General features: G+C 63.4%; 54 protein-coding genes, 1 other RNA gene and 1 riboswitch (2 of these 56 cut by a window edge). Of the genes, 26 read left to right on the top strand and 29 right to left on the bottom strand.

Annotated features, from left to right (window positions below):
* From CHB87_RS07010 to CHB87_RS07075, 14 genes are all read left to right on the top strand, one after another.
* Positions 1 to 251: the final stretch of a flagellar basal body L-ring protein FlgH gene (locus tag CHB87_RS07010; RefSeq protein WP_245817865.1), read on the top strand. It extends 574 nt beyond the left edge of the window; only the last 251 of its 825 coding nucleotides appear in the window; its start codon lies beyond the left edge, outside the window; the stop codon is at positions 249 to 251.
* Complete coding sequence (locus tag CHB87_RS07015) at positions 251 to 1,468, top strand: flagellar basal body P-ring protein FlgI (protein WP_245817866.1); 1,218 nt, start codon at positions 251 to 253, stop codon at positions 1,466 to 1,468. Before CHB87_RS07010 ends, CHB87_RS07015 begins: the two co-directional genes overlap by 1 nt.
* 18 nt (positions 1,469 to 1,486) lie before the next feature.
* On the top strand, positions 1,487 to 1,798 hold the full coding sequence (locus CHB87_RS07020) for a rod-binding protein (RefSeq protein WP_176441639.1): 312 nt from the start codon (positions 1,487 to 1,489) through the stop codon (positions 1,796 to 1,798).
* Positions 1,799 to 1,837: 39 nt separating this feature from the next.
* On the top strand, positions 1,838 to 2,131 hold the full coding sequence (gene flgM / locus CHB87_RS07025; RefSeq protein ID WP_089407703.1) for a flagellar biosynthesis anti-sigma factor FlgM: 294 nt from the start codon (positions 1,838 to 1,840) through the stop codon (positions 2,129 to 2,131).
* A gap of 3 nt (positions 2,132 to 2,134) precedes the next feature.
* Complete coding sequence (locus tag CHB87_RS07030) at positions 2,135 to 2,404, top strand: hypothetical protein (RefSeq protein WP_089407704.1); 270 nt, start codon at positions 2,135 to 2,137, stop codon at positions 2,402 to 2,404.
* Positions 2,392 to 3,816 carry a flagellar hook-associated protein FlgK gene (gene flgK / locus CHB87_RS07035; protein WP_089407705.1) on the top strand — a complete coding sequence of 475 codons (1,425 nt, stop codon included), beginning with the start codon at positions 2,392 to 2,394 and terminating at the stop codon, positions 3,814 to 3,816. The genes CHB87_RS07030 and flgK overlap by 13 nt, the downstream gene beginning before the upstream one ends.
* Positions 3,817 to 3,850: 34 nt before the next feature.
* Positions 3,851 to 4,747, top strand: a complete 897-nt coding sequence (flgL, locus tag CHB87_RS07040) for a flagellar hook-associated protein FlgL (protein ID WP_089407706.1) — start codon at positions 3,851 to 3,853, stop codon at positions 4,745 to 4,747.
* A gap of 147 nt (positions 4,748 to 4,894) precedes the next feature.
* Positions 4,895 to 5,149 carry a hypothetical protein gene (locus CHB87_RS07045; protein WP_089407707.1) on the top strand — a complete coding sequence of 85 codons (255 nt, stop codon included), beginning with the start codon at positions 4,895 to 4,897 and terminating at the stop codon, positions 5,147 to 5,149.
* The gene (locus CHB87_RS07050; protein WP_089407708.1) at positions 5,146 to 6,294 is read left to right on the top strand and encodes an endo-1,4-beta-xylanase; all 1,149 of its coding nucleotides are present in this window, start codon (positions 5,146 to 5,148) and stop codon (positions 6,292 to 6,294) included. The genes CHB87_RS07045 and CHB87_RS07050 overlap by 4 nt, the downstream gene beginning before the upstream one ends.
* Before the next feature lie 110 nt (positions 6,295 to 6,404).
* Positions 6,405 to 7,103: a dienelactone hydrolase family protein gene (locus CHB87_RS07055; protein WP_089407709.1), complete on the top strand. Its 699-nt coding sequence runs from the start codon at positions 6,405 to 6,407 to the stop codon at positions 7,101 to 7,103.
* A gap of 146 nt (positions 7,104 to 7,249) precedes the next feature.
* On the top strand, positions 7,250 to 7,516 hold the full coding sequence (gene rpsO / locus CHB87_RS07060; protein ID WP_089407710.1) for a 30S ribosomal protein S15: 267 nt from the start codon (positions 7,250 to 7,252) through the stop codon (positions 7,514 to 7,516).
* A 323-nt stretch (positions 7,517 to 7,839) separates the two neighbouring features.
* A complete protein-coding gene (gene pnp, locus CHB87_RS07065) occupies positions 7,840 to 10,227 on the top strand; it encodes a polyribonucleotide nucleotidyltransferase (RefSeq protein ID WP_089407711.1) in 2,388 nt (795 codons plus the stop codon).
* Between the two features lie 123 nt (positions 10,228 to 10,350).
* Positions 10,351 to 11,259 (top strand): hypothetical protein, encoded by a 909-nt coding sequence (locus CHB87_RS07070; protein WP_142988256.1) that lies wholly within the window; start codon positions 10,351 to 10,353, stop codon positions 11,257 to 11,259.
* A gap of 40 nt (positions 11,260 to 11,299) precedes the next feature.
* A complete protein-coding gene (locus CHB87_RS07075) occupies positions 11,300 to 11,710 on the top strand; it encodes a hypothetical protein (protein ID WP_089407713.1) in 411 nt (136 codons plus the stop codon).
* 165 nt (positions 11,711 to 11,875) lie between these two features.
* Here the strand turns inward: CHB87_RS07075 and CHB87_RS07080 are convergent, their stop codons facing one another.
* Positions 11,876 to 12,634 carry a dienelactone hydrolase family protein gene (locus tag CHB87_RS07080; RefSeq protein ID WP_089407714.1) on the bottom strand — a complete coding sequence of 253 codons (759 nt, stop codon included), beginning with the start codon at positions 12,632 to 12,634 and terminating at the stop codon, positions 11,876 to 11,878.
* Positions 12,635 to 12,669: 35 nt separating this feature from the next.
* Entirely contained in the window at positions 12,670 to 13,587 is a 918-nt protein-coding gene (locus CHB87_RS07085) for a hypothetical protein (protein ID WP_089407715.1), read from the bottom strand.
* Positions 13,588 to 13,793: 206 nt separating this feature from the next.
* On the opposite strand from CHB87_RS07085, the gene CHB87_RS07090 reads away from it, so the two are divergent.
* Complete coding sequence (locus tag CHB87_RS07090; RefSeq protein ID WP_245817867.1) at positions 13,794 to 15,242, top strand: M20/M25/M40 family metallo-hydrolase; 1,449 nt, start codon at positions 13,794 to 13,796, stop codon at positions 15,240 to 15,242.
* 25 nt (positions 15,243 to 15,267) lie between these two features.
* Here CHB87_RS07090 and CHB87_RS07095 read toward each other — a convergent pair whose 3' ends face one another.
* A complete protein-coding gene (locus CHB87_RS07095) occupies positions 15,268 to 16,047 on the bottom strand; it encodes a hypothetical protein (RefSeq protein ID WP_089407717.1) in 780 nt (259 codons plus the stop codon).
* A 144-nt stretch (positions 16,048 to 16,191) separates the two neighbouring features.
* A complete protein-coding gene (gene uvrB, locus CHB87_RS07100) occupies positions 16,192 to 18,180 on the bottom strand; it encodes an excinuclease ABC subunit UvrB (protein WP_089407718.1) in 1,989 nt (662 codons plus the stop codon).
* Between the two features lie 35 nt (positions 18,181 to 18,215).
* On the opposite strand from uvrB, the gene CHB87_RS07105 reads away from it, so the two are divergent.
* Positions 18,216 to 18,806, top strand: a complete 591-nt coding sequence (locus tag CHB87_RS07105; protein WP_089407719.1) for a histidine phosphatase family protein — start codon at positions 18,216 to 18,218, stop codon at positions 18,804 to 18,806.
* A 93-nt stretch (positions 18,807 to 18,899) separates the two neighbouring features.
* On the opposite strand, the gene CHB87_RS07110 is transcribed toward CHB87_RS07105, so the two are convergent.
* Positions 18,900 to 20,156: a voltage-gated chloride channel family protein gene (locus CHB87_RS07110; protein WP_089407720.1), complete on the bottom strand. Its 1,257-nt coding sequence runs from the start codon at positions 20,154 to 20,156 to the stop codon at positions 18,900 to 18,902.
* Between the two features lie 28 nt (positions 20,157 to 20,184).
* Positions 20,185 to 20,271, bottom strand: a riboswitch (Fluoride riboswitch).
* A gap of 96 nt (positions 20,272 to 20,367) precedes the next feature.
* Between CHB87_RS07110 and CHB87_RS07115 the strand changes: the two genes are divergently transcribed.
* Positions 20,368 to 21,498, top strand: a complete 1,131-nt coding sequence (locus CHB87_RS07115) for a glycoside hydrolase family 5 protein (RefSeq protein WP_176441640.1) — start codon at positions 20,368 to 20,370, stop codon at positions 21,496 to 21,498.
* A gap of 148 nt (positions 21,499 to 21,646) precedes the next feature.
* Here the strand turns inward: CHB87_RS07115 and CHB87_RS07120 are convergent, their stop codons facing one another.
* From CHB87_RS07120 to CHB87_RS07150, 7 genes are all read right to left on the bottom strand, one after another.
* Complete coding sequence (locus CHB87_RS07120) at positions 21,647 to 22,339, bottom strand: HAD-IA family hydrolase (protein WP_089407722.1); 693 nt, start codon at positions 22,337 to 22,339, stop codon at positions 21,647 to 21,649.
* 106 nt (positions 22,340 to 22,445) lie between these two features.
* Complete coding sequence (locus CHB87_RS07125; RefSeq protein WP_089407723.1) at positions 22,446 to 23,309, bottom strand: DUF4097 family beta strand repeat-containing protein; 864 nt, start codon at positions 23,307 to 23,309, stop codon at positions 22,446 to 22,448.
* Positions 23,310 to 23,348: 39 nt separating this feature from the next.
* The gene (locus tag CHB87_RS07130) at positions 23,349 to 24,548 is read right to left on the bottom strand and encodes an efflux RND transporter periplasmic adaptor subunit (protein ID WP_089407724.1); all 1,200 of its coding nucleotides are present in this window, start codon (positions 24,546 to 24,548) and stop codon (positions 23,349 to 23,351) included.
* Positions 24,549 to 24,655: 107 nt separating this feature from the next.
* Complete coding sequence (locus CHB87_RS07135; protein ID WP_089407725.1) at positions 24,656 to 25,009, bottom strand: hypothetical protein; 354 nt, start codon at positions 25,007 to 25,009, stop codon at positions 24,656 to 24,658.
* Positions 25,010 to 25,059: 50 nt separating this feature from the next.
* Positions 25,060 to 25,416 (bottom strand): hypothetical protein, encoded by a 357-nt coding sequence (locus tag CHB87_RS07140; protein ID WP_142988257.1) that lies wholly within the window; start codon positions 25,414 to 25,416, stop codon positions 25,060 to 25,062.
* A complete protein-coding gene (gene lpxD / locus CHB87_RS07145) occupies positions 25,413 to 26,420 on the bottom strand; it encodes a UDP-3-O-(3-hydroxymyristoyl)glucosamine N-acyltransferase (RefSeq protein WP_089407727.1) in 1,008 nt (335 codons plus the stop codon). Before lpxD ends, CHB87_RS07140 begins: the two co-directional genes overlap by 4 nt.
* A gap of 81 nt (positions 26,421 to 26,501) precedes the next feature.
* A complete protein-coding gene (locus tag CHB87_RS07150) occupies positions 26,502 to 26,999 on the bottom strand; it encodes a DUF6982 domain-containing protein (protein WP_089407728.1) in 498 nt (165 codons plus the stop codon).
* A 214-nt stretch (positions 27,000 to 27,213) separates the two neighbouring features.
* Here CHB87_RS07150 and CHB87_RS07155 point away from each other — a divergent pair, with 214 nt between their 5' ends.
* Both CHB87_RS07155 and CHB87_RS07160 read left to right on the top strand, forming a co-directional pair.
* The gene (locus tag CHB87_RS07155) at positions 27,214 to 28,914 is read left to right on the top strand and encodes a tRNA nucleotidyltransferase/poly(A) polymerase family protein (RefSeq protein WP_089407729.1); all 1,701 of its coding nucleotides are present in this window, start codon (positions 27,214 to 27,216) and stop codon (positions 28,912 to 28,914) included.
* A 105-nt stretch (positions 28,915 to 29,019) separates the two neighbouring features.
* Positions 29,020 to 29,610, top strand: coding sequence for an NADPH-dependent FMN reductase (locus CHB87_RS07160; RefSeq protein ID WP_089407730.1), 591 nt, complete (start codon positions 29,020 to 29,022; stop codon positions 29,608 to 29,610).
* Here CHB87_RS07160 and CHB87_RS07165 read toward each other — a convergent pair.
* The 4 genes from CHB87_RS07165 to CHB87_RS07180 form a co-directional block, all read right to left on the bottom strand.
* Positions 29,607 to 29,804, bottom strand: a complete 198-nt coding sequence (locus CHB87_RS07165) for a hypothetical protein (RefSeq protein ID WP_089407731.1) — start codon at positions 29,802 to 29,804, stop codon at positions 29,607 to 29,609. The genes CHB87_RS07160 and CHB87_RS07165 overlap by 4 nt on opposite strands.
* Positions 29,805 to 30,578: a cytochrome c oxidase subunit 3 gene (locus CHB87_RS07170; RefSeq protein ID WP_089407732.1), complete on the bottom strand. Its 774-nt coding sequence runs from the start codon at positions 30,576 to 30,578 to the stop codon at positions 29,805 to 29,807.
* Positions 30,579 to 30,647: 69 nt separating this feature from the next.
* Positions 30,648 to 32,402, bottom strand: a complete 1,755-nt coding sequence (locus tag CHB87_RS07175) for a cytochrome c oxidase subunit I (RefSeq protein ID WP_089407733.1) — start codon at positions 32,400 to 32,402, stop codon at positions 30,648 to 30,650.
* Positions 32,399 to 33,136, bottom strand: a complete 738-nt coding sequence (locus tag CHB87_RS07180; protein ID WP_089407734.1) for a cupredoxin domain-containing protein — start codon at positions 33,134 to 33,136, stop codon at positions 32,399 to 32,401. The genes CHB87_RS07175 and CHB87_RS07180 overlap by 4 nt, the downstream gene beginning before the upstream one ends.
* Positions 33,137 to 33,223: 87 nt before the next feature.
* Here CHB87_RS07180 and CHB87_RS07185 point away from each other — a divergent pair, with 87 nt between their 5' ends.
* Positions 33,224 to 33,586, top strand: a complete 363-nt coding sequence (locus tag CHB87_RS07185; protein ID WP_089407735.1) for a phage holin family protein — start codon at positions 33,224 to 33,226, stop codon at positions 33,584 to 33,586.
* Positions 33,587 to 33,649: 63 nt separating this feature from the next.
* Here the strand turns inward: CHB87_RS07185 and CHB87_RS07190 are convergent, their stop codons facing one another.
* The 6 genes from CHB87_RS07190 to CHB87_RS07215 all read right to left on the bottom strand — a co-directional run bounded on the left by CHB87_RS07190 (position 33,650) and on the right by CHB87_RS07215 (position 44,246).
* The gene (locus CHB87_RS07190) at positions 33,650 to 34,579 is read right to left on the bottom strand and encodes a hypothetical protein (protein ID WP_089407736.1); all 930 of its coding nucleotides are present in this window, start codon (positions 34,577 to 34,579) and stop codon (positions 33,650 to 33,652) included.
* 6 nt (positions 34,580 to 34,585) lie between these two features.
* Positions 34,586 to 35,173, bottom strand: coding sequence for a pyridoxal 5'-phosphate synthase glutaminase subunit PdxT (pdxT, locus tag CHB87_RS07195; protein ID WP_089407737.1), 588 nt, complete (start codon positions 35,171 to 35,173; stop codon positions 34,586 to 34,588).
* 16 nt (positions 35,174 to 35,189) lie between these two features.
* Positions 35,190 to 36,545: a metal-dependent hydrolase family protein gene (locus CHB87_RS07200; RefSeq protein ID WP_089407738.1), complete on the bottom strand. Its 1,356-nt coding sequence runs from the start codon at positions 36,543 to 36,545 to the stop codon at positions 35,190 to 35,192.
* A 169-nt stretch (positions 36,546 to 36,714) separates the two neighbouring features.
* Positions 36,715 to 37,713, bottom strand: a complete 999-nt coding sequence (pdxS, locus tag CHB87_RS07205; RefSeq protein ID WP_089407739.1) for a pyridoxal 5'-phosphate synthase lyase subunit PdxS — start codon at positions 37,711 to 37,713, stop codon at positions 36,715 to 36,717.
* A 144-nt stretch (positions 37,714 to 37,857) separates the two neighbouring features.
* A complete protein-coding gene (locus CHB87_RS07210; RefSeq protein WP_089407740.1) occupies positions 37,858 to 40,659 on the bottom strand; it encodes a RecQ family ATP-dependent DNA helicase in 2,802 nt (933 codons plus the stop codon).
* Between the two features lie 104 nt (positions 40,660 to 40,763).
* Positions 40,764 to 44,246 carry a TonB-dependent receptor gene (locus CHB87_RS07215; protein WP_245817868.1) on the bottom strand — a complete coding sequence of 1,161 codons (3,483 nt, stop codon included), beginning with the start codon at positions 44,244 to 44,246 and terminating at the stop codon, positions 40,764 to 40,766.
* A gap of 258 nt (positions 44,247 to 44,504) precedes the next feature.
* On the opposite strand from CHB87_RS07215, the gene CHB87_RS07220 reads away from it, so the two are divergent.
* The 5 genes from CHB87_RS07220 (at position 44,505) to CHB87_RS07240 (ending at position 50,768) form a co-directional block, all read left to right on the top strand.
* Positions 44,505 to 44,732 (top strand): hypothetical protein, encoded by a 228-nt coding sequence (locus CHB87_RS07220; protein WP_089407742.1) that lies wholly within the window; start codon positions 44,505 to 44,507, stop codon positions 44,730 to 44,732.
* A gap of 92 nt (positions 44,733 to 44,824) precedes the next feature.
* The gene (gene ribB, locus CHB87_RS07225; protein WP_089407743.1) at positions 44,825 to 45,988 is read left to right on the top strand and encodes a 3,4-dihydroxy-2-butanone-4-phosphate synthase; all 1,164 of its coding nucleotides are present in this window, start codon (positions 44,825 to 44,827) and stop codon (positions 45,986 to 45,988) included.
* Positions 45,989 to 46,086: 98 nt separating this feature from the next.
* A complete protein-coding gene (locus CHB87_RS07230; RefSeq protein ID WP_089407744.1) occupies positions 46,087 to 47,148 on the top strand; it encodes an NAD(P)-dependent alcohol dehydrogenase in 1,062 nt (353 codons plus the stop codon).
* 5 nt (positions 47,149 to 47,153) lie between these two features.
* Positions 47,154 to 48,161, top strand: coding sequence for an AraC family transcriptional regulator (locus CHB87_RS07235; RefSeq protein ID WP_089407745.1), 1,008 nt, complete (start codon positions 47,154 to 47,156; stop codon positions 48,159 to 48,161).
* Between the two features lie 480 nt (positions 48,162 to 48,641).
* Positions 48,642 to 50,768 carry a GDSL-type esterase/lipase family protein gene (locus CHB87_RS07240; RefSeq protein WP_176441641.1) on the top strand — a complete coding sequence of 709 codons (2,127 nt, stop codon included), beginning with the start codon at positions 48,642 to 48,644 and terminating at the stop codon, positions 50,766 to 50,768.
* Between the two features lie 68 nt (positions 50,769 to 50,836).
* On the opposite strand, the gene ssrA is transcribed toward CHB87_RS07240, so the two are convergent.
* The 6 genes from ssrA to glmU form a co-directional block, all read right to left on the bottom strand.
* Positions 50,837 to 51,188: a transfer-messenger RNA gene (ssrA, locus tag CHB87_RS07245) on the bottom strand.
* A 60-nt stretch (positions 51,189 to 51,248) separates the two neighbouring features.
* Positions 51,249 to 51,668: an EamA family transporter gene (locus CHB87_RS07250; RefSeq protein WP_089407747.1), complete on the bottom strand. Its 420-nt coding sequence runs from the start codon at positions 51,666 to 51,668 to the stop codon at positions 51,249 to 51,251.
* Entirely contained in the window at positions 51,669 to 52,106 is a 438-nt protein-coding gene (locus CHB87_RS07255) for a CYCXC family (seleno)protein (protein ID WP_281252319.1), read from the bottom strand.
* A gap of 305 nt (positions 52,107 to 52,411) precedes the next feature.
* Entirely contained in the window at positions 52,412 to 52,693 is a 282-nt protein-coding gene (locus CHB87_RS07260; RefSeq protein ID WP_089408119.1) for a 4a-hydroxytetrahydrobiopterin dehydratase, read from the bottom strand.
* Between the two features lie 23 nt (positions 52,694 to 52,716).
* A complete protein-coding gene (locus CHB87_RS07265) occupies positions 52,717 to 53,820 on the bottom strand; it encodes an HD-GYP domain-containing protein (protein WP_089407749.1) in 1,104 nt (367 codons plus the stop codon).
* 116 nt (positions 53,821 to 53,936) lie between these two features.
* Complete coding sequence (glmU, locus tag CHB87_RS07270) at positions 53,937 to 55,373, bottom strand: bifunctional UDP-N-acetylglucosamine diphosphorylase/glucosamine-1-phosphate N-acetyltransferase GlmU (RefSeq protein WP_089407750.1); 1,437 nt, start codon at positions 55,371 to 55,373, stop codon at positions 53,937 to 53,939.
* Positions 55,374 to 55,475: 102 nt separating this feature from the next.
* Between glmU and CHB87_RS07275 the strand changes: the two genes are divergently transcribed.
* Positions 55,476 to 55,994, top strand: coding sequence for a Uma2 family endonuclease (locus CHB87_RS07275; RefSeq protein ID WP_089407751.1), 519 nt, complete (start codon positions 55,476 to 55,478; stop codon positions 55,992 to 55,994).
* On the opposite strand, the gene CHB87_RS07280 is transcribed toward CHB87_RS07275, so the two are convergent.
* Positions 55,995 to 56,243 carry the final stretch of a M16 family metallopeptidase gene (locus CHB87_RS07280; RefSeq protein WP_089408120.1) on the bottom strand. The gene runs 1,230 nt beyond the window's last position, so 249 of the gene's 1,479 nt are visible here — the last part of the coding sequence; its start codon lies beyond the right edge, outside the window; its stop codon occupies positions 55,995 to 55,997. It abuts the gene before it with no gap.

Genomic DNA, 56,243 nt, shown 5'->3' on the forward strand with positions numbered 1-56,243 from the left:
AGGTGGTGGATGTGCTGCCGAACGGCACGCTGGTCATCGAGGCGGCCCGTCAGGTGGAGTTCAGTCAGCAGACTCAGACCATCATCCTGCGCGGACTGGTGCGGCCGGAGGATGTATCGCAGCAGAACCAGGTGCTTTCGACCTCGATCTCCAGTCTTGAGCTTGAGGTCAAGGGCAAGGGCATCATCAACGACTACACCCACCGGCAGAACGCTCTTGTACGCTTCATCCAGAAAGTGCTGGTGTTCTAGTGAGAGTGCATCCGGGCTTCTTTTCTCCGCTTACCGGCGTCTTCGCTCCTTTGTCTACAGACGAGCGTTGCACCGGCTCGAACCGCCGCAGCCATGTCGTCGCCTTTCTGGTCATGAGCCTGCTTGCGCTGGCCCTGCTCATCAGTCCGCTGTGCGCCACGGGCGAGACCGCCGGTCAGCCTGATCGTCAGGCGCGGATCAAGGACATCTCGTCGATCGAGGGTATCCGCGACAACCAGCTCATCGGCTACGGCCTCGTCGTCGGCCTGCTGGGTACGGGCGACAGCCAGCAGACGACCTTTCCGATCCAGACACTCTCGTCGATGCTGCTGCGCATGGGCGTGAACGTCTCGCCCACGTCGATCCGCGTGCAGAACCTCGCCGCGGTCTTCGTCTCGGCGACGCTGCCGCCGTTCTCGCGGCCCGGCGGGAAGCTCGATGTGACGGTCGCGGCGGCGGGCGACGCGCGCAGCCTTGAGGGCGGTCTGTTGCTGATGACCGCGCTTTACGGCTCCGACGGCAAGATCTATGCGCAGGCGCAGGGGCCGCTCGTCGTCGGCGGGTACTCGGTCAGCGTCAACGGCAACACCAAGCAGTTCAACCATCCCAATACGGCGCGCATCCCGCTGGGGGCGATGGTCGAGCACGGCGTGCCGTTGGAGCTCGCGGGCCGCAGCCAGTTCTCGCTGCTGCTGAACGACGCGGACTTTCACAGCGCGCAGGCCATGGCGATGGCCATCAACAAGGAGCTGGGACGTCCAGCCGCGAAGGCCTACGACAGCCGGCGTGTGGAGCTGACCGTCAACCCGACGGACGAGGTGCCGGCGCTGCTGGCGGCGGTCGAGGCCATCGAGGTGCCTGTCTTTCCCAGGGCCAAGGTCGTGGTGAACGAGCGAACCGGCACGGTCGTCATCGGCGGGGCGGTAGTGCTGCAACCGGTATCGATCCTGCACGGCGGTCTGGCGGTAAACGTCGTCACGGATATGAAGGTCTCGCAACCCGGGCCGTTCTCCAGCGGTACGACGCAGGTCGTGCCGCAGACGAGGATCGAGGCCAACGACAAGCCGGTCAGCCGGATCGAGCTGAGGCAGGGCGCGACCGTCGACGACCTGGTGCGCAGTCTCCAGACCATCGGCGCCTCGGCGCGCGACGTGATCTCCATCCTCCAGGCGATGAAGTCCGCCGGAGCGCTTGAAGCCGACATTGAGGTGCAGTAGACCATGCAGATTACGAGTATGCCGACGTTTCCGGGTCAACTGGACGCCGACCAAGTGAAGAACGCGAAAGATGCCAAGCTCGCCAGCAGCGCCCAGAAGTTCGAGGGCATGTTCATCCAGCAGATGTTCAAGGATCTCAACTTCGGCAGCGCGCCGGGGGACGACGAGTCCACCGGCGGCGCCAACGATACGATTCGCTCCATGGGCAACGAGGCTTTTGCCGACGCCATCGCGAAGGCGGGCGGCTTTGGTGTCGCAAAACAGGTCGTTCGGCAGGTTCAGGCGCAGCACGACCTGTCCGAAACAAAACAACACAGTACTAAAGTCTGAAGAATGTGCGCCGATAACTGAAGCAGTGAGGGAACGACTATGAGTAACGGAATCACCAATCTGCAGAATTTGCCCGGCATCACCGTAACCCCCGCAGCAGGCAAGCCCACCGCCAACAGCGTGCTCGCGACCCCTGCAGCCGCTCCCAAGCAGGATCAGACCAGCCTGAGCGGCGCGAGCAACCTGCTTTCGAAGGCGGTCGCCAGCAGCTCGTCGGTCTCAGATGTTCGCTTCGAGAAGGTCGCCGCTCTCCAGGCAGCCATCGCCGACGGAACCTACAGCGTCTCCTCCCACGACGTCGCGGCCAAGATCGTCGACCAGCTTCTGAGCTAGCCCATGCTGACCATGAACCGGACGCTCGAAGAGTTCCTGGACGACGCAACGCTCCTGCTGCACGCGCCCGAGTTTCTCGACTATGAGGATGCGGATCTGGAGCAGGATCTGCGCGACGAGGTCGTCCTCTGCGAATCGTCCGCGGCGATTATGGCCCGCATGCGTCTTGCAGCGTTGCTCGAAACCCGGTCGCCGCAACGGACGACCGGCAACTATCCCCCAAACCAGCGGTACGCCGCGCGACAGGATGAGGTACAACCGTGGGAAGCCTGACTGCCCTGATCAACGTAGCGCGCTCGGCTCTGATCGCCGACCAGGCCGCTCTCAACGTCACCTCGAACAACGTGGCGAACCAGAACACCACGGGGTACACCCGGGAGGTCGCGACCTTCACCTCCGGGGACTACGTGACGCTGAACGGCACGCAGGAGGCCTCAAGCGGCCCGACCGTCGCGGTCAGCTCGGAGCGCAACCTGGCGCTCGAACGCCAGATCCAGACGCTGCAGCAGTCCGTCTCCTCCTCGACCGCCGAAGGAGGGGTTCTGACCCAGATTGAAGATATCTTCGGCGTCGCTTCGAGCGGCTCCTCGGCCGGCTCGACGCAGATCGGTGTCGCGCTCGATGCGCTCTTTTCGAGCTTCACCGCGCTCGCGGCCAATCCTTCGGACAGCGCAACCCGGCAGGGCGTCATCGGCGCGGCGCAGACGCTCGCCACATCGCTCAACAGCGCCGCGAACCAGTTCTCGGAGCTGACTACCTCGCTGAACCAGCAGGCGCAGAGCACCGTCGAGCAGGTCAACGCACTGACCCAGACCGTCGCGACGCTGAACAGCCAGATCGCGAAGCTGAGTCCGAACTCGGACGCCGGCACGCTCGAAGATCAGCGTCAGACCGCCATCGAGCAGCTCTCCCAGTACATCGGCCTCACCCAGACCACGAACGTCAACGACAACACCATTACCTTGACCACCAGGGGCGGCACGGCCCTCGTGGTGGGCCAGCAGTCGTACAACCTGCAGGAGAGCAACACCGGCACGGGCACGGCGCAGATTCTCGACAATACCGGCAAGAACATCACCGCGGGCGTCACTGGCGGCAGCCTGGGCGGTCTGCTGGCCGGCGTGAACACGGATGTACCGTCGGCGGTCAGCCAGCTCAACTCGATCGCGACCGCGATCGTCAACCAGGTCAATACGATCAACGAAGGCGGCTCCACGTTGACCGGTGCGGCCGGCGGCGCGCTCTTCACCATCACGGGCAGTGTGGCGGACTCGGCCAGCGGCATCACCGCGGCCTCCGACCCGGCCATCATCGCCGCCGCGGCATCCGGCGCCGGCACCTCGGATAACACCAACGCCAACGCGCTCGCCGCGCTTGCGACCACCACCAACGCGAGCCAGACCGGCCCCATTCAGGGCCAGACCTTCGACGGCTTCTATGCGTCGCTGCTCTCGCAGGTGGGCAACTCCGCCGCGTCGCTCAACTCCGAGACGACCGCGAATCAGACCGCGCTGACGCAGTTGACCACGCAGCGCGACAGCTACTCCAGCGTGAACCTGGACGAAGAGGCCGCCAACCTGACCCAGTATCAGCGCTCATACGAGGCTGCCTCGAAGGTCTTCACCATCGCCGATTCGATCTACGCATCCGCGCTCAACCTTGGCGTCGAATCCTCCGTCTCCTAACCGACCTTCAGCAGGGAAAGGAAGTACATCGCACATGCGCGTCGATCCGAATTACATCACCAACCTGTCGGGCTCGCTCAGCCAGTCGTCGTACGCCGAGCAGCAGTTGACGAACGAGCTCTCGAGCGGTCTGCGCATCGCACAGCTCTCGGACGACCCCGTCGCCGCGGCGCAGAACGCGCTCTTCTCGAACGCCATCAACCGGCTGGACTCGTTCACCCAGAGCTCCACCACCGAGCAGGGCAAGCTGCAGGTGGCCGACTCCACGCTCGGCCAGGTCGTCACGCAGATCACCTCGGCGATCAGCCTTGCGACCAGTGCGGGCAACGGCACGCTGAACGCGTCCAACCTCAGCTCCATCGCGACCGAGCTGGGCGGCATCCGCGACCAGGTCCTGTCGCTCGCCAACACCAGCTACCAGGGGCAGTATCTCTTCAGCGGCAGCCAGGGAAGCACGGAGCCCTTTACGCTGAACGGCTCGACGACCCCAACGACCGTCACCTATAACGGCGACTCGCTGACTCAGTCCGTGCAGACGCCTGCGGGGCAGAGCATCCAGGTCAATGTGCCCGGCTCTGCCATCTTCACCAACCCCAGCGCCAACCTGCTCGGCACGCTCAACCAACTCATCACGGACGTCGCCGCTGGCAACAACACCGCGGTGGCGGCGGACTCGACGAACCTGTCCGCGGCGCTGACCAACGTCTCGACTCAGCGTGCCGTGCTCGACAGCTCGCTGAGCCAGCTTACCTCCACCAGCACCTATGCCACGACCCAGGCCACCCAGTTGACCGCGCAGCAGAGCGCGCTCATCTCCGCCGACCCGGCCACTGTAGCCACGCAACTGCAGACCGCCGAGGTGCAGCACCAGGCGCTGCTGAGCGTCATCTCAGCCGTAGGCAAGTCGGACCTGTTCTCTTATATCCAGTAGGCGTATCGCTTCGCCGACGGCCATGCCCTCCATCACGGGCATGGCCGTTGCTTTTCTGGCCGCTCTTGTTTTTAGTTGTAACCCTCGCAGAGGATCTGCTTCTCGAACCGCGCCGCAAATTGCCGAGCCCGCCTATACTCGTACGTGATGATTCTCGCCTCCTTCCGTGCGCTCACATTTTTCTGGACCGCGACTCGCGGCAGCCGGCTGCGTCCTTGGCGCAGCCCCTACCTGCGCTGGCGGCTGGAGACCTACTCCGGTCAGCCCGCCGGCTCCATCCGGCTCCGCGACTTCTGGCATATGGCGGTCACCGAACGGCGGCAGATCGCACGGTTTCTGCGCTGGACGAGCGACCTGCAGACCATCGCCTCTCAGACCGTCTCCGAAGAGAGGTCCAAATGAGCGGGCCGGTCACGCGCGATCGCCGCCAGTTCCTGCAGCTTGCCGCCGGCGCGGCCTCCGCGACGCTGCTTGGAGGTTGCGCGAAGCCGGCCGGACTACCCAAGCCTGCAACTCCACCGCCGCCTTCGCTGGGCGTGGAGGGCGTAGACTCGCTCCGCTTCCATGCCGCGCAGCATCACCTGCTTTATGGCTGCGCGGTGACTCCGCAGGCCCTGAAGAGCGACCCGAGGTATGCGGCGCTGGTCGCCGGACAGTCGAGCATCCTCGTCGCCGAGAATGCGATGAAGTGGGCGCCGATGCGGCCTACCCCTACGACCTTTTACTTCGATGAGGCAGACGCCATCGTGGCCTTCGCGGAGAAGCATCGCCTCAAGGTGCGCGGGCACAATCTCGCCTGGCACCGGCAGCTTCCCAGGTGGTTCGAGGTCGAGGCTAATACGGGCAATGCGCAGCAACTGCTGACCAATCACATCGAGGTGGTCGCCGGTCGCTACGCCGGGCGGATGCACTCCTGGGACGTGGTCAATGAAGCGATCAAGGTCGAGGACAAGCGGCCCGACGGCCTGCGCATCTGTCCCTGGTTGAACCTGCTTGGCCCCGAGTACATCGAGATCGCCTTCCGCGCCGCGCGTAACGCCGATCCGCAGGCGCTGCTGGCTTATAACGACTACGGCATCGAGAACGAACGGCCCGAGGACTACCGCAAGCGCGCGGCCGTGCTGCTGATGCTGCGCCGGATGAAGGCGCGCAACGTCCCCATCGACGCGCTGGGCATTCAGTGCCACGTCTGGGCTGGCGGCGAGTACGGTCCGGGTTTGAAGAGCTTTATGGCGGAGGTGCGTGGGCTTGGCCTGCAGATCTTCCTGACCGAGCTGGATGTGAACGACCGCCGAATCGCGCCGGACCCAGCCGTCCGCGACAAGGCTGTCGCCGACTGCTACGCCAGCTTTCTGGATCTCGCGCTCTCGGAGCCGGCGGTGACGGTGCTGCTGAGCTGGGGCATCACCGACCGTTACACCTGGCTTAACGCTGAGGACGCCCGAGAAGATCATCTGCCCGAGCGCTGCCTGCCGTTCGACCGGGACTACAAACCGAAGGGCGCGTTTTTCGCCATACGGGATAGCTTCGACCGCAGGACGGTCTGAAAGGCAGTCCGTGCATCATCCCATGTCTCAACATGTTTTATGATCGTTGCGGATGAGGCTGCCTGGCGTGTGACCGCAGGCATCCCACAGACAGAGGAGAACCACACGACATGGGCGAATTCAAGCAGCTTACGGCCGCCGACGGGCACACCTTCAACGCATACCAGGCGTCTCCGGAGGGCGAGCCCATCGGGGCTATTCTTCTGCTGCAGGAGATCTTCGGCGTCAATGCACACATCCGCAGCGTCGCCGACGGCTACGCGAAGGAGGGCTATTTGGTGCTGGCGCCCGCCATGTTCGACCGCATCGAACGCAATGTGGACCTGAGCTACGAGCCCGAGGATATGCAGAAGGCGTTCGCGCTCTATGCGCCGCTGATGCAACTGACGCCCGACGCCACGCTGCTGGACGTCGCCGCGACCTACGCCGAGTTGAAGAAGGCAGGCAAGGGAATCGCCGTCATCGGCTTCTGCTGGGGCGGCCTGATGACATGGCTGACCGCGACCCGCGGCGAGACCGTGCAGGTGCAGCCGTCGTGCTGCGTCGGCTACTATGCGGGCGGAATCGGCAACTATGCGACGGAAGAGCCATCCTGCCCGGTGATGCTGCACTTCGGTGCGGAGGACACGCACATCGGCTCGGATCAGATCGAGGCCGTGCGCGCCGCGCATCCCGAGGTAGAGATTTATGTCTATGAGGGCGCGGGGCATGCCTTCAATCGCGACGTGCATCCGGCCAGCTACAGCCCTGCCGCAGCAGCACTGGCGAAGGAACGCACGCTTGCATTCCTGAAAGCGAACATTTCGTAAAGTCTGCCGTGTTCCCGAAAGGGTTCCCGTATTGTGAATATTCGTCGACGGAAAAACCCGCGTGGGTTCGCGGGTTTTCCGAAACGATGCTATTCTTTACCAGACACTGAGATAGTGGAAAAGAAGAATTAGGAGCTGAAATAGCTGTGTTGGCAACCGTAAAAAAATCAGACATTATCGCGAAGTTTCGCACGCATGACTCCGACACCGGGAGCCCGGAAGTACAGATCGCTATCTTGAGCGAGCGTATCGGAGAGCTCACCGAGCACTTCAAGACGCACAAGAAGGATCACGGCTCGCGTCGCGGCCTTCTCATGCTCGTGAGCAAGCGCCGTCGCCTGCTGGACTATCTGAAGAAGATCGACGCCGATCGCTATCGGGAAGTCATTGCCAAGCTCGGAATCCGCAAGTAGTTCCTTTGGAAGTAGCTCCAATCGAAGCACTTCGACTTCAGGACCGTCTTCATGGAAACATGCACGACCCGTCATCCGTCTCCCGCATCTGTCGCTCAGGATCGCATTGCATCCTGCATGCCGGGGTACCGATGATGACGGGTTCGTGCCAGCCCATGCCGACGTTTACCCATCTCTGCACATCCCCAGCGCAGCTCGCCGGTCGCGGATAGCCCGCACCCGCTGAGTTGCGCCTTTGTGCGTCGCATGGCCCGCGCAGCACGCGCCGGCCAGCGTAACAAGTTCCTATATCGAACGCACCTGAGAAAAGAAGAGGGCGCAACATGAAGCATGACGTCACAGTAGAGCTTGCCGGCGGCAAGCAGATTAAATTTGAGACCGGACGGATGGCCAAGCAGGCCTCCGGCGCCGCGTTCACGACCAGCGGCGACAATGCCATCCTCGCCACAGCCGTAGCTTCGCCGGACCCCAAGGAGGGAATCGACTTCTTCCCGCTCACGGTGGAATACCGCGAGTTCACCTACGCCGGCGGACGCATCCCCGGTGGTTTCATCAAGCGTGAGGGCCGTCCGAGCGAGAAGGAAATTCTCACCAGCCGCCAGATCGACCGCCCCATCCGCCCGCTCTTCCCCGAAGCCTTCCGCAACGAGACCCAGGTCGTCGCGTTTGTGTACTCGGCCGATAAGGAAAACGATCCCGACGTGCTCGGTATCAACGGCGCAAGCTGCGCGCTGGCCCTGTCGGACATTCCCTTCCACGGTCCTGTCGGCGCGGTGCGTATCGGCTTCATCGACGGCCAGTACATCGTGAACCCGACCTACGCCGAGCGCGCGGTCAGCCTGCTGAACATCATGGTCGTCGGCACCAAGGACGGCATCGTGATGGTCGAGTCCGGCTCGAAGGAAGTCTCGGAAGAGGATGTCGTCGGCGCGATCGAATTCGCGCACGTCGAGATCAAGAAGATCGTCGCGGCCATTGAAGAGCTGGTGAAGCTCGCGGGCAAGCCGAAGCGCGTCGTCGGCGAGGTCGAGGTCGACCACGAGTACCTGAACGGCCTGATGGCGAAGGTCGGCGACCGCCTGAAGGACGCGCTCGACACCCAGAAGCACCCCAAGTTCGATAGCTACGCGCTCGTGAAGGCCATCAAGGACGAGCTGAAGCGCGATCTGCCCGAGGGTGACGCAGCAGCCGCCAAGAAGCTCAGCAAGTACTACGAGAAGCTGCGTGAGAACATCTTCCGCGATCAGGTTCTGAACGAGCGCATCCGTCCCGACCACCGCGCCTTCGATCAGATCCGTCAGGTAACGGTCGAGACCGGCGTTCTGCCGCGCGTTCACGGTTCGGCTCTGTTTACCCGCGGTGAGACGCAGGCTCTGGTTTCGGCGACGCTCGGCACCACCGACGACGCGCAGCGGATGGAGAGCTACGAGGGCGAGCAGAAGCGCAAGTTCATGCTGCACTACAACTTCCCGCCGTTCTCGGTCGGCGAAGTCGGCCGCATGACCGGCGTAGGCCGCCGCGAGATCGGCCACGGCGCACTTGCCTGGCGCGCGATCGAAGCCGTCCTGCCGGGCGAGGATGAGTCGCCTTACACGCTCCGCGTCGTCTCGGACATCCTCGAGTCGAACGGTTCCTCCTCCATGGCAACGGTCTGCGGCGCGTCGCTCGCGCTGATGGCTGCCGGCATCCCGCTCAAAGGCGCGGTTGCAGGCGTGGCGATGGGTCTGGTGCTCGAAGGCGACAAGTACGCTGTCCTTTCGGACATCGCCGGCGCCGAAGACCATTACGGCGACATGGACTTCAAGGTAGCCGGTACCCGCAAGGGCATCACCGCGCTCCAGATGGACATCAAGGTCATGGGCATCACCGCGCAGATCATGCGCGAGGCGCTCGAGCAGGCCCGCCGCGGCCGTCTCGGACTGCTGGACACCATGGACGCGACCATCTCCGGTCCAAGCGAGCAGAAGTCGCAGTTCGCACCGCGCATCCACACCATGATGATCCCGACCGACAAGATCCGCGACCTCATCGGACCTGGCGGCAAGGTCATCCGCGGCATCATCGACGCGACCGGCGTCAAGATCGATGTGGACGACACGGGACGCGTCAACGTCGCTTCGAGCGATGCGGACGGCCTCGCCCGCGCCATCCAGATGATCAGCGACCTGACCGCAACCCCCGAGATCGGCAAGACCTACCTCGGTAAGGTCGTCCGCCTGGCCGAGTTCGGCGCCTTCGTCGAGATCTTCCCCGGAACCGACGGTCTGCTGCACGTCTCCGAGATCGCAGAGCATCGCGTGAAGGAAGTGAAGGACGAGCTTCGCGAGGGCGACATGATCCTCGTGAAGGTGCTTTCGATCGACGGCAGCCGCATCAAGCTCTCGCGCAAGGCGGTTCTCCGCGAGCAGCGCGAGAAGCTCGGCCTGCCAACGCCGGATGCTTCGGCTCCGGCTGCGCCGCGTCCGGCAGCCGCTCCCGCTGAGGAAGGCGAGGAGTTCGACGATGACGAGGAGGGCGACGACGAGGGTGAGGAAGAGGGCGATGAGCCGAACTTCAACCGCGCCGATGGATCCGCCGCTCCCGCAGGCTCGCCTGCTGGGGCGCCCCGTCCCCAGGGCGACGGGCAGCGCCGTCCGGGTGGCCGCCGCCGCCGTGGCGGACGCCGTCCCGGTCAGGGTGGCGGTGGTGGAAGCCGTCCGCCGCAGGCATAAGTCTGTAGGCAGCTCGGGAGAGGGTCACGCTCAGGCGTGGCCCTCTCCCGTTTGTTATGGGCCTTTCTTGTTGTCACTTTCGTCGAGGATCTGCTTTCGTTTTTCAACCACGAGGAAGGCGCGATGCGAAGAAGAAGATGGCTTGGGTTCGCGGCTTTCTGCCTGCTCACCGGCTCGCGCTGGCTGCTGAATCCGGATGGTATGGCGCTGCCGGTTCCCGTGTTTCTGCGCACCGCGACGCATGACGTGTTGCTGTGTGCGCTGCTCTGCGGCTGGATCGCTATGCGCCGCCCGGTCGTGTCATGGAGGACTCTGCCGTGGGGCCCCATCGCTCTCTGCGTTGCGGCGATCTTCGTCTTGCCCTACGCCATCATCGAGGCCGCGGGGAGCAGCGTTACCGGTTTCACCGAGACGCTGGTCTTCACTCTGGTTCCGGTCTTCGTGGTCTTTTTCGTTGCGCAGCAGGACTGGGAGTTCGGCCAACGCGCCGACCCGCGACGGCTGCTCGGCCCCGCACTGGCAGGCGTCTTCGGCGCGGCGTTGTTGATCGAGTTCCGCTGGCCGTCCTCCGTCGCCGGAGAGCTGTGGTTCGGTGCATTGGTCGCGAGCGCCATCCTGGCGAGCTACGCAGCGTTGCGCCTGCATCGCGCGTTGCAGGGCGCCCCCGTGGTTCCCGTCGCGGCGCTGACGGGCGGGATCATCGCCGCCGCCGGCATCGCCGTGAGCTGGAGCGATCTGCCGTCGATCCGGATGCTGGATGGCCGCGCGACGCTGGTCGAGGCTGCCGTTGCATTGCTGCTCGATGGGCCGGTCCTGCTGCTGAGCGTGTGGCTGCTGCGCGAGCTGCCGCCGGTGGCATTTTCCACGCGGTACCTGCTCTTTGTCGTAGTCACGGTCGTCGAGACCTACGTGGTCCTGCATCTGCCGGTCGTCTGGCGAACTGGCGCCGGCGTGCTGCTGATGGCGGGCGGCGCGGCGTGGTTGCTGCGCGAGAGTCCCACGGCTGACTCCTCGAATACATCGTCACCGTAGGGACTTCCAGCCCGGGCGGTCTGGACGTTACACTCAACCCATGGCCGCATCCATGTATATCGTTGTCGACGGGGAAGACCCCGGCTACGACATCTTCGTTAACGGACGCCTGCTGGCGCGCTATCAGGACGCGCTGGAGCGGATGGCGATCAGCCTCGGCGTGCGCCCGCTGATCGATTTCTTCTCGGCGGACGAGAATGCCATGTCGCTGCTGATCGAGGAGGGCGCCGGAAATCCGGCCCTGCTGGACAAGCTGCTGCCGCCGCAGTGGTACACCGGTCGCGACGGGCTGCAGACCGTCTACGCGCTGCTGGATGCTCTGCGCGACGAACCCTACAAGCTGGGAACGGAAGGCCCGCAGGTGCTTGAAGAGCTGGAGCAGTATGCGAAGGTGCTGGAGAAGACGGAGAGCCGCGGGGATCGCTGGCATCTGGCCGTGAGCTGGCGGTAGCGAGTCTTATTGCCGATTGAAGCGCTAAAAGCAGATCCTCTTCGAGGACGAAAAACAAGAAAGACAAAACCAAAAGCCAATGCGGGGGTCTCTCCACTCCGCTGCGCTTCGGTCGAGATGACAAGTGTCGTGGGAGGACGCTCGCCACTTGAACGTAAATCCGAGCTAGACCGGCAGGTCGCCCTGCGCCAGTTTGCGGTGGAAGAAGTCGTACACCAACGACATCAGCGAGTGGGCGAGTTCGGGGTCGTAGCGGACGCCCTCGTCGCGCAGAAAGGCGTGCGCTCCGTTGACCTCGTGCCAGTTCAGCCGGATGTTCAGCTCGTTCAGGCGCGCGAGGATCTTCATGCGGCCTTCGGTCGGTACGTGCGGATCCTGACGTCCCCAGGCCATGAAAAGTTCGCCCGTAATCTCAGCCGCGCGAGCCATCGAGTCATCATGTTTGCCCTCGCCCAGCGTGCCGGAGTGGATGTCCGTGCCATAGAAGCAGACCGTTCCGGCAACGTCCGGCTCCATGGCTGCGCGGAAGGCGAGGTGTCCGCCCATGCAGATGCCCATGGCGCCGAGCTTGCCGGTGCAGTCCGGGCGCATCTTCAGATAGTCGAGGATCGCGCGCGTATCGGCGTCGTAAGCTGCGACGGATTTGGCGGTCTTCAGGTAGTTGCCACGGTCGGAGCCGGCCTGATCGTAGGCCAGGATCGTACCGGCAGGCTCGAACTCGTGGTAGACCTCCGGCATGGCGACGATGTAGCCGTGGCCGGCGAGCATCGCCGCGGTACGCCGAATGGGCGCGGTGATCTGAAAGATCTCCGAGAAGAAGATCAGGCCGGGATACTTGCCCGCAGCCGCCGGGCGGACGATATGCGTACGCATCACGCCACTCGGCGTCTCCAGGTCGACGTGCTCGTTGTTGATGATCACCATAAAAGATTTCCTCTTACGCGTTCATTCCAGGTGCGTTAGGGTTTCGCTGGCTGAGGGGTCGACGAAGGCAGGCGCTCGCCGGCTTCCATGCGTTCGATCTTTTTCCGCTCCTTGCGCTTATGCCACCAGTCGGAGATGTCGGGCGAGAACTCCAGCAACTGCGCGCCGATTGCGCCGACATACGTGACCTGCAGCGCATTCTGAAAGGTCAGGCCGACGCCCGTCTCGCTCGAAGGATAGTAGACGTTCGAGATGGCGCCCGCGATCAGGTTTCCGCCCACGTTCGAAAAGTTGAATTGCTGATGCCCGTTATCGCCGCGGCAGATGACGGCCGAGAGCGCCGAATGAACGATGCGGCTGGGGATCGAGCCCTTTCCTTTGCGGAAGTAGCGAGGATCCTGGTGAAGCACCGCTGGGAGAAGCGCATTGCCGATGATGATGCCGTCGAGGTTGTCGACGAAGTTGGCGCCCACCCGCTTGAAGTAACCCTGCGCGCCCCAGTGGTAGCCGGGGTGGCTGTCCTCGGCTTCGCCCAGGCCTGCGGTGATGAAGGCTAGTCCGAAGTAGTAGGGATCGATGGCGCTATGGGCGGCGATGTTCCACTTCTGCTTGGCGGTGATGGGAGGCGCCGGCCAGCCGCCGATGACGGTATTGAAGTTGGGGAGTACGCCGCCGATGCGCTGCTTCTCCTCGGCCTTCACCTGGGCCTCGGCCTCGGCGTCCTGGCGCTTCTTGCGCTGCTCGGGAGTCTCATCGGCTGGAGGAGTCGTCTGTGGCTCCTGCTGGAGAAGTGACGCAGAGGGAGCGTCGGGCAGCACGGAAGAAGATGAGGAGGAGGTAAGCGCGAAGTCTACGCCTGCGGGAGTCTCGAGCTGCGCGTGGGCAACGGTCGCGCCGTGGATTGCGAACAGAAGCCCTGCGGCGAGTGGAAGTCGAAGATCTGCAAAGGTCACTCTACGATTATGCCGGACATTGGATGCTCCAAGACGGGAAGAGAGTGGTAATTGTTGCGGGTCAGCCAGAACGGCATCAACGGTCGACAGGGCTTGCTCCTTCATGGACGGATTTTTCCGCCTTCAGTCCACACGACACATGCAAAGATAGAGCGGAGAGATTTCGATTCCCGCAGTCGATCCCACTTTGTTCGGAGGCACCTATCTTGAGACGTGCGACCACCGCATTTTGTTTACCCCTGGCGCTGAGCGCTGTCTCTTTCGCGCAGACGAGCGCCGCCGCTGCACCCCGTCTGCCGGAGCAGGATGCGAAGCTCGCACGCGAGATATTTCAGCAACTCATTGAAATCAATACGACTGACTCGGTCGGCAATGTGACAACGGCGGCCAATGCGATGCAGAAGCGGCTGCTCGATGCCGGTTTTCCCGCCGCCGACGCGGTCGTGCTGGGTCCGAATGCGCGCAAGGGCAATCTGGTCGCACGTTATCGCGGCAGGCCGGGCTCGAAGCTGAAGCCGGTTCTGATCATCGCGCACCTGGACGTGGTGGAGGCCAGCCGCAGCGACTGGACGACAGACCCATTTCAGTTCGTCGAAAAAGATGGATATTTTTACGGCCGCGGCACGCAGGACATCAAAGAGGCTGACGCGTCGTTGATCGAGAGCTTCATTCGCATGCGACGCGAGGGATTCGTGCCCGATCGCGACATCATCCTCGCGCTGACGGCCGACGAAGAGGGCGGCAAGTCGAACGGCGTGGAGTGGCTGATCGCGAACCATCGCGATCTGGTGGACGCGGAGTTCGTGCTGAACCCGGACGCAGGCGGCCCGGAGCAGGAGAAGGGCAGGGCGGTCAATATCGGCGTCGAGGCGTCGGAGAAGCTCTACGCCGACTATGTCGTCTCGGCCGCGAATCCCGGCGGTCACAGCTCGCTGCCGCGGCCGGACAACGCCATCTACCATGTCGCCGATGCGCTCGGCCGGTTGGAAAAGACGACCTTTCCGCTGGAGACGAATGAGGTGACCCGCGCCTATTTCGCGGCCAGCGCGAAGCTGCAGACTGGTCAGCTCGCGGAGGATCTGAAGGCCGTCTCCGGCCCGACGCCCGATGCCGCCGCGGCCGCCCGGCTATCGAAGGACATCACGTACAACTCGCTGCTGCACACGACCTGCGTGGCGACGATGATGAATGCGGGCCATGCTCCCAACGCGCTGCCCAACGCCGCCAGCGCCAACGTGAACTGCCGCATCGAGCCCGGCCACTCGCAGGAGGAAATACGGCTGGAGCTGGTGAAGATCTTCGCCGATCCAACGCTGAAGGTGCAGTACATGAACGATGCGCGCGAGATCTTCGATCATGGGTCGGACCGAAAGTCGATGGCTCCGCCGCCGCTGTTGCCCGCGGTCTTCGAGCCGCTGAAGGTAGTCGTCAACCAGATGTGGCCCGGCATCCCGGTTATTCCGCGCATGGAGACCGGCGCCTCGGACAGCATCTACACGATGGCGGCCGGCATTCCGAGCTATGGCTTCTCCGGCATGGGCGTCGACCGCGACGACGACCGCGCGCATGGCCGCGACGAGCGTATCCGCGTCGTGGATTACTTCACCGGCGTCGAGTTCCAGTACCTGTACCTGAAGGCGCTGACTTCGAGGTAGGGACGCGCTTGCGTGCGGCAGGAGTTCAGGGAGTGTTCGGAATCTTATCCGGCGCATGCCGTCCATGGTGCAGCACGCGATACGCCAGATCGCCCAGCTCCGGCGAGAACTCCAGAAACTGCATTCCCAGCGCGCCTTCGAGCGTGACGATGGTCGCGCTCTCGAACGTCAGGCCGATGCCACGTTCGTTCGCCGGATAGTACAGATTCGAGATCGCTCCTGCCGCAAAGTTCCCTGCGATATTCGAGGTGTTGAACTGGCTCTTGCCGTCGTCGCTACGGCAGACGAAGTTGCCCATTGCCGCGTGCCAGACGCGTTGCCGGAAAGGATGCCCGGCGCCGAGTTGGAAGTAGCGCGGATCCTGGTGAAGCAGCACCGGCAGAAGCCCGTTGCCGATCACATTGCCGGTCACCGTATCCGCGTATTGCGCGCCGACGCGCTTGAAGTATCCTGCCGGACCCCAGCCATAGCCGTTGTGCGCGCCCGTGATCTCATCCGCGCCGCCCGCCACGAAGGCCGTTGCGAAGACGAAGGGATTCACCGAGCTGTGATAGACCAGGTTCCACTTTTCGGCTGCGGTAAGTGGAGGCGAGCAGCCGCCGATGACCGTATTCATGTTCGGCACGAGACCCGCAATGCGTTGCGCCTCCTCGGCCTTCAACTGCTCGGGCGTCGCCTTGCGGTGCGGATCGATGGGGCATGGCTGCCGGTTTGCGGGCTTCGCCGAGGATGGGGGCGCGTCGTCGATCTCGGATGACTTGGCAGGCGTCGGAAGCGGCGCGTCGGGAAGCGGCGCTTCCGCCATCTCAATAGCCGGCGCCGACTGCGCACACGCGGCGCCGGCGAGAGCAAGTAAAACAAAAGTGAAGGGAAGCAACCGGGGTCTCAACATTTCATAGATTAAGACCCCGGTAGGCGGCGAAAGTTTGCCTTAGCGAGCGATATCCGGTTAGCTGAACAGGAACTCCTTGCTGCGCAGTTCACGCACGGTATCGCGCAGCTTGGCGGCCTTTTCGAACTCGAACTTCTTCGCCGCCTCGCGCATATCCGACTCCAGCTTGCCGATGTGCGTGTCGAGCTCGGCCTGGGTGGCGAACTCGGGCATGCCTTCGGCTTCGTCGGTCAGATCGGCGTAGTCGGCCTTGAGGATGCCGGCCAGACCCATATCGATGGCGGACTTCACCGACGCCGGCGTGATGCCGTGCTCTTCGTTGTAGGCCTCCTGCTTGGTGCGGCGGCGGTCGGTCTCATCGATGGCGCGCTGCATGGACTCGGTCATCTTGTCGGCGTAGAGAATGGCGCGGCCTTCGAGATGACGCGCCGCACGACCGATGGTCTGGATGAGCGAGCCTTGCGAGCGAAGAAACCCTTCCTTATCCGCGTCGAGGATTGCGACCAGCGAGACCTCCGGCAGGTCGAGTCCTTCGCGCAGCAGGTTGATGCCGATCAGCACGTCGTACTCGCCCTTGCGCAGGTCGCGCAACAGCTTGATGCGTTCGAGCGTTTCGATCTCGGAGTGCATATAGCGGCAGCGTACGCCAACCTCGGTGTAATAGTTGGCTAAGTCCTCGGACATGCGTTTTGTAAGTGTCGTGACCAATACGCGCTGGTCCAATCTCACACGCTCGCGAATTTCAGCGAGTAAGTCGTCGATCTGTCCTTTGACCGGACGAATTTCTATCTGAGGATCGACCAATCCGGTGGGACGAATAATCTGCTCGACGACGACGCCCGCCGACTTAGTCAGTTCATAAGCTCCCGGCGTCGCCGAGACATAGACAATCTGCCCGGTGCGGCCCTCGAATTCATCGAACTTCAGCGGGCGATTGTCCATCGCGGAGGGCAGCCGGAAGCCGTAATCGACGAGGTTCTGCTTGCGCGAGCGGTCGCCGTGCCACATGCCATGTAACTGCGGAACAGTGACATGCGATTCATCGATAAATAATAAGAAGTCGCGCGGGAAATAATCGAGCAAAGTAGGTGGCGGCTCGCCCGGCAGTCGCCCGGAGAAGTGGCGCGAGTAATTCTCGATGCCATGGCAGTAACCGACCGACTTAATCATTTCCAAGTCGAATCGTGTGCGCTGGTGGATGCGCTGCGACTCAACCAGTCGCCCCTGCTGTTCGAGCTCTTTCTCCCACCACTCCATCTCGGCGAGGATCGACTCGCTGGCGGCCTTCTTGCGTTCGGGCTGAACGACATAGTGCGACTTCGGATAGATCGGCAGGCGCGCATACTTCTGCTTCACCGTGCCGAAGAGCGGATCGATCTGCGAGAGCGAGTCGATCTCATCGCCGAAGAGCTCGATCCGGTAAGCCATCTCGTCGTAGGTCGGATAGACCTCGATGATGTCGCCGCGCACGCGAAAGGTTCCGCGGCGGAAGTCGACGTCGTTGCGGTCATAGAGTATCTCGACCAGCCGACGCGTGATGTCCTCGCGCTTGATGTGCTGGCCCTTTTCGAGCATCATCAACATGCCGTAGTACGCCTCGGGCGAGCCCAGACCGTAGATGCAGGAGACCGAGCTAACGATGATGGCGTCGCGCCGCTCGAAGAGGCTTCGCGTGGCGGAGAGCCGGAGCTTGTCGAGTTCTTCGTTAATCGTCGCCTCCTTTTCGATGAACAGGTCGCCGGCCGGAATGTACGCCTCCGGCTGGTAGTAGTCGTAGTAGGAGACGAAGTACTCGACGGCGTTATTGGGGAAGAATTGCTTGAACTCATGGTAAAGCTGCGCGGCGAGCGTCTTGTTGTGCGCGAGGATCAGCGCGGGCCGGTTCAGCTCGTTGATGATGCTGGCCATGGTGAAGGTCTTGCCGGAGCCGGTGACGCCGAGCAGCACCTGATCCTTTTCGCCGGCGTTCAATCCGGAGCAGAGCTCGGCGATGGCGCGGGGCTGGTCGCCCTGAGGCTTGTACGGGGTGGTGAGCTGGAAGTCCATCCCTATAGGATAGTGGATAGAAAGGGAGGGTTGTGATGGGAGTTGAGCTTTGGCTGGTACGGCATGGAGAGACCGAGTGGAGTTTGAGTGGGGCGCACACCAGCCGGACGGATATTTCGCTGACCGACCACGGACGTCAGCGCGCCGTGGAACTGCATGACTACCTCGCAGGCACGACCTTCGCGAAGGTTCTCACCAGCCCCATGCAGCGTGCGCGCGAGACCTGCCAGATCGCCGGCTTCGGCGCCCAGGCTGTGATCGAGAACGGTCTGATGGAGTGGGACTACGGCGAGAGCGAGGGCAAGACCACCAAGGAGATGCGCGCCAAGTACGACGATCCGGACTGGAGCGTCTGGACCCGGCCGATCGTCGGCGGCGAGGCGGTCGAGCATGTGGGCGAGCGCGCGGATGGCGTGATTGCACGCGCGCTCGACGGCGTCGCCGACCACGGCAAGGTCGCGCTCTTTGCCCATGCGCATATTCTGCGGATTCTGGCGGCCCGCTGGATTGGGCTGCCGGCGACCGGCGGTGCGCTGTTCGGTCTGGGGACGGGAAGCGTCAGCGTGCTTGGCTGGGAGCGGGAGACGCGCGTGGTCAGCAAGTGGAACCGCGGGTTCGAGGGGTAGCGAGACAGAAGCGGATTCCCTTCGGGAATGACAAAGGGGCGGAGCGCCTTTGTCATTCTCGCAGGGAATCTGCTTGTCTCCTGGTCAGGCCCGCTATTCCGCCTCTTCCGGCAACACCGCCGTCCGCTGCGTCCGGTAGATCCCCTGCTCGCCGGAGAACAGATAACTCATCACGCAGGCGATCGCGGCAAACACCCCAGCCTCCGTCCCAAACAGCTCCAGCGCCATCAACGTGCTGGCGATCGGCGTATTCGCCGCGCCGGCAAAGACCGCGACAAAGCCCATCGCGGCCAGCAGCGACGGCGCCAGCGGCAGGATCATTGCCAGCGCATTGCCGAGCGTCGAGCCGATGTAGAACAGCGGCGTCACCTCGCCGCCTTTGAAGCCACTGGCGAGCGTGACCGTCGTGAAGAGGAACTTGCCCGCAAAGGTCCACGGCGGCAGGTGCTGGGTGAACGACGCCGAGATGGTCGGAATGCCCAGGCCGATGTACTGCGTCTGGTGACTGAGCAGCACTGCCGCCGCGACCAGGCAGCCGCCCACCAGCGGGCGCAGCGGCGGGAAGGGAATCCGCTTGAAGATCGCGCCCAGCGCATGCGTCGTGCGCGCGAAGGCCATTGCGGCCAGTCCGAAGATCAGCCCCGCCGCGAGCGAGGCGAGAATATGCGCCGGGGTCAAGGTTGCGGCGGCGAGATCCTTCGGGGCGATCGCGTAGAGCGTGTGGTGGACATGCCAGGCCCGCGTCGTCATATCCGCGACAACCGCCGCGGCGAGGCAGGGAAAGATCGCCGCATAGCCGACCGAGCCGATGGTCAGAACCTCCAGCCCAAAGACCGCTCCGGCGAGCGGCGTGCCGAAGACCGAGCCAAAACCCGCGGAGATGCCCGCCGTCAGGAGAATCCTGCGGTCCTGGTCGCTGAACGCCACGCCCAGCTTGCGCAGGACAACGGTGATCTGATCGGCGAGCGAGGCACCGGTCTGCAACGCCGTGCCCTCGCGACCGGCGGAGCCGCCGAAGAGATGCGTCAGCGTCGTGCCGATCAGGATCAGCGGCGTCATGCGCAGTTGCAGCGTGGCGGAGGGCGCGTGGATCTGTTCGAGCAGCAGGTTGTTGCCTGCCTCCACCTGACGACCGAGGTAGTGATACATCAGCCCGACCGAGAGCCCGGCGAGCGGCAGCAGCGCGACGATCCACGGATGCGCTTCACGGGTCTTCGTCGCCCAGTTGAGCGAGACGATCAGGATAGCGGAGGCAGTGCCGGCGAGCATTCCCGCGACGATGGCGATCAGCAGCCAGCGCAGGGTTTGGATCAGGGTTTGGACGATAGGCTTGGCGACGGTCTCGAGCATGGGCTTCCTACGTGGTCCTTTCATGGGCCAAATCGTAGGAGTCATCAGCTTCGTCTTTGGCTCGTTGCCGAAAAACTGGGCGGTTGTGCGGTGGAACCCCATCACCTTGAATTATCTCTTGAGCATAACGGCGACCGACCGGCGCGTCAACGAGCCGCGATGACTAGTAAGGGTGATGGTCCTCATGCATCGCCGATGCGATGATGCTGTCATGCGGAATTGGAAGCGGTACTGTCTGGCGTGGATCCTTGTCCTACTTGCGGGTGTGAGCGCGGCTTCGGCGCAGGTGGGCAACAGTCTTGCCTTTCAACGGGCGCAGCATCTGCGGCGCGGCATCAACCTCAGCATGTGGTACGCGCAGAGCGGCGACTACAGCGACCAGCGCATCGCCAGCTTCACCAACGCCGAAGACTTCAAGCTGATCAAGAGCCTTGGCTTCGATCACGTGCGTTTGAGCATCAACCCGGAGCCGTTGATCGCCGAGCAGGCGAGTTCGGCGCTGCGGCCGGAGGCGATTGCGCGGCTGGATAAGTCGGTCGACGAGATTCAGGCCGCGGGGCTTGCCGTCGTGCTCGACATTCATCCCGAGTACAACTGGAAGGATCAGCTCAAGCAGGGCGACGATCCCGTGGCGCGCTTTTACGCCTTCTGGATGGTCTTCGCCGGGCACTACAGCACGACCGATCCCGACAAGATCTTCTTCGAGATTCTGAATGAGCCGGTGATGGACGACATCTATCGCTGGCAGGGAATTCAGGCCCGCACAGTGATGTTTATCCGCCGCGTGGCGCCGAAGCACACCATCATCGCGACCGCAGCGCAGTGGGGCAACATCGACGGCCTGCTCGCCGGCGAGCCGGTGCGCGACGAGAATGTCATCTACAGCTTCCACGAGTATCAGCCGATGTGGTTCACGCACCAGGGCGCGAACTGGAGCACGCAGAGCTTTGTCTCGCTGCATGGCGTTCCGTATCCCTCCACGGCCGAGAACGTGAATGCGATGAAGTTCGAAGAGGCCGACGAGCGCACGCGACTATTCCTGGAGCGCTACGGCCTCGAACGCTGGGATGCGAAGCGGCTGGGCGCCGAGGTCGCGGCTGTGGCCGAGTGGGCGCAGCGTCGTGGGGTGCCGCTCTACTGCGGCGAGTTTGGCGTCTATAAAAACTTCTCCGACCCGCAGATGCGCGCGACATGGATCAGCGATGTGCGCACGGCGCTGGAGTCGAAGAAGATCGGCTGGGCGATGTGGGACTACCAGACCAGCTTTGGGCTGGTGACGAAGAAGGATGGCGTGACGACGGTCGATCCGGCGGTGGTGGCGGCGTTGGGGTTGAAGCGATAGGCACTATCGTTGCCGTGGTTCTTGCTCTTGTCTTTGCCCCTCTTGTTTGTCATTCCCGAAGGGAATCTGCTTCTGTCTTTGTTTGTTTGCCAGTACAGGCAAACAGCAGATCCTCTTCGAGGGGGACAAACAAGAAAGGCAAAGGCAACTACAAGAGCCCAAGCGCCTTCGGCCACTCGCTTGCGTGATCGACCGACACATCCGGCTTCGCCTCGGCCAGCGTCTGGGGGGAAAACCCAAACGTGCAACCAAGGGATCTTGCCCCGGCGTTGCGCGCCGTGTGGACATCCACGCCGGAGTCGCCGATCATCACCGCATCGGCGGCCTTGACGCCGGCCTCCGCGACCAGCGCCAGGAAGCCTTGCGGGTCGGGCTTCTTCGTCGGGAAGGAGTTGCCGCCGTAGTTCTGAAAGAAAAACCGGTCCAGCCCGAAGTGCGCGCAGATGCCGAGCGACGGGCCGACGGGTTTGTTGGTCAGCACGGCCATCGGCAGCGACGGGTGCGCGGCGTGGATGGCCTCGAGCGACTCGATCGCGCCGGGATAGACGTAGGTAAAGTCCAGCTTATGTATGCGGTAGTAGCCGAGGAAGAACTCGAGCGCCTGCTCGACGAAGGAGTCGTCGTGTGGATCGGGCTGGTCCTCGATCATGTGCGCATGCGCAAGCGCGCGGCGCACGAGCGTGGCAGCGCCGTCGCCGATGTAGCCCGCGACGATGTCGTCCGGCAGGGCAGCCTTGCCGAAGTGTTCAAGCGTGGCGTTGACGCTGTTGCAGAGATCCTTACGGGAGTCGATCAGGGTTCCGTCGAGGTCGAAGACGAGCAGGCGAGGCGTTTGAGACATAGCTTCAATCGTAGACGAAAACTTCACACCGATCCCCACCGATTGAACCGATCCAAAACCTGTTCTTGATCGGTTCAATCGGTGGGATCGGTGTTGAGCCTATGTCTTAGTGAATCTCCACGTCGCCCGAGCCGGTGGCGGCCTTGACGATGACGCCGCCGCCGTTTACGCTGCCGTGGACGTGGTTGCGCGCGATGTTGCCCTGCATGGTGATCGGCTGGGAGAGGTGAATGCGGCCCGAGCCGGTGTCGGCGTCGAGGATGAACTTCGCATCGCTGCCCAGGCCGAGCCGGATGGAGCCGGAGCCGGTGCGCAGGCGCCAGTCGCTCGTGGCGTGGCCTTCGATCTGGATGTCTCCCGAGCCGGTCTGCGCGTTCACGCCGCCGGTGACGCCGTTCAGCCGGATGTTGCCGGAGCCGGTCTGCGCCTTCATGTCGCCGCCGCTTGCGGCCTCCACCTGGATGTCGCCCGATCCGCTCTGCAGCGTCGCCCCGCCATGCAACTGCACGATGCGGATGTTGCCCGAGCCGGTGGAGACGCTGTCGTTCGGACCCGTCTCCTGCACCTGCACATCGCCGGAGCCGGTGGCCGCGTGCAGCACGGTCGAACGCGGCGCCTGAATCTCGTAGTCGACGGAGATATTGCGGAAGAGAGCCTCGTCGTGGTTCTGGTCGAGAATCACGGAGTTGCCGCTCTGGTGGATCGGCGGATTCGCGACGATCTGCTTGATGCGTTGTTCGATATCGCTGGCGCCGCCGCTCATCCAACCGCCATGATTGGCCTTGACCTGCGCGGAGATGTGAATCTGGTTGTCATTGCCTGGCGTGATGTGGATGTTGCCCGAGCCCGTGGAGACGGCGAGGTTGACGCCCTGCGAGACGCTGAGCGTGCGCTCGAAGTGGCCGTCGGCGGCGAAGGCTGTGGTCGCGGTGAGAGCGATCGTAGCGGCAAACAGACGAAGTGTGGTCATGGTCGGTCCTTCCTGATGAGTCAGATGTTTGGGGTTGAACTATTGCTGCAGAATGACGGCGTCGCCGGCCTTCAGACCGTTGAGAATCTCGGTGCGGCTACCGTTGGAGATGCCGGCGGTGACGTCGATCTTGCGGCGTCCGGTCTTCTGCGCAGCGTCGGGCACCTCGACCGAGGCCTTGCGATCCTTGTCGTAGATCACGGCCTGCTCGGGCACGGTGAGGACGTTCTTGTGCTCTTCGAGCAGAATCTCGGCGTTGGCGGTCATGTTGGACTTTAGCTCGCCGCCGGGGTTGTCGATGGAGACGCGGACCTCGAAGGTTGTCACGTTGTCTTTCTCGACGCCGAGCGGCGCGATGCGCGTGACCTTGCCGATGAAGGCCTTGTCGCGGAAGCTCTCGACCTTGATGCGCGCCTGCTGGCCGAGGTAGACCTTGCCGATGTCGGCCTCGTCGACCTTGCCCTGCACGTAGACCTGGTGGATGTCGCCGATGGTCATGACCAGCGTGGCGGTCGAGCCGAGCACGAGGATCGAGCTGACCGCATCGCCTTTTTCCACATCGCGCGAGAGGATGACGCCATCCATCGGCGAAGTGATGGTGGTGTAGGAGAGCTGCTCTTCAAGCTGGTTCAGCGAGGCCTGCGCCTGCGCCGTCTGGGCCAGCGCCTGCTTCAGCTTGGAGTTGTCCACGATGATCTGGGCCAGCGCCTTGTCGCGCGTGTTGGCCGCGGCAAGGTAGGCGCGCTGCGCGTCGTCCAGCGCCTGCGCGGAGACGACGCCCATGCCGGCCATGTCGCGCGCCCGCTCGTAGGTGTGCTTGTACATGGGCAGGTCGGGGGCCTCGGCGTTCACCTTGTCCAGCTCGACGGCGGAGGCGGCGGCGCTGGCGTTCGACTGGGCCGCCTGCAGCGTGGCCTTCTGCGCGGCGACCTGGTCGAGAATCTCCTGCTGGTCGAGCTGCGCGAGCACCTGACCCTTGGTCACGACGGCGTTGATGTCCGTATCCAGCCGGGTGACGATGCCCGAGGCCTTCGACTTCACCTCGACCTTGGTGATGGGCTGCACCTTGCCGGTGGCGACGACGGAGCTGGCGATATCGCCCAGCTCGGCCTTGCCTAACTGCGAGGGGTCGATCTTGCCCTTGTTGCCATGCGCGGCGACCGCGAAGCCCAGCACCACGACGGCAACGCCGATGCTCGAGAAGATCCAGATTTTACGATTCGATTTCTTGGCTGCCAAGGCGCCGCTCCCGGTACGAAGTTTCGTCCTGAGAGGCTATACGCAGGCGGTTGCCGTTTGGTTCCGCGTCTTTTTGTTTGTCATTGCCGAAGGGAACCTGCTTCGCCTTACTTGCGATTCACCAGCTTCAAATCCCATGCAGGATCGCCCGCTGAGATCGTAATCCCCAGCGCGCCTTCATCGCCCTCGTTGAGATGCGGCCCGGCGGCGTGGTGGTCGGTATGCGCGGCGTCGGTGTAGAGCAGCTTCAGCTCGCCCGAGCCCAGAACTTTGAAGCGATAGTGGAAGTCCGCGCCTGGCGCGAGGGTCTGGGTGCCGAAGCTAGCGCTGGGGTAGTCCACCTCGACCACCGAGAGCGGCTGGCTGGTGTGGTTCGAGATCGTCGCCGCGATATAGGCCGAGTGGCAGCCGGTAGTCAGAGCCAGGCACAGGCTGAGCCCGGCGAAAGAGAAGAGACGCATGAGCTTCAGGATAACAGCGCGCGGCGCATCAACTACCTACGCCCGATCAATCATTCGACCTTCAGGCTGGCAAGAGAGGGGAGCCCAAACGGCTGCTCGTGTCCGGCAAGGGAGTAAATTTCCAATTCGGACAGGACACCCTGGCCTGCAAAAAGGATCAGGCCAACGTCCATTCCATCCACGGAGCCGATGAAGTCCCTCTTGAAGTCGGCAGGGATCTCGACCATCGGGGAGTCAACCGGGAAGTTGAAGCTCATACTGGGGCAACCGCATTTACAACTGCTCTTGACCGTCACCTTGGAGAGCAATGGAATGAATGCCTTCGCTTCAGGGACATTATGCTCAAGAAGCCACGTCACTAACAGCGTCTCTTCGCGGGTCATTGGGCGGCAGGTTTCGTCACTCACGATGTCTCACCAGCGCGCAGCTTGCGCATCAGCTCCGGCAGTCGGTTGAAGATCGCGACCGACCGCAGCCACTGCCGGTTGTCCATCGCGGGGTAGCCGCTGACCACCTTGCCCGGCGCGACGTCGTTGGGGATGCCGCTTTGCGCCGTCGCGATGGCGCCGTCGCCGACGGTGCAATGGCCCGCCACGCCGACCTGTCCGGCGAGGATGACGTTCTTGCCGACCGTGGTCGACCCCGCCAGTCCGACCTGCGCGCAGAGCAGCGTGTTCTGCCCGACGGCTGACCCGTGCCCGACCTGGACGAGATTGTCGACCTTCGCGCCGCGCATCACGCGCGTCTCGCCGATGGAGGCGCGGTCGATGCAGGCGTTGGCTTGAATCTCCACCGCGTCTTCGAGCACGGCTGGGCCGGACTGCAGAATCTTGTACCAGTCGCCGTTTGCCTGCTTGGCGAAGCCGAAGCCATCCGCGCCGACGATGGCGCCGTTCTGCAGCACGACGTCGTCTCCGAGCATGCAGTGCTCGCGGACGACCGCGTGCGCATGCGCGAAGAACCGGTCGCCGATGCGGACGTGCGGGTAGATGACGACATGCGGCAGGATGACGGCGTCATCGCCGATCACGCAGCCGTCCTCGATCACGGCGTAGGCGCCGATGTGTGCGCGAACTCCCACGTTCGCAGTCGGAGAGATCACAGCCGTGGGATGGACGCCGGGCGCGTAGGCCGGCGGCTGGTAGAAGAGCTCGATCGCCTTCGCAAAGGCCAGGTACGGGTTCCGAATGCGCAGCGTGGCGGTCGCAATCTCGGGAAAGCCGGGTTCGACCAGCACGGCCGAGGCCTGCGTCGTCCGGGCCAGCGCGGCGTACTTCTGGTTGGCGACGAAGGTGATCTGACCGGGCTGCGCCTGTTCGATGCCGGTGACGCCGGTGATGTCGACTTCGGGATCGGTCGTGCCGGGTTGCAGCGTTGCGCCGAGAGTCTGGGCCAGCTCGGAGAGTGTCATAGAGGCGATTGTAGTGGAGGGCGGGCAGGGTGGAACAACGGCAAGCGCAAGAGCAGATTCCCTGCGGAATGACAGACAAATTTATGCGAAGAGGTCGTCCTGCAGGTCGTCCGCGGGCTGCGCGGGCTTGGGCTTTGAGGGCGTCGTCACCACGGCGAGCAACTTCAGCTCCGCAATCGCCGTCCTTGGAAGGAACACGCGCTGGGTATTCGCGCGCGTGTCGGGAGGCGTGAGATACAGACCGCGATCCTCAATCAGCGCGTCGAGCAGGGATGTGTCCGAGGCAGCGAGACCTTCGAGCGGCTCCGCGCCATGAAGCGTTACACGCAACCACAGTCCCTCGGTCCTTGGGCGCGCAAGGAAGGTCCGGCGGACAAGGCGCTCGGGGCCGACCGTATCCGTCAGGTTGAAATCGCGCACGTAGCAGATGGACCGGATGCCAGCGAGCGGGAACGACGCGATGCGGCCATCGAGATCGAGCAGGTCGACCGTCTCGCGCTGCACGATGCCGGACGGCTCCAGATAGCCTGGGTGGAGCGTATCGTTGACGGTTCGGAGGATGACTTTCTTGCGGGACATCGAGTCCACCCCATGCGGATTGTTGCACGGCCGTAGGAAAACATGCCCCATAAAGCTGTCCGTGGGGTAGTCATTTGGTCAACGTTGTGGTACAGTGAGGCTTTGCGCCGGGCTTGATTTGTCAAGCTAAGCAGTTGATTCAAAGAGAGTTATGTTGCCGGTATAGCCGGGATTCGGCGCCTGGCGGGATCGATCTGGAGAGTACGCAGCCGATATGGCCGATTATATTTACCTGCTGGAACATCGTCTTTCGCCCGCTCAAAAAACAGCTTTGGAGACTGTTCGCGAACTCGCGCGCTCCAAGGGCTACACCGTATTTCTGGTGGGCGGAGCAGTACGTGATCTGACGAGCGGGTCGCCGGTGCGCGACCTGGACGTCGCGATTCAGGGAAACGCGCTGAAACTGAAGAAGGATCTGGCCGCGGCAGGCGCCGTCATCTCGGGTGAGATCGACGCCGCGCAGGCCCTGTTCGTCCGCTTCGCGGGCGGCGTGCGCATGGAGATCTCGAGCACGTTGAACGTGACTTGGCCGAAGCCGGGCAAGCCGGTGGCCAAGCCCGGCACGATCCTCGAAGACCTGCGCCGCCGCGACTTCACCGCGAACGCGATGGCGCTGTCGTTGAACATTGGCTCGTACGGCCTGCTGATGGATCCGACCAACGGCGTCGCCGACATCGAGAACCGGCAGTTGCGGCTGGTCAGCAACTACGGCTTCATCGAAGACCCGGTGCGCATGGTGCGCGCGGCCCGGCTGATGGCGCGCCTTGGCTGGACGATGGAGGAGAAGACCCAGACCCGGTACGACAATGGCCGGACCGAGGGTTACATCTCCGCCATGCAGGAGATTCAGCGCGGTTACGAGCTTGAGGAGATCGTCCACGAGGAAGATCCGCTGCGCGTGCTGCGCGGCCTCGAGACCGAGGGCTGGATGAAGTTCCTGGCGCCGTTCTGGAACTCCACCAAGGTCAATACCGTGGAGCTGGACAAACTGCGCGAGACGCTGGCGCAGTTGCAGATTCAGGGCGTTCAGCCCGACCCCGCGTCGGCGTACTTTCCGCTGCTGACCGCGAAGCTGCTGCCGAAGGAGGTCGAGTCGATCAAGAAGTCCTTCGTCCGGACCGGCTTCGCGACCGAGATCGACACACTCGAGGCCGAGGCAAAGGAGTTCGCGACGCAGTTGACGGGCAAGGCGGTTGCGACGCCGTCGCAGGCCTGGAAGCTGATCACATCGGCCAATCCGGAGGCTGTGCTGTGGGTCGCGTACTCCAGCAAGAGCGCCGCGGCGCAGGCGAAGTTCAAGAGCTTCTTCGGCGAATGGCCGGCTGTGCGGCAGAAGATTCCCTACTCGTTGATGCAGGAGATGCGCATCACGCCGGAGCTGCCGGAGTACGCCGAGCTGGTGGAAAAGCTCTTCTTCGAGCTGATGGATGGGCGCCTGGGCACGGTCGAGGAGCTGAAGGCGTTCCTCGAGCCCTATTCTCCGCCCGCGCCGCCGCCGCCGGTCAGCATGCGCCGCGTGCGCGCGTCCAAGAAGGATGCGAAGGCCAAGGGTCGCGGACGCAAGGCTGCCGCAAAGCTCGATGACGGAGACGACGATCTGGACGATGACGATGTCGATCTGGACGACGATGACGATGACGACGACGAGGTGATCGACCTGCCGCCGATCGACGATGAGGAGATTCCGGGGCTCGACGACGATGCCGCGGACGAGTCGGACTCCGACGACGACGCGGATGTGGATTCCGATTCTGACGCCGATGCGGGCGATCTGGAAGATGGACCGGCGCCGGCAAAGGCGGCCAAGAAGACGGCGGCGAAGAAATCCGCAGCGAAGGCTGAGCCGGTTGCGAAGGCTGCTCCGGTGAAGACTGCCGCGAAGAAGGCGGTCAAGGCGGCAAAGGTTAAGAAATAGTATTGACCTACTGAAAAAGAAAGAGCCTGTCCATGCGGACAGGCTCTTTCTTTGCTCCACCCGATCGTGTCTCCCTGCATCCTAGCTGCAAGGAGGAAGACGATCATGGTGGTTGCGGTTTTGCAGGGTTCGGAACGCAGTGAGCGCATGGGAGATCGTGCGGCGAAGTGGGTGATCGCCCAACTGGAGGCGCGCGGGCACGAGGCCGTACTGGTGGACGCGGGCGCGCTCGATCTGCCGATCCTGAACAAGATGTGGAAGGAGTTGAAGGGGTCGGATGCGAAGGAAGATGCCGCGCTAAAGGCGAAGCTGCAGCCTCTGGCCGAACTCTACGCGCGGGCCGACGGCTTCGCGGTCGTCAGCGGAGAGTATAACCACAGCGTGCCGCCAGGGCTGACGAACCTGATCGACTACTTCCTGCAGGAGTACTTCTTTCGGCCATCGGCGATCGTCTGCTACTCGACGACGCCATTTGGCGGGGTGCGCGCCGCAATGCAGTTGCGGACCCTGCTGCCGGAGGTCGGTCTGCCGACGATCCCGTCGTTGCAGCCCATTGCTTCGATTGGCGCGTCGCTGAGCGAAGAGGGTGTGGCGCTGACGCAGGATCTGGCGGAGAAGTCAGGGAAGTTCTTCGACGAGTTCGACTGGTACATGAAGGCGTTCAAGCTGGGACGCGCCGCGGGCGTGCCCTACTAGCGATATCGGCGGATGAGCAGGACGGAGGCGGCAAAGAGGCCTCCGCCCGTGCTCATCAGCAGCAGAATCGCGTGGCGGTAGGCGGCCTGGGTTTGGTGAGGGGTGCTGGCGAGGTTGTCGCGGCACTGGCTGCAACCCTGTGCGCCGGCGGCGTGGCTCGCGGCCAGCAAAAGCAGAATGCAGAGGGTTCGCATCTACTGAAAACAGGTCAGCAACGAGAAGAGAAAGAGCCAGAAGACGCCCATGGAGTGCCAGTACCATGCGGCGCAGTCCACGATGATCTGCCGGGTTGCGATCGAGCGTGAGAGGTAAAGTCCAGCCAGCGCGGCGATGAGCGCGGCGACGCCAAGCACCAGATGGGCGCCGTGGATGCCGGTAATCAGAAAGAAGAAGTGGCTGCTCGGGTTCGAAGCCATGAAGACATGCTGCAGATGCAGTTGTCTCCATGCCACCCACTGTCCGACGAGGAAGAGCACGCCGAGGATTGCGGTGACGGCTATCCAGGGCATCGCGCTTTTGGTTGTGGGATTGCCGAGGCCGAGCCACTCCTCCATGACATCGATCTCGCGGAACATGCGGCGGCGTCCGATCTCCATCGTGATGGAGCTGACGACGATGACAGCCGTGTTGAGCCAGAGGATCGGCGGGATGACGGTGGGCAGCCACTCGTTGATGTAGCGTGCGTTGGCGTCGAAGTGGCCGCTCGACTGTGTGACGAAGAAGCAGCTCACGATGGCGACGAAGAACATCAGGTCGCCGGCGAGCGCGAAGAAGATACCCAGCCGGTAGCGGTCGAGCCGCTCGCGAGGTCCGCGCCGCCCCTGCGGACGGTCGTTCCAGTTGTCCCCATCGCCCCCGCCGCCGGTGCGCTTGTCGGTCGGCGGACGCTTGCCGCCGCCGTGGTCGCCATCCTCTGGATTGCGCCGCCGGGTACGATCGGTATCGAGTGGGGTGATGGTTGCCGGCATTGCTTCAAATCCTTCCGGGCTGACGAGAAGCCCAACGCAGACCTCGACGCAGAAGTGCTTCAGCCCAGCTTACTCCGGTTTTCGCTCTGGAACCCACTGCGGCAGAAAAACCTCTCCGCCCGATTCGTTTCCGGAGTGCTGGATATAGATGCAGGGTGCGCGATAGACCGCAATCCACTCATTGGATGCAGGCCGATGCCACTCCGATGTGGTCGCCTCCCACGGATTTTCGCCCGCCAACTCGCCGCGGCGCCAACTGACGAGCAGGTTGACCACGAAGAGCATCTGCGCGGAGATGAGGAAGATCGCCGAGTAGGTGATGTGACGCTGCATCCCCATCGCGCCGTCGATCAGGTGCTGGGCAGCGGCGTTCGGGATGCCGATGAACTGGGCGTAGTGGCGCGGTTCACCGGCCAGTCCGGCGATGTGCATGGGAAGGAAGGTCGCGTAGGCGCCGAGGAAGGTCGTCCAGAAGTGCCACTTGCCCAGCGTCTCCGAGAGCAGGCGGCCGTTCGGCATGCTGGCGGTCCGAGTCAGGATCGGGAACCAGTAGTAGGTCGCCGCGTACAGGCCGAAGATGCCGGCCATGGCCATGATGAGGTGGAAGTGGGCGACGACGAAGTAGGTGTTGTGCAGGTACTGGTCGAGGATCGGCTGTGCGAGAATCGGCCCGGTCAGGCCGCCGGCGACGAACAGCGAGACGAATCCCAGCGCGAAGAGCATGGGCGTGGGGTAGCTGGGGCGGGAGCGCCAGACGGTTGCCAGCCAACTGATGACCTTCGCCGCCGACGGCAGCGCGATCGCCATGGTGGAGATCGCGAAGGCCGAGCCGACGAAGGGGTTCAGTCCTGCGACAAACATGTGGTGTCCCCAGACGAGGATGCCCAGCAGACCGATGAGCAGCGTCGTGACGATCATCGTCCGGTAGGCGAAGACGCGGCGGCGCGCGAAGTTCGCGAGGATCATCGAGGTCAGCCCCATGCCGGGCAGGATGGCGATGTAGACCTCGGGGTGTCCGAAGAACCAGAAGAGATGCAGCCAGAGCAGCGGGCTGCCGTTGCCGCCGGTGTGGAGCGTACCGTTCACGAGGTCGCCCGTGGGCAGGAAGAAGCTCGTTCCGGCGTGGCGGTCGCAGAAGAGCAGCATCAGCGCGGCGAGCAGCACGGAGAAGGCAATCAGCGAGAGCAGCGCCGCCGTAAACCAGGCCCAGACGGTCAGGGGCATCCGCTCCCAGGTCATGCCGTCGCAGCGTTTGGCGACGATGGTCGCGAGGGTATTGACCGCGCCGAAGAGACTGCCGACGCCGAAGATCGCGATGCTCGCGAGCCACAGGTCCAGGCCGAGCCCTTGTCCCGGGCCGGCGCTGGCGATGGCCGAGAGCGGCGGATAGGCCGTCCAGCCGGAGATGGCCGCGCCGCCTTCGACGAAGCTCGACGCCAGCAGGACGATGAGCGCAGCGACGGTGGTCCACAGGCCGAGCGCGTTCAGCACGGGGAAGGCCATCTCCCGCGCGCCGATCTGCGACGGCAGGATGAGATTGCCGAAGCCGGACTGCGGCGCCGTCGTCAGGACGAAGAAGAGCATCAGTGTGCCGTGGAGGGTCACCAGCGCGAGATACTCTTCGGGCGTTACCGGTCCGTGGAGCGGAATGAGGCGGTCCGGCCAGACCAGATGCACGCGCATGACCAGCGACATCAGCGTCCCAGCCACGACGGCGACGAAGGCCAGCGCGAGGTAGCCGAGGCCGATCGCATGGTGGTCGGTCGTAAAGACGCGGCGCAACAGGGAGCGTGGGACGGCGCGAGACTCGGCGGAGGGAGTCATGGCTGGCCTCCGGACCTTTCCTTGAGCCATGCTGCGTACTCCGCTGGCGTGACGACGCGCAGGTTGGCGGACATGCGGTAGTGGCCGAGTCCGCAGAGCTGGGTGCAGAGGATCGGGTAGGTTCCCGGCTCGGTGGGGGTGAAGTGCAGGTGAATCGTCTGGCCGGGGACGGCGTTCTGCTTCACGCGCATGCCGGGGATGAAGAAGCCGTGGATGACGTCCTGTGCCTGCAGCCGGAGGTCGACCATGCGACCGGCGGGTAGTACGAGCTCCGAGGCGACGATGTCGTCCGTGCCGGCCTGATCGGCGGGGTCGATGCCGAGCGGGTTGCCGGCGCCGGGTTCGACGAGCTGCGGACGCGTACGGCCGAAGGTCGCGTCCGTGCCGGGGTAGCGGAAGTACCACGCGAACTGCATCCCGGTGACCTCGACCTGCAGGGCCGAAGGATCGGCGCCGGTGTACCGCGAGGCGGCCCATAGGCGCTCCGACCGGATGGTCAGGAAGGCAAAGAGCAGGGCGAGCGCGGCGACGGGCAGATATTCGACCAGCGTGGTGCGGCGGGCCGCGGTCGTCCGGCGGAGCAGCATTCCGGTGAGCAGAATCAGGTGCGCCAACACGAAAAGCGCGGCGGCGAGCCAGAGGTTGAGGATCAGGTGCCGGTCGAGCGCGGGGCCGTGCGCGGCGCCGTCGACCGGTAGATACCACGGCAGTGCGGCAACCGGATTGGAATACAAAAGCACATTCCAAGCATAGCGCGGCGGGGCAGGTATGCTGGTGGTGCAGACCGCGAGAACGACGCTGCGGTTGAGAGGAGAGTATTCATGGTTCGTGTTCTGCTGCACTGGGTGTTGAATGCGATTGCGCTGTTGGTGGTCTCGCACTTCGTGGCGGGCTTCGTCGTCTCGAACTTCGTCTCCGCGCTGATCGCCGTGCTGGTGATCGGTCTGCTGAACGCAACCTTCGGTCTGATGCTGAAGCTCATCACGCTGCCGCTGGGAATCGTGACCTTCGGCCTGTTCTTCCTCGTCATCAACGCGATCATCCTGAAGTTTTCGAGCGTCTTCGTGCCGGGCTTCTCGGTCATGACCTTCGCAGCGGCGTTCTGGGGAGCGGTGGCGCTGGGCGTCATTCACGTACTGATCGGGCTCTTCCGCGATTCGAAACCTACTCCCGTCCGGGACTGACCGGTCGATGCCAGGCAGGGTGGCCCATGTCTCGATGGAGAGACATGGGTTCTCCAGGATGGCCTATCGAGCTGGCGGGGCGGCGGGCTTCTCGGCGGTATCCCCCGCCGGCTTCTCACCCGTGTCGTAGACCGGGCACGGCGTCGTCATGTGTGGCGCGGTCCAGCAGGGTGCGATGGACTTTGCCGCCGTCACCACCTGCAGGTTTTCGGACTCGTTTTGCGCCAACTGACCTACGCGGGCGCGGGTGTCGCTGAAGGATTCCGCCGGCAGGTCGAGCTGCGGCAGCGACAAGATGACGCGGGCGCGCAGGCTGTTGTCGTCCGAGTCCATCCAGGCGACGAGCGTGGCGTTGACTGCCTGGCTTTGGTTGGGCTGTGTGGCGATGGCGTCGACCAGGTTCGAACGCGAGTCGGAGGTCTGGTCCGAGCGCCGCAGATAGCGCGAGACGGCCGCGGCCGTCTCGGCCGAGATTGGCCCGAGGCTCAACAGATCCTCGACCACGTTCAGGCCAATGGGGCTGATGGCGTCATCGCGCTTCAGGTAGGCGAGCAGCGGCGGAAAGACCGTTGCAGGCGGATTCGAGCCGAAGCCACCGAGGACGATCGCGGTCAGCAGGCGGTTCTGCGTGTTCTCTTCGGTCAGATGCGGCGCAATCTTCGGCACGGCGGGGGCGAGCGCGCTGGCGACTCCACCCTTATAGACGGGATTCACGTCTCCGCTGCGAAAGCTCTGAAGCGTCAGCAGCGCGTATTGGCGCACCTGCACGTCGGGGTTGTCGACCGCTTTCAGGATGAGCGGCATCGCATCGGCGATGCTGGCGGCGTCGGGGACGGGCTGCGAAGGATCGGCGGTGGCGGCCATGTCCTCGGGCGTGGGGGAGTGGCCCGTCTCCGCGCGGTGCAGCACCTCGGTGAAGCGCTGCGTGAGCGTCGTCTGCGCGTGCGCGGCGGTGGAGGCGAGAACGAGGGCGGCGGCGAGGAGCTTTTTCATTTGGTCCTATTCGTTCTTTTTTTGACGAACCAGATCGAGAAAAAGCTGGTGGACGCGGGTGTCGTGGCCGAGCTCCGGGTGGAAGGTCGCGGCGAGCAGATGGCCTGCGCGGACCAGCGTCGGGTCGCCGTCGCGGGTGGCCAGCACCTCGAGCCCTGCACCGGCGCGGGAGATGCGTGGCGCGCGGATGAAGACCATCTCGAGCGGCCCGCCGGGCAGGGCAGACGGCTCATGCAGGATCTTCGAGTCGTTCTGGCGACCGTAGGCGTTGCGCTCGACCGTCATGTCCAGCGCGGCGAAGGAGCGCTGCGTGGAGTTGGCGACGTCGCTCGCCAGCAGGATGGCCCCCGCGCAGGTGCCGAAGGTCGGGGTCGTGTGGACGAAGGCTTCGAGCGCCTCGTAGAAGCCGTCGCGCTCGAGCGACTTCAACATCGTCGTCGATTCGCCGCCAGGGATGATGAGGCCGTCGAGCCCGTCGAGTTCGGCGGGCAGGCGGATGAGCTTTGGCGTCGCGCCGAGCGATGCCAGCACCCTGGCGTGTGCGTCGTACGCGCCCTGCAGGGCCAGGACGCCGATCGTGAGAGGTTCGGACATGTCTCTATTATGACGGCTAGAAGTCCAGCTCGCCGCCGGGCTCGCCGGAGGGCGGAGGCTGCGGCACGGAGACGCCGTCGCGCTTGTAGACCTTGCCGCCCTTCATCACCCAGTCGACGTGCTCCATGACGGTGATGTCGGCCAGCGGGTCGCCCTTGACGGCGATGAGGTCGGCGTAGCGGCCGGGCTGGATCGAACCCGCCGAATCCGAGACGCCAAGCAGGTCTGCCGCGTTGTGCGTCGCGGTCATGATGGCGTCGGCCGCCGGCATGCCCGCGCCAACCATCAGGGTGAACTCATGCGCGTTCACACCGGAAGACGTATCGGTTCCGAAGGCGATCTTGACGCCCGCCCGGTAAGCGCCGATGAACATCGTCTTCATCAGCGGCGTCACTTCGAGCGCCTTCTGTGCGCTGGACGGGTTCAGCCGCTCGGGATGATTGCGCGCCATCTCGTTCACCTGTTCCGCGACGAGGAGCGTGGGAACGAGGTACGTCCCGTGCGCGACATAGAGCTTGAAGGACTCGGCATCGGCGTACGTTCCGTGCTCGATCGAGTCCACGCCGAGCTTGATGGCGCTGTCGATCGCCGCCTTGCCGTGCGCGTGCGCGGCGACCTTCATGCCGAGCGAGTGCGCGGTATCGATGACGGCCTTGATCTCATCGTTGGTCATCAACTGCGCCCTGGGGTCGTCGCCGATGGAGAGAACGCCGCCCGAGGGCATGATCTTGATGAGGTCGGCGCCGCGCCGCCGGTGTTCGCGCACCTGCTTCATGGCGTCAACGGGCCCGTCGATGACGCTGCCGCCGGCTGCGCTGTCGGTCCAGGTAGGGTCGATGCCGTTGCGCGGATCGCTGTGGCCGCCGGTGGGTCCGAGAGGTTCGAGCGAGACCAGGATGCGCGGGCCGATCGCCCAGCCGCGGTCGATGGAGCGCTTCAGCGAGAGGTCCAGCCCACCGCCCGAACCCATGTTGCGTACGGTGGTAAAGCCCTCTTCGAGCAGCTTGCGCGCCATCAGCGTGGAACCCATGGCCTCTTCCATCGGGCTGATGGTCAGCCGGGCCTGGAAGACATTCATGCCGGCCTGCGGCGCGCCCATGTGCTTGTGGGCGTCGATCAGGCCGGGCAGCAGCGTGGCCGAGCCGAGGTCGATGACCTCCGCGCCGGGATGCTCGACCGTCCCCGGCTCGACCGAGGCGATGCGGCCGTCGAGGAGCGTCACCGTTACCGGTCCCTGCATGGCCTTCGAGACGCCGTCGAGCATGTGCGCGGCGCGGACGACGGTGATCTTTTGTGGCTTGGTTGGAGCCTGAGCGAAGACCGCGGTCGATCCGGCGGAGACGAGGAACAGGGCGGCGACGAACGTACGCATGGCGCTCCAAACAGGGGTAAGATATGTTCCTGCAAGTGTAGCGCAGTTCGAATGCGTGGCTTTGGGTGCGGGAATCGTGCAAGCCTCCGCGATCGCAAAGCAAAATGCTCCCGGGAGGTCCCGAGAGCATTTGCGTTTGCGTGAAGCGCTTCCGCCCGTGCGGCGAGCACTACCAGCCGCGGTTCTGCATCATGTCGGCCTCTTCGATCATGCCGACGGCAAGACCCTTCATTGCGCCCAGGCACTCTTCAGAAGCCTCGGTGAGGATCGCCGGGTTGTTGAAGTGGGTGGCGGCGCGGACGATCGCCTTTGCGCGCGATTCGGCTTCCGCGCGCTCCTCCGGGTTGAACGGATCGCCGACCTTCGCGCCGAAGAGCGCTGCGGATTCGGAGTCGTGCAGGTGCACGTCGAGGCGGATGTTGCCCTCCTTCATGAAGATGCCGGAGCCGACGAAGACCGTCTGCGCGCCAAGCTGCATCATCAGCGCGGCGTCGGCCGGGGTGGCGATGCCTCCGGCGGAGAAGTTCGGCACGGGGAGCTGGCCGGTCTTCGCAACCATGGCGACGAGTTCATACGGCGCGCGCAGCTCCTTGGCGGCGGCATAAAGCTCCTGCTCGGTCAGGACGGTGAGCGCCTTCATCTCGGAGGTGATCTTGCGCATGTGCTTGACTGCGTGGATGACGTCGCCGGTGCCGGGCTCGCCCTTGGTGCGGATCATCGCGGCGCCTTCGGCGATGCGCCGGAGAGCCTCGCCCAGATCTTTCGCGCCGCAGACGAACGGCGTCGTGAAGGCGTGCTTGTCGATGTGGTGCAGCTCATCGGCGGGGGTCAGCACCTCGGACTCGTCGATGAAGTCGACCGCGAGATGCTCGAGGATCTGCGCTTCGACGAAGTGGCCGATGCGCACCTTCGCCATGACCGGAATCGACACGGCCTTCTGGATCGCCTTGATCATGGTAGGGTGCGACATGCGGGCGACGCCACCCTGCGCGCGGATCATCGCCGGAACGCGCTCGAGCGCCATGACGGCCACAGCGCCGGCCTGCTCGGCGATGATGGCCTGATCGACGTCCATGACGTCCATGATGACGCCGCCCTTGAGCATCTCGGCAAGGCCGGTCTTGAGGCGTAAGCCGCTGTGGTTTCCGTTGTTTGCGTAGTCTGCCATACTTATTCTCCCTGCTTCGCACGTCCGGTGTGCTCACGGCGCTTCGCGATTGACAAGGATAAGTTTAGCAGTTCTGTGCGGAGTGACTCGGTACAGCACTGCAAGGACAACGGCAAATCCCCTGCGGGATGACAAACCGGAAAACTAGCGGCAGAGTTCGAGGATCGCCGCACCGAACTTCTTCACCTTCTCGGACCCCATGCCGGAGATCGCCTCCAACTCGGCGAGCGTCCGGGGACGCTCGAGGACGATGCCGCGCAGGGTGGTCGCGCCCATCAGGAAGAACTGCGGCTTTCCGGTGCGCTCGGCCTCGGCCTTGCGCCACGCGCGCAGGCGCTCGTCGAGAATTTGCTGGTCAGGAGTGAGCGCGGAGGTCAGGTCGGGCGAAACAGCCGGCTTTGCCTCGATGACAGCTTGCGCTTCGACCAGCTCCGGTTCGGGCGCGTAGTCGGCGGTGCAGAGCGCGAGCAGCGCGCCGTAGAAGGCCGGCGGCAGGTCGGTGCGGAGGCTGGTCAGGCGGGAGAGTTCTCGGTCGGTTCGGGGCCGGAAGCGCAGGAGTTCGGCCAGCGCCGAGTGCGAGAGCAGCGCGCTGGGCTTGACGTTCAGCTTCGCGGCCTGCTGGTCGCGGAAGAAGCGCAGGTCGGCCTCGAAGTCCTGTTTCTGGCTGGTCGTGGCGGGGCGTTCGATGAGCGGCGGCGAGGCGACGGCGGTCGCTGGGCGGGGCGGCGCTGCCGGAACGTAGCTCTCTTCGTCCTCGTCGAGCGTCGAAGCGTGTGCAAAATAGTCCGCATCGTCGCCAAAGGTTTGCGGGTCGTCGCTGGCCTCGGCGAGGAACGATTGGGCCGGTGCGGGCGCGCGTCTGGGCTTTGCCGCCTTCGGCGCCGCGGGACGGGCGACCGGGGCGGCGCCGCCCCGGCACATGGCGATGATCTCCGCCCCGTAGCGGTCGGCGCGGTCCGGGCCGATGCCGCTGACGCGCAGAAGCTGGTCGAGCGTCTGCGGCTGGGCCTGGACGATGCCGTCCAGCACCTTGTCGGCGAAGACGACGAAGGCGGGTTTGCCGGTCTTGCCGGCTTCGGCCTTGCGCCACTCGCGCAGCCTGGCTTCGAGATCCTTCTGGCTGGCGCTGTAGCTGGCCGCGGCCTGGACAGGATTGAAGCCGCGCAGCACGCCGGTGGAGCTTGATTTCGACCTGGATTTGGACTTAGACTTCGGCGAGGAGTCTTCGGGAACCTCGCGCAGGACGACGGGGAGGTCGGCGCCGGGGTCGAGCGTCTGCCCCTCGTAGGTCAGGCTGACCTTCTTGTACTGGATAACCTTGCCCTCTGGGTTCGTCCACTGGTCGGAGGTAAACGACACGAGTCCCGACCGGGCCAAGGCGTCGAGCAGGCCATCGAACTCCTTGCGGTCGATGCCGAGGGCCATGTCGGTGAAAAGGCGGCCGGTGGCCTTGGGCATGGCGCCGTCGAGCGCGCGGAGGATGGTGCGGAGTTGGCGGTCCTGCTCGGCCGACGGCGCCGAGAAGCTCTGCGCCGTCGCGCCCTCGGGCGAGCAGAAGTCGCAGTGGCCGCAGGGCCTGGTCGCGTCGGCGACATCGCCGAAGTGGCGGATGAGCGCCGTCATGCGGCACTGCTGGGTGTCGGCATACTGCTGCATGCGGTCGATCTGCGAGCGGCGGAACGCGATCTGCGCGTCGTAGCCGGACTTCCAGGCGTTCGACGGGTTATTGCCCCGGCGCACATTGCCAGCCATGTCAATCTGGGCCGCGCCCTGGCTGGCGAGCTTTTCAATGGACTTTGCGAGCGTGTCGGCGTCCATGCGAAGGCGCGCGCGCAGCTCGTCGGGCTGCTTGAACTCGTCGTTCAGCACGGCGGCAACCTTGCCCAGCTCGGAGATCGGCGGGTAGTCGCGCTCGAGGAAGAAGTCGTGCATCTTGCGGTCGGCGAAGCTGTACAGGAGGATGGTGCGGCTGGGGGCGCCGTCGCGTCCGGCGCGGCCGATCTCCTGATAGTAGGCCTCGACCGAGGCTGGCAGCGCGATGTGGACGACGGTGCGGACGTCGGCCTTGTCGATGCCCATGCCGAAGGCGATGGTGGCGACGACGACCTCGATCCTGCCCGCCTGAAAGCCTGCCTGCACGTGCTCGCGAACGCTGGTATCGAGCCCCGCGTGATAGGCCGAGGCCTTGCGTCCGAGCATTCCTGCGAGTTCGTCCGCCGCCTTGCGTGAGGGCGCATAGACGATGGCCGGGCGGGCGCCGGGGCGGTTCAGCAGCTCGACCGTGAACTGGTTGCGGCGCGGCTTGGACATCTCCACAACCTCGATGTGCAGGTTGTCGCGGCGGAAGCCGTGGATGAAGAGCGCGGGCTGGTGCAGGTTGAGCTGGGTGGCGATGTCCTTCTGGACCTGCGGCGTGGCGGTCGCGGTGAGGGCGATGATCGGAGCAGGGCGGAGAGCCGGTAGATGCTCGCCGAGCGTACGGTAGTCGGGGCGAAAGTCGTGTCCCCAGGCCGAGATGCAGTGGGCCTCGTCGATGGCGATGAGGCTTGGTTTTCTCTTCGCCAGCATCTCCGGAAAGCCGGGGACGCGCATGCGCTCGGGCGCGATAAAGAGAAACTGCAGGTGTCCGTCGAGGTAGTCGCGACAGGCTTGACGCGCGTCCTCCCGAGATAGCCCGGAGTGGATGCGGGCGACGCGCAGGCCGGCGGCGGTGAGCTTGTTGGCCTGGTCGTCCATGAGCGCGATGAGCGGGGAGATCACGAGTCCGGTGCCGCCGCGCGCGATGGCGGGAATCTGGTAGCAGAGGCTCTTGCCGGCGCCGGTGGGCATGACGAGCAGCACGTCCTTGCCGTCGGTGGCGGCGCGGCAGACAGCCTCCTGATTGGCGCGGAAGTTGGCGAAGCCGAAGGTCTGGTGCAAAAGCGCGCTGAGATCGTTCGAAGCCATGGGTCAGCTTCTATGTTCGCATGGTCTTCGCTTTGGCGTTGACGGCCAGAAAAAACCCCATGTCTCGGAGGCGAGACATGGGGCGCCCCGATTTCGGGGTGAGTTTAGTAGAGGATCTTCATGCCGAACTGGATGACGCGCGGCTCGAAGGTGCTGGTGACCTGTCCGCCGCCGGTTGCCGCGCCGCCATTGTTGGTGCCGGTGAGCGTGCCGGAGGGCAGGTACAGGTTGGTGTGGTTGAGGATGTTGTAGAACTCGCTGCGGAACTCGACCTTCAGGCCTTCGAGAGGGGTGGAGAACTTTTTGTTGAGCGAGAGGTCGGTCTGGTAGAAGGGCGTCGTGCGGAAGGGGTTGCGAGCGGAGTTGCCGAACGGGCTGCCGGTCGTGGACGGGAGGGTGAAGGCCGCGGGGTTGAGGTACTGGATGTATCCGGTGGACGCGATCTGCGTGCGCTGGATGGGGTTTACGCCCTGGACCCGGTTCGGACGATAGAGGTTCGCGCCGCGGAAGCTGTTGGAGATGGTCGGCGAGACCTGGTTGGCGGCCGAAGGTCCGTAGGTGACGTTGAACGGCGTGCCCGACTGCATGGTGTTGATGACGGAGAGCTGCCAGCCGCCGGCGAGTGAATCGACCACGCCGTGGCTCTCGGCGAGGAAGTGGCGGCCGTGGCCGAAGGGCAGCTCGTAGACGATGCTGGTGATGTCGGCGATGGGCAGGTTGTAGTCCGACTGGCCGTAGTCGGCGCGGATGTTGTTCCCATCCTGTACGGAGGGCGTGTTGCCTTCGAGCGAGGCGCTGGTCATGTCGAGCGCATGGCCCCAGGTGAACGAGTTCAAGAGGGTCAGTCCGGCGAGAAAGCGCTGTTCGTACCGAACCTGCAGCGAGTTGTAGTTGGACGAGAACTCGTTCAGCGCCTCGGTGATGTCCGAGAACTGGGTGAAGGGCCGGTTCGCCTGCGCATAGCCTATGGACGGGTTGAGCTGGTTGGCGTTCACGAAGCCCTGCAGCTTCAGGCCGTGGTTGCCGACGTAGGCGATGTCGAGGCGGGTGTTCTTGAAGAGCTCGCGCTGCACGCTGAGGTAGTAGCTCTCGACGTAGCTGTCGCGGGTGTTCTTGGGCACGTAGGTGATGTTGTCGGTGAGCGGGTTGAAGGTGGTGGTCAGGCCGGTGGGGAAGCCCTGCTCCGCGCTGACATAGCAGACGCCGATCTGCGAGACGGTCGGCGACCCGGCGCAGTGGTTGGTCGTGGAGGGCTTCAGGTTCGCCTGGTTCACGGCGACGAAGAGCGCCTGCGGTGCGTTGATGGCGAGGATGTCGCCCGAACCGGCGCGGGTGTAATGGACGTAGCTGGTTCCGAATCCGCCGCGAAGCGCCGTCTTCAGGTCCGGCGCGAAGGCGAATCCGACGCGCGGTGCGAAGTCGTTGTAGTCGGGATTGATGAGGCCTTTGCCGTAGACGCCGTCCGCATTCTGGAGCTGGTTGACGACGCCCGAGGTGACGGCCGTCTTGCTGATGGTCAGCACGGTCTGGGTGCCGGGGTCGAAGTTCGAGATGAAGTCCTTCTGCTCAGAGTAGGGCGAGGCATACTCCCAGCGGACGCCGAGGTTGAGGGTCAGGTTCGGGAAGACCTTCCAGTCATCCTGCACATACACGTTGTGCGCCTGCTGGCGAAGATGCGCGGTGAAGACGTTGGCGGCGGAGTAGCCGCTGGTCGTGCCGAAGAGGAAGTCGGCCCAGAAGTTGTCGGAGACGGCCGCCGTGCTGGTGACTCCGGCGAGGTTTGGCGCGCAGGCGGTCGTTGAGCCGGCGACGGTGGTTCCGGCCGGGCAGAGGCTGTATCCGCCGCTATAGGTGAACGAACCGAAGAGGGGATTGTTGTCGCTGACGGCCATCCAGATGTGCTCGTACTCGTAGCCGAACTTCAGCGAGTGACGGCCCTTCACATAGGTGAAGTTCAACTTCGGGTCGAGCAGGGCGGGATTCTGGAACTGCGGATTTGTGCTCTGGCGTCCGAAGCCGGTAAAGCCGCTGATGCTGGTCGAAGGCAGACCGCCCGAGACCGCCGGATCGGTCGGCAGACCGGGGATTGCGAAGGAGGTGCTGCCGATCGAGGTGGAGAACTTTCCGGCCTTGGTGCGCGAGAGGCCGACACGCGCGTCGAGCACCTTGTTGGCGCCGAAGAGACGCGTAAAGCCAAGCACCGCCTGCTGGTCGAGGACGCGGATCTTGCCGTTGGTCTGACCGTCGAGCGGCAACGGCAGGGCGGCGGCGTTCAGGCCGTTTTCCTTGCGGTCGCTGACGCGGAGGAACCACGACGTCGCCGGGTTCTCCTGGTAGTCGAAGCGGAGATCGCCCTTGTCGGCGTTATCGCGAAAGGGAACCTGCACGGCGTAATCGTTCTGCGCCAGACCGGTGGTTGCGAGGCCCGTCGTGGGTGTGTTGACCTGGCGGAATGCGGTGATGATCTGCAGCGAGAGCGGATTGATGTCGCTGGTTGGGATGGCGACTCCGGGCGCGTAGGTCTTGCCGGTCAGCGGGTTTCTGGTCGGGACGACAAGAACGCCGTTGAGCTCGTTCTGCGTCGGCAGGGTGAAGACCGAAAGCGGCTTCAATACCTGACGGAAGCCCTCGTAGTCGAGGAAGAAGAAGAGCTTGTTCGGGACGATGGGGCCGCCGAAGTTCATGCCGAACTGGTTACGGTTGAAGGTCGGCTTCTTGAACGGTACGGTGATGCCCGAGCTGCCGACCTGCGTGGGTTTGAAGAAGCCGGTCGCGTTGAGGTCGGTGTTGCGGATGAACTCGTAGACCGTGGCGTGGAAGCGGTTAGTCCCGGCCTGCGAGGCGACGTTGATGGTCGCGCCGGAGGACCGGCCGAACTCGGCGCTCTCGTTGTTGGTCACGACCTGGAACTGCGCGACGGAGTCCGGCGGAACGGCGACGATCTGGTTGTCGAAGCCCTGGTTCGATTCGCCGTAGGCGTTGTTGTCCAGGCCGTCGAGCAGGAAGTTGTTGAACATGCTGCGCTGGCCGTTGATGTTGTAGGCGCCGGCGCGGACGAGCGAGTTGATGGAGCTGGTTGTCGCCGCCGTCGGCGCCTGGCGCGAGCCGGTGACGAGGCCGAGCAGGTCGGAGTAGTTGCGGCTGACGAGCGGAAGCGCTTCAGACTGGTAGTTGGTGATGGTCTGGCCGCGTTCGCTGGACTCGGTCTCGATCTGGAGGGCGACGTCCGAGACCTCGACCGTGGTCGCCGTGCCGCCGACCTTCAGGGTGAGGTCGATGCGCTGGCGTCCGCCGACCGAGACGTTGATCTTGTCCGCGATAGCGTCCGAAAAGCCGTTGGCGCTGGCGGAGACCTTGTAGACGCCGACACGCAGGGTGGGCGCCTCATAGTCGCCGGAGCCGCCGGTCGTGACCCGGGTGACGATGCCGGTGTCGAGGTTGGTGATGGTGATGGCGGCGCCGGCGATGGGCGCGTTGCTGGAGTCGCGGACGGAGCCGACGACGCTGCCGTTGTCGTACTGGGCCTGAAGCGATACACCCGCGCAGAGGAGCGGCAAAGCCAGCACGATGGCCGGTACAGAGGTCAAACGATTCTTTCGCATGACCTGCACGTTACCGGTAGAGAGGTTACGTTTCGCTGAATGGAATGTGAACGATGGATGAGAAACCGCTTGCGAAGCTGTGGGTTTCGTGGCCTATCGCCCGATCGGCCAGCGCGCGCTTGCGCCGGTGTCGGATACGCTTCTGGGTGCGGCTTGATTTGTAACCCGAATCGTCCTAAACTATAGTCTTGTCGCAGAGTCCGCCTTTTCGCGGAAATTTGTTGGTTTAAGGATCCAGAGCATATGGCAAAGCGTCGTGGAAATCCGAACTGGGGTAAGCCGGAGCCGATCGGCCCCGTCGTCCCGACCGTCACCTCGTTCGAGATGGTGGTAAAGGAGTTCAAGCTGACCCCGGATCAATACATCCGGTCTACCCGCCTTCGCGAGTGGGCCCGTAGGAACAAGAACTCGAAGTACATTCCCGAGGCGCTGCTCGAGGCCTGGGGTTTTGAGATCGAGTCTACCCTGTAAAACATCCAATCTTCGAGTTGGATGGAGACGCCGCCCAACAAACGGGCGGCGTCTTTGCGTTCGGCGTAAGCTGAAGAGAGAACGAGGGTGACATGGTGCAGAGCGAGGTTGTGGGGAGCAGGACATTTGCCGAGGTAAAAGACGCCATCGAGGCATTCAAGGCCGGCAAGATGGTGATCGTCGTCGACGACGAGGACCGCGAGAACGAGGGAGACCTGACGCTCGCCGCGGAGTTCGTCACGCCCGAGGCGATCAACTTCATGGCGAAGTTCGGCCGCGGACTTATCTGTCTGACCCTGACCGAGGACCGCGCCGACTACCTGCGCCTGGGCCCGATGACGCAGGACAACACCTCGCGCTTCGGCACCGCCTTCACCGAATCCATCGAGGCGCGCGAAGGCGTGACGACCGGCATCTCCGCAGCCGACCGCGCCCATACGATCAAGGTGGCGATCGATCCGGCGTCGACCGCGCACGATCTGGCGCGTCCGGGACATGTCTTTCCGCTGCGCGCTCGCAAGGGCGGCGTGCTGGTTCGCGCCGGCCAGACCGAGGCCTCGGTCGATCTTGCGCGTATGGCAGGGCTCGTCCCGGCCGGCGTGATCTGCGAGATCATGAACGACGACGGCACGATGTCGCGCGTGCCGGATCTGGTGAAGTTCTGCGCCGAGCACGACATGCTGATGGTGACGGTCGCGGACCTGATCCGCTACCGGCTGCAGCACGAGCGGTACATCCACCGGGTCGCCGAATCGATGCTGCCGACTCCCTTCGGCGAGTTCCGCATGATCGCCTATGAGAGCGACGTCGAAGGAGGCGAATCGCACGTGGCGCTGGTGATGGGCGATGTCTCAGCGGACGAGGTCTCGCTGGTGCGCGTCCACACGCACTCGCTGGCGACCGATGTCTTCGGGGCGCACTTCGGCGAGAACGCCCAGTGCGAGGGCCGTGCGGCGATCGACAACTCGCTGCGGATGATTGCGGCCGCCGGCCGGGGCGCGCTCATCTATCTGCACAACGGCACCCCCGGCTTTGGCATCGATCGTTCGGTGACGCCGCACCGGGTCGTCTTCCAGCGCGACCGGGCGGCAAACGACCAGCGCAGCCCGCGCACGCTGCGGCAGATTGGACTTGGCGGACAGATTCTATCCGACCTCGGCATCCGTCGGCTGCGCCTGCTGACGAACACGCCGACCCACGTTCCGGCGCTGCAGGGCTTTGGCATCGAAATCGTGGAGCAGGTACCGCTGGGTTAGCCAAATCTTCACGGAACGAACCGGCGGTTGTCGTGTTCTGCATGGAGATTGGCGTGTTTGGCATATCGTCAGGATCTAGACCGGTCTACCTTTGATTCATGTACAACGCAAAAGCTTATTCCGCTGCCAGTGAGACATCGCCGCTTGCATCCACCACGATCGCGCGGCGCGATCCAACCGAGAACGACGTGCAGATCGAGATTCTCTTCTGCGGTATCTGTCACTCGGACCTGCACCAGGTCCGCAATGAGTGGAGCGGCGTGATGCCGACCGTTTACCCCTGCGTCCCGGGCCACGAGATCGTCGGACGCGTCACCGGCATCGGCGCCGGCGTGACGAAGTTCAAGGTCGGCGACCTCGCCGCGGTCGGCTGCATGGTCGACACCGACGGCACCTGCTCCGAGTGCAAGGCTGGCTACGAGCAGTTCTGCCACAACATGACCCTCACCTATAACTTCCCGGACAAGCATACCGGCGGCGTCACCTACGGTGGCTACTCGGACAGCGTCGTCGTCGACCAGAAGTTCGCCCTGAAGGTTCCGGCGAGCCTCGACCTTGCGGGCACTGCGCCGTTGCTCTGCGCCGGCATTACGACCTACTCGCCGATGAAGCACTGGGGCGTTGGGCCAGGCAAGAAGGTTGGCGTCGTCGGACTTGGCGGCCTGGGCCATATGGGCGTGAAGTTCGCGCATGCGCTGGGCGCACATGTCGTGCTGTTCACCACCTCGCCGAACAAAGTCGAAGACGCGTTGCGTCTGGGCGCCGATGAGGTGGTGATTTCGAAGAACGCCGACGAGATGGCGAAGCATGCAGGCAGCTTCGACTTTATTCTCGATGCGGTTTCGGCCGATCACGACATCAACGCCTACATCGGCCTGCTGGCCCGCGACGGCAATATCTGCCTGGTCGGCGCTCCGGAGAAGCCGCTGGCTGTCTCAGCCTTCGCGCTGCTCTTCGGACGCAAGAGCCTGTCGGGTTCGCCCATCGGCTCGCTCGCCGAGACGCAGGAGATGCTCGACTTCTGCGGCGAACACAACATCACCGCCGACGTCGAGGTCATCCCGATTCAGCAGGTCAATGTGGCCTATGACCGCCTGCTGAAGCAGGATGTAAAGTACCGCTTCGTCATCGACATGGCGTCGCTCAAGAACGAGGCATAAACGCAATGAGCAAACACTTTCGGGTTCCCGGCCGCCTGGCGCTCCGTCTGCAGGAACTGGGAATCTCTGTGTCTGCATTGCTGCGCGATGCGGGGCTGGCGCCGGGAACCCTGGACCAGCCCCGCATCCTGCTTACGACGGAGGAGTTCTTCGCGCTCTGGCGGGGAATCGGCCGGCTGAGCAAAGACCCCGGCATCGGGTTGATCCTGGGCACGGAGACCAAGCCCGAGCACTTCGACCCCGTCGCTCTGGCCGCGCTCTCGACCTCGAGCTTTGGCGAGGCGACGCGTCAGATGGCGCGCTACAAACAGCTTTCGTGCCCGGAGAAGATCATCCATCGCACCGATGGCCCGGAGTGGAGCATACAGTTCCAATGGCTGCTGGCGGACGATCACGAGCCCGAGGTCCTTACCGATCTCTGCTTCGCGTACGTTCTGAACATAGCGCGGCATGGCACAGGAACGAAGATCTCCCCGCTGCACCTGGAGTTGGCCCGACCACGTAGCTACACGCGAACGCTCGAACGCCACTTCGGCTGCCCGGTCATCCTCGGCAAGCCGCGGAACGCCATCGTCTTTCGAGCCGCGGACGCCGAACTGCCGTTCGTCACGCGCAACGCCGAGCTGCTGGCCATGCTGGCGCCCCAGTTCGACGAAGCCCTGAAGGCGCATACGGGAGACGAGAGCTTTCCCGAGCGCGTGCGCGCAACCATCCAGCGTAAGCTGACCGGCCAGCGGCCCAGGATCGAGGAGATCGCCCGCGAACTTCACCTGAGTCCGCGTACGCTGCAACGCCGCCTGCAGGATACGGGATTCAGCTTCCAGCAGGTGCTCGAGCAGGCCCGCCACCAGCTTGCGCGGCACTACCTGAACAACTCCATGCTGGAGTTGAACGAGGCGGCCTACCTGCTGGGATACGAAGACTCCAACTCGTTCGTCCGCGCATTTCGCGGGTGGGAGGGAGTGCCTCCCGCGCACTGGCGCGAGGCTCAGCGGACGAGGCTGGCGACATAACTCGTTTGATTTTTCACATGAGCGTGGAATGTCGGTGAATAATCTCGACGCTAGCGACGGTTATTCTCAGCGCTTCTTTTCCCGCCGATAATGTTTGCGGCAAACGGGTCTCACTTCAGGCTCACAATCAGATAGTAGCTGGCGTGCGGCAAAGAATAGCTGACGTACCTATAAGTTGTCGTGTATGATTTTCTCGATAGATTAAAAAATAAATATCCGCACGAGCTGAGAGCAGATTACCGTCTCTCTTGAGTTCCTGTAGCAGGTTGTGCTCGCATTCGAAGGATAGCGGATATGAAATCAAGATTCCACTTGATATGGGTATTGCTCGCTTTGTTCTTGATCGCAGTTAGTCCGGGCGCAGCAAGCGGACCTGGACCTGCTGCTCCGACGGTAATAGTGACGCCGGCTTCACCAAGCGTCACGATCATGCAGCCTTTGACTGTGGGAGTTTCGGTTGGCGGCGGGAGAGGCAACGCGATGCCGACCGGCACCGTAACGCTGACCACCGGAAGCTATACATCCGCGCCCTTGGCCTGGACGAGCAGCAACAGTATAGCCTGGATCGGCGACTCGTTGAGTGCTCCTCCAGGAGGTATTGCACTTGGCGCTCACTGGACAGACCAGGTGCCCATGCTGAATCAACAAGCCATTTACATGCCTAATGTCAGCTGGAACTACGCTGTCGCGGGGCAGAACACCGATTACATGCTTAAAACGGAACTCCCGCTTTTATTGGCGATGAGTCCACTTCCAAAATATGTCAATATCCTCGGCGGGATGAACGATGTCATCGGAGCAGTTCCTGCGTCTACGATCGTTGCAAATATTACGGCCATGGTATCTGCTCTCCAAGCGGTAGGGATCACTCCTATACTCTGTACAATTCCGCCCAATGACACTTACCCGATAGAGGTTGAGACGGTCAATGCCGCCCTCACCAAATTAGCCGCCTCGCTTCGCGTGACGCTCGTGGATTTTTGGACTGGTCTGGCTCAAAGTAACGGCGCTTATCAGGCCCAGTATTACTTCGACGGCACACATCCGAATGTTCCGGGATATTCGGAGATGGCCAATGCCTTCATCGCGCAGACCGCCTCTCTTTATAGTGGGGGAACGGTGTGGCTCCCTACCAATGTTCAGGACTTGGTGAATTTGGCTCCGGACCCCTTCATGGAGAACGTGCCCACCTCCTGGGTTCAGACCTTTTATAGCAATTTCGCGACACTTCCCGTCGTGAGCGGCGTTGCAGGCGCCTCTCCAGTCGTCGGTAACTGGATGCAGGCAGTTATTGCAGTGGATGGTACTGCTGGACACTATGCGATCTTTGGTCCAGGCGACACAGCAAATGCACCTGCAGGCGATTTGATGCTCTTCGTCGCCCGCATTAAGGTCAGCGGACTCTCAGCTCTCTCTCCCTTGACCAACCAGCAGGGAATCAGCATCTTCGCGGGTCAAACCTCGGATTTAGACCCCTTCGTCACGCCAGTGTTCAATCTACAGGCAGACTGCCCAGACTGCATTGTTGCAGTCGAGTACATGCAGCCGACTGCGCCTGCTTCTGGCTATAACGTGGGTCCGCAGGTCTATTTCACAGGCGGCTCTACGGCAGGCGTAGTGACACTCCAGCTTGCTCAGTTGGGAATCGTGGATCTCACTTCCATCGGAACGCACCTCGACAGCACCGGCAGCGCATCCATCGGCATTCCGCCTGGGACGCTGCCGCTGGGGACAGACAATCTGAAGGTCACGTATACCCCTGACGCAGCCAGTTCTCCCAGTTATAACCCTGCCTTTGGAACAGCCTCGGTGGTAGTTGAGCTTCCGGTGGCGATCATCACCGGCGCGACGCTGCCCTCGGGCACCGCGGGATCGGCCTATTCGCAGACGCTGACAGCCACAGGCGGAGCAGGAGTTGGCTATAGCTGGATGGTTACGGCGGGGAGCGGCAGCCTAACTGCGCTGGGTCTGAGCCTGTCCGATAGCGGTGTCCTAACGGGGGCCGCACCCGTCGCAGGCAACGGAAGCTTTACTGCCGAGGTGACAGATCTAAACGGAAATAAGGCGAGCCAATCGTTTTCCGTAACTGTGAACCCCGCCCACACCTTCACGATTGCCGGCGTAACAATCTCAGTTCTGCCGGGCGCCGTCACTGGAAACTCCTCAACCATTACCATCACACCGGAGAATGGCTTCAAGGGAATTGTCAATCTGAGCTGTGCCATCACTCCAATCGCGGCAAGTGATTCCGCGATATGCAGCTTTTCTCAACCTATGATTGGGGTAAGCGGCTCTTCAGCGCAAAGCACAACCCTGTCGGTTTACACGACGGCGGCTACCGCTCTTGATCGACCTATGAAGCCGTTTGGGCCTGTGGCTGGTTTGGTGAGTCTGGCGATGGTGCTTTTTGTAGGCATTCCGGCGAGACGGCGTAACTGGCCGGCATCGTTGGGATTGCTCCTCTTCCTTGTTCTCGCTACTTCTGCCATCGGCTGCGCGGGCGGTTCGAGGAATCCGGGCACGACGCCGGGAAGCTATATGGTCACCGTAACCGGCACATCGGGAGCAATCACGACGACAGGTGCCGTGCCCCTCATCGTACAGTAGACGCTTGATCATACTAAGGTGAGAAAAGTCTCATCCTGGTATGGTGCCGCTTCATTTTAGTGAGGAATTGGTGGAGGCGGTGGGAGTCGAACCCACGTCCGAAAAAACTTCCAACAGAGAGCTTTCATGCTTTTCCACGTTCATCTTTGTCTCGTCATCACCGCTAGGAACGGGCGAAGAAACGATGACGACCAGCCTGATTGATCTCGTCATTGCCGTACAGACGGAACAGCGTTGACCAGCCTACTGTGCGACGATCGGTACCGGCCCGTAGGCTAAGCTGGAGCGATCGGCTACTTACAATTAAGCAGCAAGAGCGAACTGAGGTTCGGCACTTATGGTTTTGTGAGCGATTACGGGTGTCCACACCCCGGCATGCCTCTCTGCCACAAGCAATCCCGTCGAAGCCGTGACGCCCCCATTTTGGAGCTGGCCTAACATTGCGTTGGGCACTCAAAGAACTGACTCGATTATAACGCGTTATGCAAAAGCCAGTACGAGCGCGCCCATGGCAATCAGCCCGCCGCCCGCCAGCTTCATCGGCGTCATGCTTTCGCCCAGAAACAGCCACGCGCAGAGGATCACAATCACGACGCTCAGCTTGTCGATCGGCACCACGCTCGACGCCGGACCAAGCTGCAGCGCACGGAAGTAGCAGAGCCACGAAAGGCCGGTCGCCACGCCTGAGAGCACCAGAAAGACCCAGCTTCGCCGGCCGATCTGCGCGATCTCCCCGTGCTTGCCCAGGCCAATCGCGATCGCCCAGGTAAAGACGAGGATCACCGTCGTGCGAATCGCCGTGGCGAGGTTGGAGTCGATGCCCGCGATGCCGATCTTCGCCAGAATCGCCGTCGCCGCCGCAAACCCGGCCGAGAGCAGCGCCCAGAAGAGCCAGCCCACCTAGAGCGTGGCCTTTTCGAGGTCGACGTTCATCCACTCGCCGTGCTCGATGCCTGCGCGAATCTGCGCCGGCGTGCGGCCCTTCTTCGTCTGCTGATAGCTGTAGACCGCCTCTTTCATGCAGGTCGAGCAGGCCGCGCCGTGTGTCGCCTCGAAGCAGCTATGCAGGCTATTGTGGCCCATCTCGCGATCGCAGCGGCAGTAGCAGGGCTGCTGGTGCAGCACGCCGGGAATCTTCGCCGCCATCTTGTACGCGACGACCTGGTACGGATGCGAAAAGTATGGACCGGTCAACTGGGCGCCCGACAGAACCGGCGGCAGAGGCCGGCTGGGAGCCGCCGCGTTGTAGGCCGGAATGTCGTCGGCAGGGTTTGCCCACTGGGCGGAAGCCACGATCGTTACAAGTCCAAGCGCCAGACATCCCAGAAGCTTCTTCATGCTTTCCATGATAAACCGCGAAGAGAAACAGCGGCAGGGAAGCATCCATCCGGATTCCACCTCGTTGCCGGCGCAAAAAAAGGCGGCATGAACGGTGATCAGTTCATGCCGGGAGGCCAGTGACGCAACTTGTGGTTAGCTGCCCAAAGTGTTTCGGGGCTAACAAAGTTTCCGGGGAGGTATCTCGCCCGTAGTCAAAGAATAGCATCGCAACCGCTTGAGTGGAAGAAAAAATATGGAATTCCATCAATTTCTATGAAAAATCTTGCAGCGCGCTCCGCCATCTACTGTTTTTAGGACAGTTCTCAAACCTGCAGGGCGCGCACAGAACGGGCAAATTCTGTATCCCGCGTTGTGATTCCGTTAGCCGCGTGCGTCACCAAGGCCAGGCGCACACGTTTATAGCGTATGTCGATGTCCGGATGGTGGTCGCGCGCCTCGGCGAGCACAGCGATTCGGTCCACGAACGCGATCGCTTCGGGGAAGGTGGAAAACTCCCACTCCCGCACGATCATGCCGCCGGCGAGGCTCCACTGAGGCTCTTGCGCCAAAAACTCGGCCAGTTGTTCTCCGGTCAGGATCTTCATACCCGTCATGCTAGGCGCTTCCGCTAGACGTACGCAACCTCGGGCCGGCAAAGGATCGGGCTTCCTGCCTTCGGCGCGAGGCGGGCGATCTCCGCGCGCAGCTCGCTCCAGCCCACGGGATCCATGCGCAGAAAGACCTGGACGATGGCCGGGTCGAACTGCCGCCCCGAGCACCGCTCGATCTCTTTGCGTGCCTCGACGAAGGTTGCGCCCTTGCGGTACGGCCGATCGGAGGTGATGGCGTCGAGCGTGTCCGCGATGGCGAAGATGCGCGCGCCGAGCGGAATCTCTTCGCCCTTGAGTCCGCGCGGATAGCCGCTGCCGTCGAAGCTCTCCTGGTGTGCGTAGACGATCTCGGACGCATCCTGCAGGAAGGGGATCTTGCGCACCATCTCATACCCGCGGGCGCAGTGTTCGCGCATGATGATCAGCTCGTCGGGGTCGAGCTTGCCCGGCTTCAGCAGCACCCGGTCCGGCGTGGAGATCTTGCCGATATCGTGCAGAAAGGCGCCGCGCGCGATGATCTTCAGGTCGTTCGCGCCGACGCCCATCTCCCGCGCCAGCGCGATGGTGTAGGCCGTGACGCGTTTGGAGTGGCCCTCGGTCTCCGCGTCGCGCAGGTCGAGCGCGTCGCCCATGGCCTCGAGCGTGATGTCGTAGCTGCGTTCGAGATCCTGCATGGTGGCGCGCAGCCGCGCCGTGCGGGCGGAGACCATCTCCTCGAGATTCTGCCGGTAGACCACGTTCTGCGTCCGCAGACGGCCATGCTCCACCGCCCGCGTTACGACGCTGAGCAACTGCGCGCGGTCGAAGGGCTTCAGCAGGTAGTCAATGGCGCCGCGCCGAAAGGCGTTTGTCGCCACGTGAATATCATGTACCGCGGTGACGATGACCACGGGAATTCCTGCATGATCCGCGCAGAGGTGGTCGAGCAAGGCAAGCCCATCCATGCCCGGCATCATCAGATCGGAGAGCACGAGGTCGTAGCCCGTGCCCTCTTTCATCAACTGCAGAGCCTCCTCGGCGTTGCGTGCGCAGACGACCTCGTAGCCGCTTCGCTCCAGCAGCGCCGAGACGATACGACACACAGCCGATTCGTCGTCTACCACCAGAATGCGTGCAGTCATGCAGGGAGATACCCGGGCGCAGAGGCGCGATATCCACATCATCGGCAACGAGGCGCGAGACTTCACCCCATCGCCCCGGCCCGCAGGAAACTTTCGTCACCTCGTCGACTGCCGCTTTAGCAACCCTTCGCGGCGTCCCGCGCAGACTTCTTCGCCGCCACCCAGCCCGGCTTCGTCACCTGGCGAGAGCGTCCCAGGGCCAGTGCGCCCGGCTCCACATCTTCCGTAATGCAGGAACCCGCAGCGATATAGGCGCCATCGCCCAGCGTGACTGGCGCGACCAGCGTCGAATCCGATCCGACGAAGACGCCGTCACCGATCGTCGTCCGGTGCTTGTGAATGCCGTCGTAGTTGCATGTGATCGCCCCGGCGCCGATGTTCACGCCGTCGCCGATCACCGCGTCGCCAAGATAGTTCAGGTGGTTGGCCTTCGAACCCTTGCCCAGTGTCGTCTTCTTTGTTTCGACGAAGTTGCCCACGTGCGCGCCTTCACCGATCCGGCTCTCGGGCCGCAGATGCGCGTAAGGCCCAAGCACCGCCGCATCGGCCACCACGGCGTGGTCGAGGATACAGCCGTTTCGCACCAGCACTCCATCGCCAAGGGCCGAATCCTGAATGACCGAGTGCGAGCGCACGCGGCAGTCCGAACCGATCGCCGTCGCGCCCAGCAGTTGCACGTAGGGTTCGATCACGGTGTCCGGGCCGACCGTGACCGCGGAGTCGATCACGCAGGTCTCCGGCCGGAAGATGGTGACGCCCTGCGCCATCAGCCGGCGCGCGGAGTCGAGCCGCATGGCGGCGTCCAGATGCATCATCTCGGCGATGGTGTTCGCGCCCAGCACCTCGTCGACGCTTGCGGCCTTCACGGCAATGACGCGCTCGCCGTCCGCCACGAGCATGGCGGCGACGTCGGTCAGGTAGAACTCGCCGTGCGCGTTGTCGGTCGAAAGACCGTCGAGCTTGGCGAAGAGGGAGGCCGTGCGAAAGCAGTAGATGCCGGAGTTGATCTCCGGTGCGCCGAGTTGGTGCGGGGCGAGCGACTTCTGCTCGACGATGGCCGCGACCTCGGGCCCATCCTCGCGCAGGCGGATGACACGACCGTAGCCGTGCGGATTGCCGGGAACGGCGGTCAGGATCGTCATGGACGCGCCGGCGGCGAGATGCGCCTCGCAGACCTCGCGGATCGTCTCCGGCCGGATCAACGGCACGTCGCCGCTGAGCACCAGCAGATTCTCGGGAACGGTATGGCCGCCGAGCTCGAAGTAGGCCTTCACCATCTGCAGCGCATGGCCGGTGCCGCGCTGCTCCGGCTGCAGGACGAACTGCACGCCGGTGGCCTTGACGGCGGCAGTCACGCGCTCGGCCTCGTGCCCGACGATGCAGTAGATATCCTCGGCCGGCACGACGGTCTTTGCCGCGGCAATCACATGCAGCAGCAGCGCGCGCCCGCCAATCTCATGCAGCACCTTCGGACGCTTCGACTTCAGTCGCGTGCCTTTGCCCGCTGCCATGATCGCAATCGCAAAACCCGCCAACCCGGATGTTTCAACCATTCCTCGAACCTCTTTTTAAAGTCGTCGCCCGTTATCTTCTCATGCAGCAAGCGTCATCAATAAGATGCGAGCGGTGCATAATGGAAGGCACGAGGCGCATCCATGGCGACGACCCATCTCATCTCCGTCGAGGAATATCTCCGGACGACCTATCGCCCGGACGTGGACTATGTCGACGGCGAGATACAGGAGCGTAACTTGGGAGAGTTGGATCACGGGACGATTCAGGGCGCCTTCATGTTTTATCTGGGACCCAGACGGCGTGAGTGGAACATCCGCGCCGTGACCGAACTGCGCGTACAGGTAAAAGAAGAGCGCTTTCGTGTGCCTGACGTATGCATTCTCGACGCAGACGCCCCAAAAGAACAGATCATTTACCATCCGCCGCTGGTTTGCATCGAGGTGCTCTCGCCCAGCGATACGATCTACGGCATGCGCCAGCGAGTCCGGGACTATGTCGAGATGGGCGTGCGGCAGGTCTGGATCGTCGATCCAAAAGATCGCACCGCCATTGTCTGCGAGGGCAACTCCATGGTCGAGCAGACCGACGGCACGCTGAAGCTGCCGGGAACGAAGATTGAAGTTCCGCTCGCAGACCTCTTCAGCGTGCTCGACGAATAGCTACTTCGCCTTCTTCGCCGGCGGCGGGGGGATCGAGATATCGAGGTTCGTCACCGGTCCCAGCTTCGACAGCGGCGTACCCAGATCCTTCTCATTGCCGACGACGACGATCGCCAGCTTGGACTCGTCGATGTACTTCTTCGCCACACGCTCGACGTCGGCCGAGGTCACCTTCTCGATGCCGGTCTTATACTTCTCGAGAAAGTCCGCCGGATAACCGTAGAAGGCGAGCGTCACCTGCTCGTTCAG

It is taken from the genome of Granulicella rosea, from assembly GCF_900188085.1.
Taxonomy (GTDB): domain Bacteria; phylum Acidobacteriota; class Terriglobia; order Terriglobales; family Acidobacteriaceae; genus Edaphobacter; species Edaphobacter rosea.

Excerpts from the sequence above, each read along its gene's own strand:
- CHB87_RS07030 (WP_089407704.1), top strand. The coding sequence starts at position 2,135 with ATGCTGACCATGAACCGGACGCTCGAAGAGTTCCTGGACGACGCAACG.
- CHB87_RS07230 (WP_089407744.1), top strand. The coding sequence starts at position 46,087 with ATGTACAACGCAAAAGCTTATTCCGCTGCCAGTGAGACATCGCCGCTT.
- CHB87_RS07050 (WP_089407708.1), top strand. The coding sequence starts at position 5,146 with ATGAGCGGGCCGGTCACGCGCGATCGCCGCCAGTTCCTGCAGCTTGCC.
- CHB87_RS07125 (WP_089407723.1), bottom strand. The coding sequence starts at position 23,309 with ATGACCACACTTCGTCTGTTTGCCGCTACGATCGCTCTCACCGCGACC.
- CHB87_RS07255 (WP_281252319.1), bottom strand. The coding sequence starts at position 52,106 with ATGAAGAAGCTTCTGGGATGTCTGGCGCTTGGACTTGTAACGATCGTG.
- CHB87_RS07235 (WP_089407745.1), top strand. The coding sequence starts at position 47,154 with ATGAGCAAACACTTTCGGGTTCCCGGCCGCCTGGCGCTCCGTCTGCAG.
- CHB87_RS07115 (WP_176441640.1), top strand. The coding sequence starts at position 20,368 with ATGCGGAATTGGAAGCGGTACTGTCTGGCGTGGATCCTTGTCCTACTT.
- CHB87_RS07210 (WP_089407740.1), bottom strand. The coding sequence starts at position 40,659 with ATGGCTTCGAACGATCTCAGCGCGCTTTTGCACCAGACCTTCGGCTTC.
- CHB87_RS07110 (WP_089407720.1), bottom strand. The coding sequence starts at position 20,156 with ATGCTCGAGACCGTCGCCAAGCCTATCGTCCAAACCCTGATCCAAACC.
- CHB87_RS07170 (WP_089407732.1), bottom strand. The coding sequence starts at position 30,578 with ATGCCGGCAACCATCACCCCACTCGATACCGATCGTACCCGGCGGCGC.
- CHB87_RS07105 (WP_089407719.1), top strand. The coding sequence starts at position 18,216 with ATGGGAGTTGAGCTTTGGCTGGTACGGCATGGAGAGACCGAGTGGAGT.
- CHB87_RS07275 (WP_089407751.1), top strand. The coding sequence starts at position 55,476 with ATGGCGACGACCCATCTCATCTCCGTCGAGGAATATCTCCGGACGACC.
- CHB87_RS07020 (WP_176441639.1), top strand. The coding sequence starts at position 1,487 with ATGCCGACGTTTCCGGGTCAACTGGACGCCGACCAAGTGAAGAACGCG.
- glmU (WP_089407750.1), bottom strand. The coding sequence starts at position 55,373 with ATGGTTGAAACATCCGGGTTGGCGGGTTTTGCGATTGCGATCATGGCA.
- lpxD (WP_089407727.1), bottom strand. The coding sequence starts at position 26,420 with ATGACACTCTCCGAGCTGGCCCAGACTCTCGGCGCAACGCTGCAACCC.
- CHB87_RS07045 (WP_089407707.1), top strand. The coding sequence starts at position 4,895 with ATGATTCTCGCCTCCTTCCGTGCGCTCACATTTTTCTGGACCGCGACT.
- CHB87_RS07160 (WP_089407730.1), top strand. The coding sequence starts at position 29,020 with ATGGTGGTTGCGGTTTTGCAGGGTTCGGAACGCAGTGAGCGCATGGGA.
- CHB87_RS07120 (WP_089407722.1), bottom strand. The coding sequence starts at position 22,339 with ATGTCTCAAACGCCTCGCCTGCTCGTCTTCGACCTCGACGGAACCCTG.
- pnp (WP_089407711.1), top strand. The coding sequence starts at position 7,840 with ATGAAGCATGACGTCACAGTAGAGCTTGCCGGCGGCAAGCAGATTAAA.
- CHB87_RS07220 (WP_089407742.1), top strand. The coding sequence starts at position 44,505 with ATGGCAAAGCGTCGTGGAAATCCGAACTGGGGTAAGCCGGAGCCGATC.
- pdxS (WP_089407739.1), bottom strand. The coding sequence starts at position 37,713 with ATGGCAGACTACGCAAACAACGGAAACCACAGCGGCTTACGCCTCAAG.
- CHB87_RS07240 (WP_176441641.1), top strand. The coding sequence starts at position 48,642 with ATGCCGACCGGCACCGTAACGCTGACCACCGGAAGCTATACATCCGCG.
- CHB87_RS07185 (WP_089407735.1), top strand. The coding sequence starts at position 33,224 with ATGGTTCGTGTTCTGCTGCACTGGGTGTTGAATGCGATTGCGCTGTTG.
- flgL (WP_089407706.1), top strand. The coding sequence starts at position 3,851 with ATGCGCGTCGATCCGAATTACATCACCAACCTGTCGGGCTCGCTCAGC.
- CHB87_RS07095 (WP_089407717.1), bottom strand. The coding sequence starts at position 16,047 with ATGGCGGAAGCGCCGCTTCCCGACGCGCCGCTTCCGACGCCTGCCAAG.
- CHB87_RS07070 (WP_142988256.1), top strand. The coding sequence starts at position 10,351 with ATGCGAAGAAGAAGATGGCTTGGGTTCGCGGCTTTCTGCCTGCTCACC.
- CHB87_RS07080 (WP_089407714.1), bottom strand. The coding sequence starts at position 12,634 with ATGGTGATCATCAACAACGAGCACGTCGACCTGGAGACGCCGAGTGGC.
- CHB87_RS07135 (WP_089407725.1), bottom strand. The coding sequence starts at position 25,009 with ATGCGTCTCTTCTCTTTCGCCGGGCTCAGCCTGTGCCTGGCTCTGACT.
- flgM (WP_089407703.1), top strand. The coding sequence starts at position 1,838 with ATGAGTAACGGAATCACCAATCTGCAGAATTTGCCCGGCATCACCGTA.
- ribB (WP_089407743.1), top strand. The coding sequence starts at position 44,825 with ATGGTGCAGAGCGAGGTTGTGGGGAGCAGGACATTTGCCGAGGTAAAA.
- uvrB (WP_089407718.1), bottom strand. The coding sequence starts at position 18,180 with ATGGACTTCCAGCTCACCACCCCGTACAAGCCTCAGGGCGACCAGCCC.
- CHB87_RS07165 (WP_089407731.1), bottom strand. The coding sequence starts at position 29,804 with ATGCGAACCCTCTGCATTCTGCTTTTGCTGGCCGCGAGCCACGCCGCC.
- pdxT (WP_089407737.1), bottom strand. The coding sequence starts at position 35,173 with ATGTCCGAACCTCTCACGATCGGCGTCCTGGCCCTGCAGGGCGCGTAC.
- CHB87_RS07190 (WP_089407736.1), bottom strand. The coding sequence starts at position 34,579 with ATGAAAAAGCTCCTCGCCGCCGCCCTCGTTCTCGCCTCCACCGCCGCG.
- CHB87_RS07200 (WP_089407738.1), bottom strand. The coding sequence starts at position 36,545 with ATGCGTACGTTCGTCGCCGCCCTGTTCCTCGTCTCCGCCGGATCGACC.
- CHB87_RS07265 (WP_089407749.1), bottom strand. The coding sequence starts at position 53,820 with ATGACTGCACGCATTCTGGTGGTAGACGACGAATCGGCTGTGTGTCGT.
- CHB87_RS07075 (WP_089407713.1), top strand. The coding sequence starts at position 11,300 with ATGGCCGCATCCATGTATATCGTTGTCGACGGGGAAGACCCCGGCTAC.
- CHB87_RS07055 (WP_089407709.1), top strand. The coding sequence starts at position 6,405 with ATGGGCGAATTCAAGCAGCTTACGGCCGCCGACGGGCACACCTTCAAC.
- CHB87_RS07155 (WP_089407729.1), top strand. The coding sequence starts at position 27,214 with ATGGCCGATTATATTTACCTGCTGGAACATCGTCTTTCGCCCGCTCAA.
- CHB87_RS07260 (WP_089408119.1), bottom strand. The coding sequence starts at position 52,693 with ATGAAGATCCTGACCGGAGAACAACTGGCCGAGTTTTTGGCGCAAGAG.
- CHB87_RS07175 (WP_089407733.1), bottom strand. The coding sequence starts at position 32,402 with ATGACTCCCTCCGCCGAGTCTCGCGCCGTCCCACGCTCCCTGTTGCGC.
- CHB87_RS07150 (WP_089407728.1), bottom strand. The coding sequence starts at position 26,999 with ATGTCCCGCAAGAAAGTCATCCTCCGAACCGTCAACGATACGCTCCAC.